Below are 44,183 nucleotides of genomic sequence, written 5' to 3' on the forward strand. Positions count from 1 at the left end.
GGAGTCGATCGACAAAGCCACTCGGTCCTTGCCGCAGCGGGCGAGCGCTTCAAAGATCGCCTGCCAATGTCCGCGCTTAGCCCAGCGATTGAACCGATTGTAGATCGTCGTGTAAGGGCCATAGTCGGACGGGCAATCGCGCCAGCGTGCGCCGCACTGGAGCATGTGAATGATACCGCTGATAATGCGTCGATCGTCTTGGCGCGCCGGGCCGGTCTGGTTCGTTGGCAGATGCGGCTCTATCTGAGCCCACTGCTTGTCGTTGAGCCAGAACAGTCCTTTGCGCATCGAAGTCCCCCGTGCCGAATCAACTTGGCACCAGGGAATCAGAACTCGCTAATTAGGTACAGACCCTAGTCGTGTGTCGGCCAAGAGCACTGTCGTCAACTGCACTGAGGGCCGGCTGGCCACGACCGTCCGCCTGACTGCATCCATGGGGATCCGGACAATCCAATGCTGATCGGATGATGGTCGCGGTCACATTTCAGAGGGCGGATCGCCGATGTATGGTTCGGCTTTGGCGCTGTGCTCCAGGCCTTTGCCAGCCTGCGTGGCGCAGAGATGTCGCGCGTTCGATGCTCGCCAGCCGAAATTATCGGCGAGCTGCGCCCATGAATGATGGAGACCGACCCGGGGACTGAGTAACGCGCACGTTTGCATCGTTCCAGAGAACCCAGTGAGCCAGTGTCAAGCGGTTTGCCTCGTACATGCAATTCCGCAGAGCCGTAAAAACGCGACGGCGGGGTGCCGGTTGGTCGAGCCAGGCCAAGCGATAGCTGAGCAGACTTGGCCGCACGTCTTCAATGTTGTGAGAACGAAGCGAAGCTATGCAGCATGCCGCAACTGAGTCTGTCCTGGGAAGTTGCTCCAGGTCGCGAATCGCGCGGCCGACCCGCCCATGCCACAGACGCCACTTCACAGTTCTGACGTCCCTGCCGATGGCTGGAAGCACTCAAAAAGGGCCTGATCGGAATCGTACGATGCGATCGGCGATCTGCTGTATGGGCTGGATCTCCATGGCAATATGAAACCAGTCGATGATGTGGGTCGTTGGTTTCGGCATGGCGCGGGGCAGCCGCTTTAAGATTTCGGCCCCGTCCGAGATCACCGTCACATCCCCAAAGCCGCGATATTCCGACTTCCTAGAGAGGGCGAAGAGCACGATCGCGGATTGCCTGATGGTTCGGTGCTGCCGGTTAAGAAATAGCAACCGCCCCTTTCTCCCCGTCCCCCGCGGGCGCATCTGGCCACGACGAGCTCGAAAATTCGCGCCGAATGTTGATCAGCGCTACGAACGTACGCCGTATCGATGCTGATGACGAACTCTTTGCGCCGAGCTCCGGGAAGCTGCATCTCAAGGTGCCATCGGTCATCCGTTTGGGACCTCGCACGCCAATTTCCTGCATGACCTGGTCGTCGAGCCGCTTGCCGATCCTGATCGTACCTTGCGCACGATCGCATGCGTCTCAGTCGGTTCAGTGTGCAGGAATCGGCCAGCACCTTTGGCGCCTGCCGGTAGGGCAGCATGCTTTCAAGCCGCGCCATCAGTTCCATCAGCTCCGGTGTCGTTCGATCGGCCCTGGATGGCATTCGCGGCACAGCATCCATCGGGGATTGCGAACCTCAATGGAGCCGCAGACGGTTCGGATCCGGCGTGTCGTGTAGTCGGTGACCGGTGGGAGTGTATGGCAGTCCGGGCAAAGCCGGCGAGAAGGGCATAAGTCTCCGCCTCATGATTCACGAACGCGCTCTGCAGCGCTGCCATGATCTTCTTGGTATGGCGCATCGACAAGCAAGATGTCGCCGTCGAACAGGCTCTCCCAGCTCTTTGTCTATGCGGACCTCCTCCGGCATGTGTCGTCAAATTCGTTCCGGCCCTCGATCGTAACCTTCATTCCACCGCCACCGCTTTGTCTCAAAACGATGCTGACGGACTGCTTGAGCCTAACAACCCTTGTTTGACACCACAGAAAGTCTCCTCACGACGGATCGCCCATGACTCGGGGTCGATCGCTACTCCTTCATTGCAATGGACTTGCACCATCTACTCCTTTCCGGTCTCCCGGCGCACCTTGTTCCGGCCCCGTCAGGGGCTCAACTCGTTCGGCGTGGCCGATCACCCCGATCAAAGCATCGACATAGGCGCCGAATGCGGCTTCACTCTCGGCTGTCCAGTCGGGCATGGCGGGGCGCTTCCCTGGCACGAAGCAGCACCCGAGCAAATCCGCCACCACCGCGAATCCCCGCATCCGCGACTTTCTGGCTGAGTAAGACTGGGCGCCCGCCGCAAGTCCGGGCGACGCCGCCATCAACCGGCGGGCAGATGGGCCGATGGCAACAAGCGCGCGTGACGCAACGCCGCCAGATCAGCCGAGCCGGTGCAGAAGCAGGCGACGGCCAACTGGCGGATGACGATCTCGAAATGCGCGACAACCGCCTCGGTGGATACCGTAGCCGCGCGCAGCACGCCGGCCGCCTGCCCGGCGATGTCCGCGCCCAGGCGAATGGCCTTGGCCACGTCGACGCCGTCGCGGATCCCGCCCGACGCGATCAGCTTCACCGTTGGCAGCGCCTCACGTACCGCCTGCAGGCTGGCTGGGGTCGGAAGCCCCCAATCGGCGAACGCCATTGCCACTGTACGGTCGGCGGCATCGCGGGCGCGCTCGCCCTCCACCGCGGCCCAACTGGTGCCGCCGGCGCCGGCGACATCGATCACCGCCACGCCCGCCGCAACGAGCGCACAGGCCACCGAGGCGGACAGGCCCGACCCCACTTCCTTGGCCACGATCGGCACGCCCACGCTGCGCGCGGCGCGAGCGATCTGCGCCAGGACGGCGCGCCAGTCGCGGTCGCCCTCCGGCTGTAGCGCTTCCTGCAGCGGATTGAGATGGACGATGAGTCCATCGGCCTCCAGCGCATCCACCGCACGGCGCGCCAGGTCCAGGCCGTCGGCCTCGCGCAGTTGCGCGGCGCCGATATTGGCCAGCAACGGAATGTCTGGGGCCAGGCGGCGCAGCGCGCGCGTCAACCCCTGGGAGTTGCGGGATTGCAGGCTCACGCGTTGCGAACCGACGCACATGGCAATCCCCAAGGCTTGCGCTGCCTCGCTCAGATGCCGGTTGATGGCCTCGGCGCGTGACGTGCCGCCGGTCATGGAGCTGATCAGCAGCGGGGCGCGCATGATCTTGCCCAGCAGCGAGGCGCGCAGGTCGATCTGCGTCAGGTCCAACTCGGGCAATGCGCAGTGTTCGAAACGGACGTACTCCCAGCCGGGGGCGATCGCGGCCGGCGCCGTTCGTCGCTCCAGCACGATGTCGAGATGGTCGTCCTTGCGCCGGCTCAGGGCGGTGTCGCTCATGCTCGCTCCGTCCGTCGCATCGGGCGACGGCGTTGCGTCGGATCGGACCGACGGCAGCGCGCGCACGCCGCCGCCTCCCGCGCCTTCAGGCCGGCGCACGCTGGCCTCCCCCGCAGCGTCGCTGCGGTAGCGGCTGCTCGAGGTCTGGTAGTACTGCGCGCGGATGGCCGCCATGGCCTCGATCAACGGTCCCCACGGCGCGGGAAAGCGTTCTTCCGCCATCACCCGGTGCAGCATGCGCGTATGGCCGGCCAGCTCGTCGTTGAGGAACTCCACCGCAGGCATAGCCGGATAGCGCTGCAGCAGCAGGATCGACGCGTTGTCGGCCTCGCCGGCCGACCTGTCCTTGTCGCGTCCATGCAGATCGTTGTGCAGGCGCCCTATCGCGCAGATGAGCCGCAGGACCTCGCGAAACGCCGGACGCGCGCGCAAGGTCGCCATGTCCAGCCCCCACAGCAACGACAGGCAACAGAACACGTTCGTGTAGGCGATCGAATCGATGCCGTTGTGCAGGTACTCGGCGTAGGACCAGCGTTCCGCCCCTACCGCCTGCGCGTGTCCGCCGCGCAGCGCCGCGCAGTAGCACCGGGTATCGTCAAGAAGCTGAACATAGTCGCGACGATCGTAGGCGAGCGCGGCCAGCGAAGCGCGCAGCACAGCGCAGCCCTCGAATCCGGGCAGCGCGCACGGCACGCCCTGCCCCAGCGCCTGCTCCACGGCAGCGAGCTGCTCCGGCGCGATCAGGCCAAGGTCGTTGCAATCGTCGAGCCAGAACAGCAGCGCCAGTTCGCGATAGAACGCCACGATCAGCGTTTCGTCGTGCGGATCGCGGCCGGTGCGGGCGCTGGTGTCGCGCAGGCTCGCCTGGATGCGCTGCAGGATGTACTGGCCGCCCCTGACCGCTTCCACGGCATGCTCGTCGGCGAACCCGGTCAGGGAACGCCCCCACTCCAGCACCTGCTGCAGCGCGCGTTCGGTCTGGATCATGGCGCCGCTCCTGCTCCCTCGGCCGGGACGCGCCGCCCCCAACCAAGCGCCAGCCACAACCCGGCGAGTTCGGCCACGCGCACGACCCGGGTGGGGCAATACAGTTCCTTACCGATCCACAGCGGCGTCTGCGGCAATGCATGCGCCGCATGGCGGGCGAGCATCCACTCGAGCGCACGCGCCACCGCCTGCGCGATGCGCCGGCGCCCTGTCGGCTCTTCGCTCCGGTCCATTGCGTACAACGCGAACAGCGCATAGGCGGTTTCCTCGAATGTGGACGCGCGACCGGCGCCCCAGCCGCCGTCGTCGCGCTGCGCCTGCAGCAGCGCCGCCAGCGCGCGCTCGTCGCGCCACTGGGGCTTGCCTTGCGCCAGCGCAGCGACCGCATGCGCGGTGGGATACAGCCACGAAACGTGCCATTTTTCGTTGTCCCATACACCATGCGGGTTGCGATTGGCCTCGACGTAGGCACTGGTCCCGGCGGCGGGCTTTCCCAACAGTCGCAACGCATGCAGGGCATGAATGTTGGTCGACACCGAGGCATTGCGCTCGCCGGGGAAGGTGACGAACAGCTCGCCGACTTCGAAATGGCGTAACACATCGACCGCCGGGTCGCGGCCTGCGAGGCGCAGGACGCACAGCGCAACGGCGGTGTCGTCCGCATCGGCCGCGAAGTGCAAGGCCGGGCCCAGACCGCGCACGCCAAGGCGCGCGTCGAGCTGCGCGACGATCACGCGCACCGCCTCGGCGAGCGCGGGATGCGCGAACAGCCCGGCCAGATGCAGGGTGTACAGCGACCAGCATGGCTCGAACACATTGATCGGCCAGACGTTGGGAACGACACCTTCGATGCCGCTGCGCGTCGCCCGCGATGCCGCCAGCAGATACGCGTCGGCGCGCCCGACCTGCGGCGTGCTCCCCTGTGTCACGGCGTGCGCACGACACGCGGCGGTGGCCGCCGGACTGATGCCGATGCTGCCGTCGTCATCCGGGCATGCGGTGGTCAGCGAGGTTCCCCAGGCTTCCCAGGAGTGCAGCAACGGATGGCCGCTCGGCAACGTCGCTACCGCCCCCAGCTTGACCAGGCACGCTTGCCGCAACGGCAACAGCGCCGGGTGGCGCGGAAACGCCACGCCGCCCAGTAAGGATGCGGCCTCGCCGCACAACTGCGGCAGGATCAGCTCCGCGGCGATCGGCGCGTCTTCCGGCACCGTATGCGCGTAGGGATCGGGCTCGCGCTCGAGGAACCGTGTTGCAGCCTGGACTGCGTCGGCAGCGCCGGGAAGAGGATCGGCACGCTGCAATGCCAGCAACGCCGCCCAAGTGGGCGCATGGCGGAACAGCGGGAAGTCCGCGCTTCCCCATCCGCCATCGGCCTGTTGCTGCGCGATAAGCCATGCGTATGCATCCTGCCGACCGGTGACGTTGCCGCGGAACTGTAGAGCTCGCGCCGTGTCATAGACCGACGGGCCGACGCTGCCGCCGTCGCTCATCTCGCTCAGCAGGTGGCGCAATTCGGAAAGGATCTGTTCGGAAAGCGCGTTCACTCAGGATGTTCCTTCTGCAGACGGTCCGGGCAGACGCCGCGCACGTCGCCGCGGGCCCGTCGCGGCCCCGCGCATGGGCAGCGCCGGACGGTCGCCCTGCTCCGGTGCGGCGACGCGCCGATGCTGGCGCCGGTCCGCCGCATAGGCTTGCGCGCAGCGCGCCGCGGCCGTTCTGGGCAACCGCTGCGATTGGCGCCGCGGACTCGGACACAGTGCAGCATGCACCGCTCCCGCCCGCCGATCGCAGCGGCACAGGGGCGACTCCACGCAGACGGGCGCGCTCATGCGCATGGCGCGTGCTTGAACAGATACGCGTTGGCCCGCTGCAGCATCTGCGCCAACCGTTCCGCACGCGGCCCCAGTGGGGCGATGGCCTCTCCGGCGTCGCGCAATAAATCCAGCGCGAACTGGCGCGCTGCCTGCAGCCCCATGATCGACGCGCAGGTCGGCTTCTGCGCCGCCGCGTCCTTGCCGGGGGTCTTGCCCAGCGTCGCGGTATCAGCTGTCGCGTCGAGAATGTCGTCGACCACCTGCAATGCCAGGCCGAAACAGGCCGTGTAGCGATCGAGCCCACAGTACAGCGCAGCGTGCGCGGCATCCTCGGCGATGGTGCATAGCGCGCCCATGCGAACGGACGCGCGCACTAGCGCTCCGCTCTTCATCCGGTGCATCGCCACGATCCTGTCCAGCTCGACGTGCTTTCCGACCAGCGACAGATCCATGGCCTGCCCGCCTGCGGCACCCTCGGCGGAGACCGCCTGCGCCAGTTCGCGCACGAGCGCGATACGGTTGTCGCCCGGCACATCCAGGCTCGCCAGGGTCAGGAAGGCGTGCGCCTGCAGCGCATCGCCGACCAGGATCGCAGTGGCTTCGCCGAACTTGACGTGCACGGTCGGAAGGCCGCGGCGAAGCACGTCGTCGTCCATGGCGGGCAGGTCGTCGTGGACCAGGGTACAGGCATGCATCATCTCGATGGCGGCGCCGATGTCGTCGAGCATGTGCGCCGGCGTGTCGGCCAGTGCGCCGGCAGCCAGACAGAGCAAGGCGCGGGTGCGCTTCCCGCCATTCAAGGTGGCGTAGCGCATCGCCGCCATCAGCTCGGCCTCACCATCGTCTTCGGCGCAGAGAAGACGCGCCAACGCCTGTTCGACCCGCTTTGCGCCGTCCTGCATCCAGATCTCCGGCAGCAGCCTGCCGGATGCGCCGCGCACCTGCGCGCCCAATCCGCCGAGCGCGGAAACGCCAGTTCGGTCGTCGTGTAGCGTAGAACCGGTCTGCATGTTGTTCATGTCCTTGTACCTGACACGGCCACGGCGAGCGCCGAGCCGCCGCGGTGTTGCCGGCGTCGCACCGAGCGCACGCGCCCAGTGCAGCAATGCCGCCCGTCGCCGGCGCCGCTGCCTCGCCACACGGGGATGCGATGCCAGCTCATGAGAAGCCGATGCGGATTGTCATGGACGGATGTGCGGTTGGGTAATAGCGCCGGCCTTTTTCGACGCCGCTGAGCAACCGCGGTCGCATCCCGGCCTTGTGCATGGTCAGCGCCAAGGCGATGCAGAACTGCACCAGTTCCAGCCATACCAAGTGGTAGCCGATGCAGACGTGTGGGCCGGTACCGAACTGCAGCATGTCCACCGGCTGGATCGGCTCCGTGCGTTGCAGCCACCGCGCCGGGCGGAACTGATCAGGCGCCTCGTGCAGCAGCGCCGAGGTCGAGAAATGGAGCAGCGGGATGCACAGATGGGTGCCCGCGGGAATGCGCCGTTGGCCGAGTTGCAATTCCTGCAGCGCGCGACGCGGCAGGAGCGTGGCCGTCGGATGCACGCGCAGCGTCTCGCGGAACAGCGCCTCGGCGACCGGACACTGCGCCAGGTCCGCGTGCCGGGTCGGCACCGCGCCCACGCGTTGCGCCTCCTCGACCAGGGCGTCCCACAGCACAGGCTGCCGCGCCAGCTCGATCACCATCCAGGCCATCGTCGAGGCAGTGGTGTCGTGACCGGCAAGTAGCAGCAAGCGGATGTTGGCGACCAGGACGTCATCGGACATCCCATCATCGCTGCGATCGAAGGCGCTCACCAGGTCGCTGATCAACCCGGTGCGCGCGGCATGCGCGCGCACGTCGCGGACGAATTGGCGCAACTGCGCGTCGATCCAGTCGCGGGCGGCGCGGCCGCGCCGCAGGGGCAGTCCCGGCAGGTCGACCGGGGGCGCGACGATCAACTGCACCAGTTGCCGGTACTTGCGATGCCATTCCGGCAGGTCATGCGCGGGGATTCCCATGAGGCTGAAGATCAGCTTGAGCATCAGGTCGCCGGTTTCGCGCAGGATGGTTACGCCGCCGCGGTCGCGCCACGCCTGCACCCGCGCTCGGATGACGGGCAGGAACAGGTCGCCGATGCCAGCCTGGGTCAGCCCCTTGGGCAGGAACGCCACCTTGATCGCATCGCGCGCCTGCCGGTGCGCGCTGCCGTCCTGGGTAACCAACGTTCCGCCAAGCAATTCGGGCGCGATCTCTTCGATCAGCGCCGAGGACACGTCCTTGTGCCGGAGCAGTGCGAACGCATCCGGATCCACGCAGGTCATCATGTGTCCGGCAGGGCCGAAATCCAGCCAGAAGTGGCTGCCCAGCATCCCTTCCGCGCGCCGCAGCAGGCGCGGCAGGTCGCAGACGATGGCGGGAAGATGCCCCACCAGGGGGAAAGCGCCGGGCACGACCGGGATGTCGTGCCGCAGCCGGTGCCGACGGTCCAGCGGGTTGAGCAGCATGTCGGTCAGCAGCGCGGCGCCGCGGCCGCTTCGGCGGTGTGTCGGCAGGCCGCGCGGCGCGGCTGTTGCCACGCTCGGCGCACGTCGGCACATGCGCCAGCATGCCGAAGTCGATGCACACGACCCGGCCGGTGATGAACGCAGCATCGTCGTAGAGCAGGAATGCCACCAGCGCGGCCACGTCCCTCGGCGCAGCCGACGCGCGGCAGGAGCTGGTGCCGCCGCGGATGCCGTTGCATGCACTCGTCCAGCTTGGCTAGGAGACGCTCGGTCATGACGAGACCCGGCGCAATCGCGTTACAGCGGATCTGCGCATGACCGTACTGGGTGGCGAGCGAGGCCCACAGCATTTTCATCGCCGCCTTCGACGCGGCGTAGGACGTCTGCGCGGGGTCAGCGCTGAGCCCCTGCCAAGACCACATGTTGACGATCGCGCCACCGCCGCGAGCGATATGGCCTGCGGGCAGCAGAGCAGCGTGCCGCGCAGATTGGTCGCCATGGTCTCATCCGAGACGGTCAGGGCCAGGTCGAGGATCGCGCAGTGGCGCGGGGTCAGATGCATGTCGCTCGCGTTGTTCACCAGCAGGTCAACCCCACCGAAGTGCCGCTCCGCCGTCTCGCGCAGCGCTGCCACCGACTGCGCGTCCGCGATGTCCATGGCCACGGCCAGCCGCGTGGCCCGCTTCGGCCGCGATCTGCGCGGTGCAGGCGATGCCCGCCGAGCCATCAATGTGGGCCACCACCACTCTGCCGCCCTCGCGCGCGATGGCGAGGGCGCTGCCTTGCCGATGCCGGCGCCAGCGCCGGTCACCACGGCCATCTTGCCTTCAAACCGCGCCATCGTGTCCTCCTGGATTGCGTTGTTCTTTCGCGGCATGCCGCTCGGCCTCTCCCGGAGAAGGCGCAGGGTCGGCGCTGGCGCGCTCGTCATCGCCAACGTCGCTTTCGATGACCCGAATGGCGGCGACTGGGCATTGGCTGGCCGCGAGCCGCACGGCGGCGTGCAGCGCCTGCGGGACCGTCGCCACGCACACTTCGGCCACGCCGTCCGGTTCGCGCGGGCGAAAGGCGCCCGGCAGCGTCAGCACGCACTGCCCGGTCGTTGCGCACAGATCCTGGTCCACCACGACGCGCATCTTAGCCCCCCTGCCCACGCAGCCGCACCGGCAGCGCGCGGAACGTCCTAAGGAACTCGGAGGGCTCCCGGGTCGGCGGCTCGGCCAATGCCAGCGTGGGGAAGCGCGCCTGGATCCGCGGCAGGCTCTCGGCCAACTGCACCCTGGCCAGTTGCGCACCGACGCAGAAGCGGATGCCGTGGCCGAAGCTCAGCATGATCTTTCCGTCCGTCGACATGCCGGGACTGGTGCCGTAGAACCGCGCGGGATCAAAGCGGTCGGGATCGGCGAAGGCGTCCGGGTCGCGATTGCCGGCCGCGATCAGCACGCGCACGTCCGCGTTCTTCGGGATCACCACGCCGCCCAATTCGATGTCGCGCTGGGCGATCCGCATAGTGGTGCTGAACATGACGGGCGAATCGCGGCGCAGGACTTCTTCGACGAATGCCTGCACCCCCACGGCGTCTCCCTGAAGCCAGTGCCGCTGTTCGGGATACGCCAGCATCGCCAACACCGCATGGTCGATGGTCGCAGCAGTGGTTGAGAAGCCGCCCAGCAGCATGCCCCAAAGCATGCTGATCAACTCCGCATCCGACAGCGTGTCGGCATCGTCGTCGTGTGCGCCGACCAGCATCGACACGATGTCGTGGCGGGGATCGGTGCGCTTACGCTGTATGAGGTCCCCGAAGTAGGCCTGCACCCTGGCGCTGGCCGCGTCCGCCGCGGCGAGCTGGGGGTCGCTGGCGTGCGGGCCCAGGCCTTTCAGAATGGGGTCGATGACGGCGGCGAGCCCGAACATGTCGTCCTGGGGCATGCCGAACAGTTCGGCCAAGACCAGCATGGGCAAGGCCAGCGCGAATTCCCGATGCAGGTCCACCGGCTCCCCGCGCTCCAGCGCGGGCGCCATGCCGTCCAGGCGCGCTGCGACGATGCGCGCGATGCTCGGCCGCAGGTTTTCGATCTGGCGCATGGTGAAATCGCGCGAGATCAGCCGGCGCAGACGCGTATGCGCCGGTGGGTCCTTCATCGCTATTGTAGACGCCAGCAGATTGAGTGACCGGCTGGTCGCCGCACGCGGAAAATAGCGCGCCAGTTCGCCCGGCGCCGGTGCCCGAAACGCATCGCCCGTGGCCTTGAGCGCCCAGTAAATATCGGCGTGGCGGCTCAATAGAAAGAGGCCCGACGCCGCGCGATGCACCGGATCGTGCTCGCGCAACCACCGCATAAACGGATACGAGTCGTGGGTGCGCGCTGGCGACGCCAGTTCGGCGAAGGCGTCCCGGCATGCTGCCGTGGTTTCTTGCACGTCCATCTTCCTTACCTGTTGGCTGGCTGATCCGACCGGCGCGCGCCAGGCGCTCGGGCAAACTGCTGAGAACATCGGGGCGATTTCGCCGAGGCCCCCTTCCCATAGAATGCTGTCTGATGCGGATTTGACATTTTGCTTTTCTTTCTTCGTTCCATCGATCGCGGTGTCATCCACGAAATGAAGGTCGGTCGGCGGCTCCCGGCTCGCAACGAAGGAGCTTCAAAACTCGTGCCAATTGGCCGACCCAGCAGAAGGAAGAGATCGTGATTGCCTTTCAGCGGATTAGCCTGAGGCCAGACAAGAGCTCGCGAACTAGGCCAGTGTCGCGGACCAACAAAGGCGACAGAACAGTGTCGGATAGTCGTCAGACGCCAGACTGGCGACACCTTCTTTATCAGTTCTCCTGAATGACGATTCCAGTTGCTGGAATATATGCGGCCTCTCGCAAGTGGACTGCTGTTGCAGGCAGGCCATAATGAGATCCGCGCACACGCGTTCCCAATGAAGGGTTGGGACACGAAGCCCGCTTTTTTGCACAGGCTTACGGTATGCTGATCCACTGTTTCGTCATTACTATTCGCGAACCTTGCAATCGAGCCAGAAGCGTCAGGCAAACGCGGGATCTCTGCCTCGTCGCCACGCATCTGCTCGAAGCGCTAACAAAGACAGTGCTCCAGATCGACTTCAGAGTCATGAACGGGACTGTTAGCATTCTTGCTCTTCGGGGGAGCGCTCCACGTCGATCTCGCAACGTTGGTAAGCCGCGCCGTGCCCCCAATCGAGCTTGCCACCTTCGCCACGATCACGTCGACGTTTATCCTTGGCTTTCTATTCTGGCAGCCCGCTGGTCTCCTTGGTTAGTCGCTGCCGCTGCCTTTGCCGCTGGTGTCTGGCGGCCTCATCAGCCTGACCGATCCGGTGGCGGTCATGGGTACGCTCAAAATGTAAAGGCACCTGAAGTCTCGAGGTCGAGATGCAGGGCGAGTCACTCTTCAACGAGGTGTCGGCATTGTCGTTTTCACGATCCTGCTGGCCTTCGCCGCCGGCGGTCCATGCCAGGTCGCGGCCCGACTTGGCAACTGCCGGCTTCACGCCAGAACAGGTCGGATCTGGGAGTTCCCTACCAGCTTGTATCTGACAACTCACTCGTCGATTTCGTCGGAGAAAGCTGAATCAACCAGGTGGTGTGTGGGTCTGACAGTTTGTTGGGCACACCCGGGCGCAGGCGCTGCAGCCGATGCAAGCGCCTTCGTCCTTCAGCACCATGACCTTCTTTTCGAGCTCATCGTCGTCCTCGTCGAGATCGATGATCTCGCCACCCTCACTTAGCCCCTTCAGCGTCATGACCTCACGGCCGCAGATCTTGTAGCAGCGGCCGCAGCCGATACATTTGTTGGGATCGATAGAAACCAGGTAGTCCGGCCTCCAATTGCGACCGTCGCGGGTCCTGAATGACATGGCTAACCGTCCGCTATGTTTTGTCCAGCGCCTCGAGATATTGGCGCTTGCTTTCGAGCTCGCTGAAGGCAGCGTGGGCCTTCTGGGCCACGCTCAGGATCGACGACCAGTTGACTGGCAGCTCCTCGGAGAGGTCGTGGAGGTCCATCTTGGCCTGGGTCGCCTTGGCCGACAGCTTCTTTATTTCCGCTTTCAGAGTTTCGATGTCGCTCACACTTGCCTCAACAACTCGCCACTTCCGGGAACTTACGGATCATCTCAACGCCACTGTTGACGAATTTGTCGCCTTGATTGGCGAGATCAGAGAGACGGTCGAAACCAAAGCGATGCACGTCGCGCAGCTGCTTGCTCACGACAACGAGCCGGCCGCCGATCAGCACGATCCGACCGAACCCTTCGTGATGCATCTTCAGCATTGGCGAGATCATCACACCGGTTGCCTTCTCGATAGAGAGCGCAACGGCGTCGAAGAACAGCTCCAGCCGCCATGTCGTGTCCGGGTCGGGATTGCCGACGATCGGCAGCGCACGGCGCTTGCGCTTGTCGAGAACGTAGGGTTCGAGCAGCTCAAGATCCTTTTTGCCCTCCCAGGCGCCGTGGGTGTCCTGGGCGCGCCAGATCTTGATGAGCTCTTTCAGAAATGGCCATTCCGCGGCGGCGGCGGCTGGAGTGACTTCAGACGAATCGGCCATCTTTATTCCTTCAGGCTTCGAAATCCACCGTACGTTCCCGGCCTTTGGTGAGCAGCTTCCGCAGCCAGGGCGGCGGCGACCCCTTCAGCACGGTTTCGAGTTTGACGCAAAGGTCGTGGATGGGCTCTGGCTGCAGCACCTTCATCGGATGGATGTTCCTGGCGACGACTCGCGCAGCACCCGAGCCGCCAATCGCCGCAACATAGAGGATTGCGCACTCCCTGATCGCCTCGATCTTCGGCGCGAGCTTATCCTCATTGCCGTCTTCGGTGAGGTCACCGTCGAATTGGATCGCCTCGATAAACCGATGCCCGTCCGGGCCGACCTCGTAGATCACGATGTTCTTGGCCCAGCCGAAGTGGGCATCGACGTGCTTCAAGTCCTGAGTGGCGAATGCAACTTTCATCCGGGTTGTTTTCTCTCCCTGCTCAATGCAACTGGGGTGGATGGACCTGTGGGCCGCCGCAGCTTGATCGCCAGGTGTCGGGCGTCGGCCCATGGTTCGCTTCGCGGTCGGTGATGATCAGATTGGCAATGTCAAAGATCAGATCGCGCGTGCCGCGATAGCCGACCATCGTGAGGTGCGCGGCGCCAAGGCGATCGAACATCGGAAAGCCTACCCGGAAGAACGGGACATTGAGTCGCGAAGCGGCCTGGCGACCATGTGAATGCGACATCAAGAGGTCGCAGTCACGCGACCTGGCAAGCTCTTCAAGGTCCTCCAGATCGCCGATCAGGACGTCCTCGGTCCTGACCCGCTGGAGCACCGGTGAGTTCGTCGTCGTCACCGCAGCACTTACCTGTGCGCCCATCTCGTGGAGCAAGCTGGAGAGATCGAATAACAAATCCGGCTCGGCGCCGATCGCGAGCTTGCGGCCGCCGATATGGAAATGTGCATCCAGCATGGCGTCTGCCAGCTGTCCACGCTGCCGGCGATATTTCCAGGGCACCGACCGGCCGCTGATCTGGCTCAGGAAGGCGATGAATTCGTCATTTGGGATAAGGCCACAGAGCCGCTCGAAAAGGCGGAACGGCGCGCCTGTCCGCACCTGCATGGCCTCGGCCGCACGGCGCATCTGCGCGCCGATCGCGATCGTCCAGGCCACCTGCCCCATGGTCGCAATCTCGTCCACTCCAATGCCCCCGATCGTGGTGGGCGTGAATTCGTCGGGGATGTGACCGTCCAGCGAACCGGCGACGTCCGGCAGGAACGAGGGCTTGAGCCCAAAATCCTCAAAAATCGTGCGCAGCTCGTCGAGATCGCCGGGCGTGAGGTGGCATCCAGGTAGCACGTTGACGCGGGAGATATCGCGCGGTCTCGCCGTGTCGACGGGAGCCACAAGCATCTCGATCATCCGCGCCACTGTCTTGCCCCAGCCATCCTGAAAGGCATCCTTGAAATCCGGGGTGGAGACGTAGACAAGGGGGAGCTTTTCGAGCTTCGGATGCTTCTGTCGGATCAACCGGATGAAGGCTTCGACGTCATCGCCGTTGGTCTCGGTGACGCCAGTCGAATTGATACCAATGATCTCAGGCTCGAGCCGATTGTAGATGTTGAGGATCGCCTGTTCGAGATTCTCGTGGCCACCGAGCACGGTGGCAACCTCGCTCATGGCCGTCGTCTGCATCGGCACGGCTTCATTGAAATGGCGCACGAACAGCGTTAGCCCGAAGGAGGTGCAACCTTGCGGACCGTGCAAAAGCGGCATCGCGCCGCGGAGTCCCAGGAAGGCAAATGAGCCGCCGATCGGCTGGCTCATTTTGAGCGGATTGACCGAACAGGCTTTCTTCGAGGTAGTGACGATCGCCATGCCGTTCCCCTACTCCGCCGCCTGCAGCGCAGGGGGCTGCAAATCGGAACGAATGTCCTTACAAGCAACGCACCGTGAGGTGGAATTGGTGCATGGCTTGGAGAGGTTCAGCCCATGGGCCGCAATCGCGCTCTCGCCACCGCTGGCCTCATTTTCATTCGAGAGACTTATCGTATTGACGCCGTTCTTGCTCGCGTCTCGAACTGGATCAGCGGCTTGCGCATACATCTGCGCAACCGTCCTTGCCTGACGCTTTCGGTCGAACTCATCCCATGGCGCGGCTTGGCGGAGCTGATCCCATATCGGATTGTAGAGCGCTTTCTCGATCTCCTCCATGAGCTTGACAATCCCGATATAGCCCATATAGGCGTGGCAGCGCTCCTGGTTGATATCGAGCCACGGCATCGCCGCCTTTAGTGCGACGAATTGCGACTTGCCGCCGGAGAGCATGATGTCGGCTTTTGCGTCCTTTAGCATCTTGTAGATCTCGCGAGGCGACATGTCCTCGATCATGTGGGCGTGCTGGCCCATTAACTCCTTGATACGTTCCTTGTCCTTCTTGGTCGATTTCTTCACGGACGTGCCGACGATCTCGAGCCCGGCCTCTTGCAAAGCGGACACCATCGACCAGGATTTCACGCCACCGGTGATGAGAACAACCCTCTTTGCGGCAAAGCGTGGCTTGAAACGTTCAATCGCAGCCCAGGCTTTGGTCTCTTCGCGTGCGATCAGGGCTTGCGTGCGTTCCATCAGCTCGGCCGGCGCGCCGCGTTCGATCAGCATGCGCGCGATCTGGCGTAGTGAATCGCTGGAATCCTCAATACCGTAGAACGAGCCTTCAAAAAACGGGATGCCGTAGCGCTGCCTCATCTTGCGTGCGACGTTGATCATTGCCTTTGAGCAGACCATCATCGCGGCTTTGGCTCGGTGCGAATAAGCCACCTCGCGATACTTGCCGTCCCCCGAGATGCACGACAGGATCCGGATTCCGAGCTCATCGAGCAGCGGCTTGACCTGCCAGAGCTCGCCGGACAGGTTGTATTCGCCGATGATGTTGATGTCATACGCAGTGGTGTAATCGGGCTCTCCGGTACCGATGACGTGCTCCAGCAGTGCTTCGCCTGCGAGCTTGTTGCCGAGGTTCTTCGACCCCACAAATCCCGGTGCATTGATGGGAATGACCGGTTTGCCAAGTTTGGCGGAGGCTGCCTTGCAGACCGCATCGATGTCGTCACCGATCATTGCGGGCACGCATGTCTGGTAGACGAAGATGGCCTGCGGGTCGTATTTCTCTGTGATCTCCTTGACTGCCCTGTACAGCCGCTTCTCGCCGCCGAACACGATGTCGGTCTCGCTCATGTCCGTGGTGAAGCTTCTGCGCCAAACATCGGAGCCGGAGGAGGCGGAACCGCGATTGTCCCAAGAATTGCCCTCACAGGCGATTGGACCATGCACAAGATGGGCGACGTCGGTGAAGGGCTGCAGTGCGACTTTGGCGCCATCGAAGGCACACCCACCGGCGACGCCGCCCGGCTTCAGCTGCTTGGTGCATCCATTCTTGCGCTCGACGTTCGACTTGCTCGCATTCCTGGCGCAGCCCGGTTCGTTAAAGACGTCCTGTATGGTCCTGGGAAGCCAAGTCATGGTGTCTCTTTCGGGGATGTCAAGACATTCGCACAGACCAAGAGGATGGCCGGGCGGAAAACCCGGGATCCCCGCCACAGCGCCGCTGTTCCTGCGGACGATGAGGCGGGGCGCTCGCCTCAACGTATGATGTCGAAGCTGTAGTCTGTCTTGCCAACCGAGCTGGTTTTTCTATCGATCTCATCAAAGATCTTGTCGAGAATCTTGACCAGCACATTCATGCTACCCTGATAGCCCCACACTGGATAACGATGGTGATGATGGCGATCGAAGATGGGAAACCCGATGCGGATTAGCGGCGTTCCAGTGTCACGCTCGAGATACTTGCCGTAGGTGTTACCGATCAGGAAATCGACTGGTTCTGTGAACAGGAGCGAACGCATGTGCCAGAGATCCTTGCCCGGGAAGGCGCGGCAGTTTCTACCGAACGGCGAGCTCGCGAACAGCGCCTGCATCTTCTGCTCCCAGCCCTTACTTCCGTTGGTCGAGAGCACGTGCCTCGGCTCAGCGCCAAGCTCCAGCAAGAATGCGGCAAGGCCATAGCAGAGGTCGGGATCGCCGTAGATCGCGAACTTCTTGCCGTGAACATGCGCGCTAGAGTCAGCCATTGCGTCTACCAGACGCCCGCGCTCCCGCTCCAGCGCATTGGGAATTGCCTTGTTGGTGATACGCGACAGCGTCATCAGGAAATCGTCCGTGGCGCTGACACCCAGAGGGTGATTGAAGGAGACGACCTCCTGGTCGTGCCCCTTGATGAAGGGCAACGTCTTCTCCGTACAATATTGCTGCATGGAAATGGTTGCCTTCGCATGGACTGCGTTCGCGGCATCCTTTAGTGTCGTGCCGCCATCATACATGCGGAACTCGCCGTCGGTGGGGGTATCGAACACATCACTGTTATCCGCGAGGATCGTGTAGCCGATCCCCATCAGCTCGAAGATGCGCTTTATCTCACGGATGTTTCCGACAGTGTAGCCGTCGAAGCCACCGATGAAGTTGATCCAGTTGTTCGCCTTGCGCTGGAGTTTAGGCGCCGTGCCGGCTTTGCCATCCCAGAAATGCTCGAGGATGCCCTTGAGCGCGTTGTCGTAGCCCGTAATGTGACTACCGACGAATGCAGGAGTGTGAGCGAATGGTACGTCGTAGTCCGCGGGGACTGAACCTTTTTCCTTTGATGTTTTGATGAAGGCGTTGAGGTCGTCGCCAATGACTTCCGCCATGCAGGTCGTGGCGACCGCGATCATCTTCGGCTTGTACATGTTGTAGCTGTTGGCAAGCCCGTCGGTCAGGTTGTTGAGCCCCCCGAACACAGCCGCGTCTTCCGTCATGGACGAGGAGACGCACGAAGTCGGCTCCTTGAAGTGCCGCGACAAATGGCTGCGATAATACGCGACGCAACCCTGGGAGCCGTGGACGAACGGCAGTGTGCGCTCGAACCCGAGCGTGGCGAAGACCGCACCTAGCGGCTGGCAAGCCTTCGCCGGATTGACGGTTAGCGCCTCGCGGGCGAAGTTCTTCTCGCGGTATTCGGGCGTCTTGGACCATTCTCCGATACGGTCGACTTCGGCGGGATCGTGCGGATTCTCAAATAGCGCCTTCTTATTGGCCAGCATCTGCTGGTATTCGTCTCCCCGGAAAAGCTCAGAGTGGTCGAGGATGTGTTCGGCGTTCTGTGTCATCATGGCACTCTTCAGGTTCTTGTGTTCGTTCTCCTGCCCTTCCCTCTTCTGCGGAAGAAAGGGCCCGAGCGTCGGCTTTCCTATTCCGCCGCCATGAGGCTCGGCCGCGGAGCGTCCTTCCAAGGTGCGGTGGTCTTCCCCCAGATCGGGGAGTTGATTGCCATGTCCATGTCTCGGGCGAAGATCGCGAAGCCGTCATAACCGTGGTAAGGACCCGAGTAGTCCCAGGAATGCATTTGGCGGAACGGCACGCCCATCTTTTGGAAGACGTATTTTTCCTTGATACCGGAGCCGACGAGGTCGGGCCGGATCTTTTCGACGAAGCGCTCGAATTCGTAGCCGGTGACATCGTCGTAGATCAGCGTGCCGTCCTTGACGTAGTGCTGGGCGGTGCGCTGATAGTCGTCGTTGTGACCGAACTCATAGCCTGTGCCGACAACATCCATGCCGAGGTCCTCATACGCGCCGATGACGTGGCGAGGACGTAGGCCGCCCACGAACAGCATTACGGTCTTGCCATCGAGCCGCGGCCGGTACTTCGCGGTCACCGCATCGACCAGCGGCTGATATTTCGCGATGACGCGCTCGGCGCCCTCCTTGATCTTATCATCGAAGAAGCTTGCAATTTTGCGCAGCGACTCCGCGATTTTGGAAGGCCCGAAGAAGTTGTACTCGCACCAGGGAATCCCGAACTTTTCCTCCATGTGCCGTGAGATGTAGTTCATCGAGCGATAGCAATGCAATATGTTGAGCTTCGCTTTCGGCGTCGCCTCCAATTCAGCGAGAGATCCATCCCCGGACCACTGGGCGATGACGCGCAGGCCCATTTCTTCGAGCAGGATCCGTGACGACCAGGCGTCGCCGCCGATGTTGTAGTCACCGATGATGGCGACGTCATATGCGGTCGGCTGAAATTTAGAGCTGGCTTCTGGGGCGCTCTTGTCGAAGAGCCAATCTCGAATGGCGTCGTTCGCGATGTGATGGCCGAGCGATTGTGACACGCCACGAAAACCCTCGCACCGCACAGGCACGATGGTTTTGCCGCCATATTCCTTTGACTTTTCTCTGGAGACTGCCTCGATATCGTCACCGATCAAACCAATCGGACATTCGGACTGAATGGTAATGCCCCTGTTGAGAGGAAACAGCTCCTGTAGCTCGTCGATGAGTTTGGTGACCTTTTTATCTCCGCCGAACACGATATCCTTTTCCTGGAAATCGGAAGTGAACTGCAGTGTCACGAACGTGTCGATGCCGGTCGTGCCGACGTAGTAGTTGCGCCGCGAGCCCCATGAGTACTGACCACAGCCGACCGGACCGTGGCTAATGTGGATCATGTCCTTGATCGGCCCCCAGACCACGCCCTTGGAGCCCGCGTAGGCGCAGCCGCGGATGGTCATTACGCCCGGAATGGACTTGATATTCGACTTGACGCCACAATCGGACTTCCCCGCCTCGTGAACACTCAGATGCTTGGCGCGCCTTTTGGCGGTCTTCTCTGGGTAGACCTTCAACACCTCATCGATTAGCTGCTTGTTGCGCGCCTTGATCTCTGCGACGCTCTCGGTAGTTGCTCGGCTCATACAAATTTCCTTTCGATTGTCGTCTCAAATGAAGAAGCGGCGCTTTTCCGGTAGACCGACGGATTTCCGATCCGGCGTTGAGGTGTAAAGCGTGCAACCTTGCTGGCCGGTCCTACCGGACGCAACTCCGCGGGGTTCTGGATCATGCCGCAGCGATCGATCAGAATGTTGCAGCTCATCTCGGCTAAGCGCTTGCGAGCGCCATGTGTGACGCTGTTGATTTGTCGACGGAATCGCTGACCAAGACGCGTCTCGGTGATGTCATGCCTGCCCTCCAGCCTTGGTCATATCGGCTTCTTCACTCGCTCGCGTGCCATCAGGGGCGGCCTGCCCCTCTGCATGTCGATGCAAAGGGCTAACAGCCGCCTGTTGCGCAGGGGTTTGCAACGAGTGTGCCAGCGCTGGTTGAACACGAAAAACCCACGTCTGTAGAGCTAGATAGCTGGCAGGATGCGGATGTTATAAACCCGACCCTACGTGGCACCGACAGGCGTGCCCGCTAACGCTCTGTCTGAAACAAAACAATCACTTGCGCTCTCCGCCAGCGAGATAGGTAGAGTCTTCCCGCGCGCCGGCGTCACTCCGGTGCGCAGCTTTGCTTGGCGCCCCATCGAGCGATCGCAAACACGATCGGCTCGAGAGAGTTCAGCGCACGTAGATGCGCCCATGGTGTTTGCGATCGATACTGAGCAAGTGATGTTGAGCGTTGCAGCACCTCTTCTGGATGACTAAGAGAACTCAGTTGTCAGCAGAAGGCGTTGTTTCACTTACAGGCGATCTTTCGCTTCGCTCGTCATTCCAGTTGATCTCTCGTGGAGACGCGCTCTAAGTGGCGACACCCGATCTCGTGGAGAGCATTGGGGCTGATCGATTCTCAACGCCGCGATAGCCTTAAAGGCGCAAGCTCCTGGCCCTTGCTCATTCGGGGTAAAGAGGTCGGCGTTCTGCGTCATTCGGCAGCCCAGTTGCAGCTCGCTTCAGCATCTCGGGAAGGCACGCCCCGACGCAATTCGGCGCTTGGATCGCTCGCCCGTCGACTTTTTTCTAACGCCGCTTGCGGGAGCGTGACGCGGTGAGCCGACGCCGGCACGCGGCACCGAGTGCAGCGACAACGAGGCCTGTCTGATGATGAGCGCGAGGCGCTGCTCCCACTGCAGACGGACACCACTAGAGCGGCTCCATCAGCGCGGGCTGCCCTCAAATTCGCGTTGAGCGTTCATCCTCCGTCAATGAAGCTTCGCATATTCTCCGTTCGGCAAATAGGGCCCGTGGACAGCCTACTTTTATCTACTTCCCGGCGCGACATTGATGCTTTCCAGCCTTTGGCCAACGGCATGGGACAAAACAAACCCCGCCGGGTGGACGGCGGGGGTCTGAAGCGAGCATGATGGGTCCGAGATCTACGGAGCGGCTCGGCTGCTCATCGTCCGGCCGATGTTGCGGAGGTTGAGATTACACCGAGGGCGAGCCAGCGCTGCATTCCGGTCATCCTTCTACCAGCATCGATTGAAGCCGTTTCGCCGCTTAACCACGCTGATGCGTCCATCGCGTGCGCCATTCTTGGCATCGCGGAACCAGCGCTTCTTCTGTTCGCGCTTGCGCTCAGGGCTTTTGCTCGGTCGATTGGGGATGCATACCCCCCAATGCTCTCGCAGCGGCCTCGTTCTGGCAGAGTAGAATCCGGCGTCAGTCGCCACCAGCCGCGGCACGCCCCCTGGTAGGTGCGATGGCCGTGATCAACAGATCGCCATTGCGCCGCCGGACCTAGTCGACAATCTTGCAGCTTGATCATTTTGCCGAACTCATTGGGCTTGCCGGCTTGTCCTTACGGATGATCTCGGGCCGGCGGCTCGAACACGCTGAGAACCTTATCTTCCACATGAGTGTCGCCGTGGAAGATGCGCGCCCAGGCTCTTGACGGATCACCCGCAGCACCAGCGGCAACATCCGATCGAGCTCCGCGCGGAGTCCCCTCCAGTGCGATCTGCTGCAGAATGTCCGTCGCCCTCTTCACTCCTTTGGATATTTCTGCGCTTGCGGAAATAAAGCGTAAGACACGAGTCACTTCCAAAAAAGAGATTCTGGCCAATCTATGAACTCCAATTCGAAGCTACGTAGGCCAGTAAGTTTGGTGGTGAATTTAAGGGTCTTCCCTGAAAGGGCTGCCAATGAGCCAGATGCGAACTTGAATACTGTCGTGCCGGAAGTTGCGACCGCAATGCCTTGCTCCCCTTCCATGCTAGAGAAGCCGGTCGCCTCGGAGAGTTGCCCAATTGCAACTCCCTCCAGCGCGCGGTGAAATTCCAGGGACGCTAGGTACGTTCCTTTATCAGCAGCCCACTCGCTGACCGACACTGCTGTAATCCCCGCGTCACGCGAGAGACCATCCGCGATCCGGCAGCCATATTGAACCGTGAGAATGACCCGCTCATTCCGAACTCCGACCGGCTCTCGATCGGCGGCAGTGATCGTGCACGCGTACCGCCTTGTGTCCGCAACCGCGCTCGCGCTTAGCCCGAGCAGCTCGAGAGCGGAACATAATGCAAAAGCGATAGCGGCTCTTCTCATTCGGCTACACCTAGTCTGGAGTATCGTTCGCCTGCTCTGTACAACCTGACGCTACGGCCGATTCAAGCTTCTTCGATCGCTCTGTCGGATGAAAGCTACTCATGGTGACCGCGGTTTCGCAGAAACGGCGCAATCGGTGTCCCCCAGCCGTGGTCCTGGATGGCCGGCCCGAACGGTTTCATTATCGGCGCTCACTGTGCGCCGCGGGCCAGCACATCGGTGAAAAGGCTGAGGACCGACGCATTTCAGCTCGGCGGCGGGGCCATGATGGCGCGGCGGTCCGCGGCGACGGAGCCTACGTTTCTGACGCAGGCGCATGCGTTCTATGACCCGACGCCATTTTGCGCGCCAATGACCTGCGGCTCCCGAATTTTGCTTGACAGTGTCAATGTAAAAGGAAACGTGGTCGCTAGGAGCCGTTCAAAGGCAGATTGCCGCTCAAGCAGGCGATCTTCGAGAACCTTACGCTCGAGATCACTCAGCTCGCTTTTAAGCCTTCTTCGACAGCGCCAAATGTCATTCCGCACGTGTCGGATCTCATTCAATCGATCGTCAATCGAAGCCATCGCCGACGCCATATCTAACTTGAACCAGCCATGGACAACTGGTCAATCACGTCCTTCCCTCAGTAAGACGCGGATAAGATCTCACGACCTGGCCATCTGCGGACATGATGTAAAGATCTCCTACCAACATGTCCTCTTGTACGGAAGTCTTTCAACGCAAGAGCACGAAGTGACCATTGCTTCTGCAGAAGTTCAACGATTTTTGCGACCAGCGCGCAGGATTTCAAAAGCTGCCACTCGGCCGTGAGTGGGTCGAAATGGTTATCTTATCCCAACCCACACGCGGCCCGATCAGGTGTCAGGCCGGCACTTCAGCTGGTGTCGAATGGGAATATCCGAGTAAATCGGACGATCGTACCGTCAAACTCTAGTCTAGGTAACAGATTTGAGATGGGCAATTGCTATGCCAGCGAACCCCAGGTGGGATTCGCGCGATTTCGGAGGCGGCGCGCAAAGAACCGACCCGGATATGAGTCGGCGAGCCTTCAGTCGGCAGGGCGAGGCGAAATCGTGAGCGATGCGCACCGCCGGGCGCCTCGGCTCAGTGTCTCGCCGTAGGCCAGCGTTGATCTTTGTACCGCCGTGCCACGTGTGGCCGGCAAGCCTGGCAATCGGATCTCATCACAAAACTTTCTGTGCGATGATGTCTAGCCGGGACTGGCGCTTGTCGCATCTGTGACACTGTATGTATTCATCAAAGCAAGACATCCGACGTTGTTCGGCAGCCCGGACTCGTTTTGTACCTAAATCAGCAGCTTGCATGTCAGATGCAAGACTGGCATGGGGGTTGCTATTGTCCAGCGACACCGTGAGCGCTGAGCGCGACCAGCGGTGCAACACGGATAGATCAACTTCGCTGGAGCGTATTGGCCACCCAATCGCTCAATGGAGAACCGATGCGGCCACCGGACAGATTATCCTTTTTCGGCACGCTTATTGTTGTCAGATCGGCCATCATTCCGAAGGTTGAGGCGCTAGTCTGATCTACCAAGGTCGTGATCTAAGCTCAAAGCGAATTCGCGAATCAAATAACGGCTTAAAGCCTCTTGGGCGAACGCCGGCAGCGAGCGCCTCGAAATCGAACATTTGATGCAGCCTCGCTTCACAGGATCCGGTGCATGCTGCGCCGGCCCGTTGAGGGTACAGACTGTGGTATCGTTTTCGACTGTTTCCTTCGTATCAATCAGAACTGATGAGGCGGGTGTATGAACAAATCGATCCGGGAGCTTCGGCTTGTGGCTGAAGCATCTGTTTTGGCGATTGGCCTGTTGATGTCGTCAGGAGCTAGCGCGGACGATGATCTGATGAGAACCGCCAGGCAGATCTTCCATCCGATCCCCTCAATCATTCCTGCGGTAAAGGACAATCCAGTCACGCATGAAAAGGTCGAGCTTGGCAAAATTCTGTTCTTCGATCCGCGGCTATCGGCAAGCGAGATCATTAGCTGCAATACGTGCCACAATCTCGGCAGCGGCGGAGTCGATGCCGGTCCGACCTCAGTCGGTCACGGCTGGAAGGTCGGCCTACGTCGGGCCCCAACCGTCTACAACGCGGTGTTCAATTCGGCGCAATTCTGGGACGGACGCGCCGCGGACCTCAAGGCGCAAGCAACTGGCCCTGTGCAGGCGAGTGCCGAAATGAATGCGACTCCGGATCATGTGCTCGACACCTTGAACTCAATGGCCAGCTATGTCGTCTTGTTCAAAAATGCTTTCCCGAACGAGGCGAGACCGGTCAGCTTTGAAAACTTTGCGAAGGCAATCGAGGCTTTTGAAGCCACTCTCATCACACCTGCGGCCCCGTTCGATCAGTATTTGGAGGGCAATACACATGCTCTCGATGATCAGCAGAAGTCAGGGTTGGCGCTGTTTATGGAGAAGGGATGCTCCTCTTGCCACAATGGAATCAATGTCGGTGGACAGGCCTACTTCCAGTTCGGCGTGATGAAGAAGCCGGACGCAACCCTGCTTCCGCAAGCCGATAAGGGCCGATTCGCGGTCACCAAGGCGGTCGGCGACGAATATGTCTTCCGCGCTGCGCCGTTGCGGAACGTTGCTTTGCGAGCCCCTTACTTCCATTCGGGCCAAGTTTGGAGCCTGAAGCAAGCTGTTGCCTTGATGAGTGAAATCCAGCTCGGCGCCAAGCTTAGCGATGGGGAAGAAAACGACATTGTCGCGTTCCTGAATTCGCTTACCGGGCGGCTACCTAAGATCGAGTATCCGATACTACCCACCCGTACGAACACGACGCCAAAGCCTTCAATAGACAGATAGGATTAACAGCACCGGCCTCATATCTTGCCGAATGATAACAGATGCGACGCAAGAACCCGGCGTCCCGCAATGACGTTAAAATGAATGATCCCGTGCTGTCACTCATAACCAGGCGATCGGGTAGGAGGAAACCTCGCTTTTCTGCGGTGCAGAAATTCATCTCCGCCAGGGGGATGCGCCGAACCGGACCGGCGCCGCGACGAAAAACATCGCGAGCGGAAACTTGACGCCGAGGGGGACCCAGCGACGTCGACGTGCGCCGACCTTGAAGGTCGGCGAGGCCAAGTCCCGCATGAGAGCGTCGTGATCGGGTCCCATTGGTCTTGCCCTGCGGCTTCACCTTGAAGACGAGATCGAGGACGATCGACTGCGTGAGCCGCCTGGCCCAAGTGCCAGTCCGGCGGGTCGGGTCGAGATTTCCGACCGCCCACTTCGTCACCTTCGCGATCGTCACCGCCGGCCGGAACGCGTGCTCGACGTGACGGTTGCCCTGGTCGCGATCTTGCCCGGCTGGCGACGTGAAGACGATCCGTTAGCCGTCGTATCGAGGCCCACCGGATTCGTTCAGCCTGCATCGCAGAGCAAGCACTATTGCTTCCTTTGGAACGGCGAACGGATCCATCAGCTGTTCCTGCTTCCGGCCGAACCCAAGGTGATGGTGCCGGAAGACCTGATGAGGTCCGTCACGGCGGCATGGTCGCTCCGGCAACCAACACTGCTCGCTTCACGCGATAGCGTAGAAGCACTGAAGAATAGGGACTTTTCGGTGAGTATGGCGGAGAGGAGGCCGCCTTCCGTGTTCTCTGGCGTCCGTCACTATCCAGCGCAAATGCTGAGGCAGCTTGATAGGGCAGAGGGGAAAACGATGGCTCGGGAAATTCACAGGCTGAAAGCAACATCAGCGGCAACGATCATCAAACACGGCCGGCATGCCGACGGCGGCGGCCTATATCTCTCAATCTCGCCGAACGGTGGCCGGCGCTGGATGTTCCTCCATCGCTGCCACGGCAAGACCATCGAACTAGGCTTCGGATCGGCGCCCAAAAAAGGAGTCGTCGCTGCGCATGTGACGCTGGCCGACGCGAGAAAGCTTGCGGCCGCGGCGCGCGAGATGATCGCGAAGGGCACGAACCCGAAGGATGCGAAAAAGCCCGCGGTCGACGCCACGTTCGGTGAGTGCGCCGAACGCTTTATCGAGAACAAGGCGGCGGGTTGGCGCAACGCGAAGCACGGGGCGCAATGGCGAATGACGCTGCTCGGCGTCAAATCCAACCGCAAGGCAGCCGAGCTGGACTATTGCGCCAAGATCCGCCCGATGCACGTCGACAAGATCGCCACCGATGACGTGTTGGATGTGCTGCGGCATATTTGGCAGAGCAAGCCGGAAACCGCGCCGCGTCTCCGCGGCCGGATCGAGGCGGTGTTGGATGCTGCCAAGGTCAATGGGCATCGCAGCGGCGAGAGCCTGGCGCGGTGGCGCGGACACTTGGAGCACAGCCTATCAAAGCGCCAGCATCTAACGCGCGGCCATCATGCGGCAATGCCCTATGACGATGTCCCGGCCTTCTTGATCGACCTGCGGGCTCGCGAGGCTGTCTCGGCGCGCGCCCTCGAATTTCTGATCCTCACCGCGCCGCGCACCGGTGAAGCGATCGGCGCACGCTGGACTGAGTTTGATCTCGATCGCGGCGTGTGAACCGTGCCGTCTCAGCGGATGAAGGCCGGGCGCGAGCACCGGGCGCCGCTGTCGGCGAAGGCGCTGGAGATCGTGCGGAAGATGGACGAGGTGCGAATCGGAGAATTCGTCTTCCCTGGTCAGAGCGCCAACAAGCCGCTGTCGGGTATGGCGCTTGAAATGGTTCTCCGCCGCATGAAGATCGAGAACGCGACGGTGCACGGCTTCCGCAGCTCGTTCAGAGATTGGGCCGGCGAGTGCACCAGCTTCCCGCGCGAGCTTGCCGAAACCGCTTTGGCGCACGTCATCGGCGACAAAGCCGAGCAGGCTTACCGGCGCGGCGACGCATTGGAGAAGCGGCGCGTGTTGATGGACAGCTGGGCTTTGTACTGCCAGAACACGACAAACGTCGTGCAATTCCGAAATGCGCAGCAATGACGGGATTGAAGGCAACGGCGCCGGCCTGCGATAGGCCGAGCAAGCAAGGTCAATTGTAACATGAGTGAGCCGGTGACAATCGAACGTCTCGAACGCGCTTGCGATTGCCGCGCATTGCATTGCGCAGGACGGCCCGTGCTGGCGCCGCTGGTCGACCGGCTGGAGCGCGAGTTGGCGACGATGCGCCAGGCGCCTAAGATCAGCTCGGACTGAGCGATCTGCTGTCCTATTGCGCGGGAGTCAATAAGAGCGGGTCAGCATTAATCCTCTGGTTCATGATCGCTCGAACGGATGTCTTTCTCCGCCAGATATACGGCGTAGTTGAGGCTGCGACACTCGTCGAGGAAAATCCACCGGTCACCACTTTCGCTCCAGCGGTAGGCATTGTGGCTTGAACTGAACCAACGTACTTCGCGGATCAAGTCCGGCCCATTGGCCACTTCGTAGGTAAGTGACGTGCTCTCGAAGTCTCCATCTTCCTCATCGATGTCCATGTGCGTCTTCCTTTCTGTTACAAATTTCCAGAACGTGGAAGTAGCGTCAAGGTCTACGGCTGCCGGCGTTGAAAGGTCGTCAGCGGTTGTATTGACTTCCTTGATCGGCGTTTGTACCGAGCTGAAAAGCTTGCAGCTTTCTTGAGGATTGATCTTTAGGTTGCCTTTCTGTCGGCCAGACACATATGCGTACTGCCGAGGCCAACGATCATAGGACGCTTCGATGGGATTGGCGAGGCAAAGCTCTGGTAGGTCAAGAAGACCGTACGAGGTCAAAACCCCTCAGATGTCCAAGCGGGCACTGAAGGATTTTCCAAGTCGGACGTATTGTTTTTCCCAGGGCGGCAAGGATCGGCGCTGGCGCCACTCCAGAAATCGGAGCGCCAATTGCTGGGTCGGGCGGCGCGTTCGGTGTGGTGCTTATGCTGTCTCCGTTCGTTCCGGCTCGTCGGAACCTCTCTCGACCGCTGGGGCGCCGCACGCTACTGAATTTCGATCAAGGATCCTGTTGTCTAATCGCACGTGCCCCAGCCGGCGGCCCAAATTGAGTTTGCGCCGTAGTTTCCCGATGATCTCCCGCAAGCCGACCGCGCATGCTTCCGTGACTTGCCGGATCGCCGAGTCACCGACTGCCCCGGCGATCCCCCACAGGTCGTTTCTCAGGCGTTCTGTTCGGCGCTGCCGGTGGCCTATTCATCCAGGCGCGCGAAATGAACCTTGAACAGTTGATGGCCTTCACCCCGACCGACGATCACGCACGGCAACAAGAAGTTTGGGCCGGGCTCGGCTGGGATAGGGATGCCGAGACCATTCGCGGCGTGCTGACCGAGGATCACGTCTGTACGAATCGTGCGGGGCGAACAGATACGGCGGGATATGGAAGGATTGCGGCGTCGGCATCCGGGCCGGTATCACGGACGGGAGATGTAGGCTGGAAATGGCTGAACGAAACAATCAACATACAAAGCGTAATCATTACGTCCCGCAATTCTACATGCGCCAGTTCGCGCTTGACGATGACAGGACAAAAGTTAAATGCCTTTCGCGCCATGACCCCTACGTCAGCGTTGGAGTGAAGTCGATAGCCCGGATCGGTTATGAGGAAGATCTGTATACATTCAGCGTTGCGGGCTCCAAGGCGTCGATCGAGGATGATCTCAACCAAACTATCGAAACCCGTGAGCGTCATGCAGGGACCACGCGCTGAGGGCTGATCTGGTCGGCTAGAAGATCTCGCGGAATGGTTTGTCGCGAGGTCACAATGTCGAAGGATAGTCGTAAGGATAGCGATAAGGATAGGCATACGCCTATCCTCGAACACGGCGCCGACACGCTGCGGCGTGTTGAAATCATCACCGGGACGGGCCGGCGTCGGCGCTGGTCGACCGATGCGAAGGCAGCGATTGTCGCGGAGAGTTTCGCGCCGGGTGCAAGCGTGTCCGCGGTGGCACGACGACACGACATCAGCCCAAGCCTGTTGTTTCTGTGGCGTCGTCAGACCACGCGGGTGAAGCTCGCGGAGCGCCGGGACGGAGATGTGCCACCTGGCTTTGTGCCGGTCGCGATCACTGGCTGCGGCGGCGAATTGTCGTCGCGCGAAGAGCAGGCAGCAATTGAGATCCAGGTCGGCGCGGTTCGCATCCGTGTCAGGGGGACGGTCGACCGGCGGCGCTGCGCGAGGTGCTTGCGGCAGTCGGGCCGGTTGGCCGATGATCGGGCTCCGACCTGGGTTGTCGATCTGCATCGCGACGCAGCCGATCGATTTCCGTCGGGGGATGGACTCGCTGGCGATGCTGGTGAGCGAGGCGTTTGGGGCCAATCCGTACGACGGCGGACTTTATGTCTTTCGGTCCAAGCGCCGAGATCGCGTGAAGATCCTGACCTGGGACGGAAGCGGCCTTGTCCTTTACTACAAAAGAATCGAGGGGCAGTTCACCTGGCCGCCGATCAAGGAAGGCGTCATGCCGCTATCTCATGCTCAACTCTCGGTGCTGCTCGATGGCTCAGACTGGAAGCGTGTGCCGATGCGGGTTGTGGATCAGCCAGCGCGAGCTGGTTGATCCGTATCAAGAGTAGCTCGTCACTCATGCGGAGTTGTTGTAAAATCACTCTGCATGAGTGATTTGCCTTCCGATCCAGCATTGCTCCGACAAACTGTGATGGCGCTGTCGTCAAGGCTTGCGGCGTTGTCGGTGGAATGCAGCACGCTTTCGGCCGAGCGTGATGCGGCGATCGCCCAACGCGACGCTGCGGTTCAGGAGAACGACAAGCTCCTGATGATCCTGTCCCAGTTCAAGCGCACGATCTTCGGTCCCCGCTCCGAGACACTGGATCCCGGACAGCTGCCTCTCTTCACCATCACGGCACAGGCGGCTCGTGCCGCGGCCAACGACGACGTAACCGGAGGCAGGCTGCCTGATGGAGCGGAGGGCCGTGGAAAGCGACCGGCGCGACGCAACCGGGGGAAGCTTCCGGAGCATTTGCCGCGCATCGATGTCGTAATCGATATCGAGAGCCAGATCTGCCCTTGCTGCGGCGAGCGGCTGCACAAGATCGGGGAGACCGTCAAAGAAGCCTTCGACGTCATTCCGATGCAGTACCGGGTCAAGCGCATTGTGCGTCCGCGGTATGGCTGCCGGGGATGCCGCCAGGGTGTGATGCAGGCACCTGCGCCGGCCCAGGCGATCGATGGCGGGATGGTGACGGAAGCCTTGCTGGCCCACATCGCGGTGATGAAATACGGCTACCAGTTGCCGCTGTATCGGCAGGAACAGATGTTCGCCGCGCAAGGCATCACACTCGATCGGCAGACGCTGGCCTCGTGGATGGGCCGCGCCGCCTGGTGGCTGAAGCCGCTTCACACGCTGTTGCGCGATACAGTGATGTCCCACCCGCGGCTGTTTGCCGACGAGACGCCGCTGCCAGTTCTCGATCCCGGCCGTGGCAGGACCAAAGTCTGCCAGTTCTGGGCGATCGCCACCGATGACCGTCCGTGGGGCGGCCCGGCGCCGCCGGCGGTGGTCTACATGTTTGCCGAGGATCGCAAGGCGATCCGCGCCAAGCAGCTGTTCGGGGACTACCACGGCATCCTGCAGGTCGACGGCTATGCCTCCTACAAGGGCCTGATCAAGAATGGCGGCCATCTGGTGCAGTTGGCGTTCTGCTTCGCGCATGCGCGGCGGAAGTTCTGGGACGTTCACGTCGCGACGAAGTCGCCGATTGTTGCGGAAGCGCTGCAACGGATCGCGATGTCTACGCCATCGAGGATCGCATCCGCGGTCTGCCGGCGGCGCATCGGGCTGCAGTGCGGCAGACCGACACCAGGCCGTTGATCGAGGACTTCAAACCCTGGCTCGAGGCGCGGCTACTGGAAGTCTCGAAGAAATCCGGCCTTGGCAAGGCGATCCGCTACACCCTCAACCATTGGGAAGGCCTGACGCGCTTCATCGATGATGGGCGCATCGAGATCGACAGCAATACGGTCGAACGCAGCATCAAGCCGATAGGCCTGGGAAAGAAGAATTACTTGTTCGCCGGCAGTGAGGGCGGCGCCGAAACCTGGGCCACCCTCGCATCGCTCATCAACACGGCAAAGCTGCACGACATCGACCCGCGGCACTATCTGACCCGATGTTCTCGAGCGCATCGTCTCCGGACGTACAAAGATCAATCAACTGCACATGCTGTTGCCGTGGAATTGGAAGGCCGAGCGCGATAGCTCGCAGGCAAAGCTCGCCGCCTGATCAGTTCGACGGTAGGGCATCTGGAACTTCCTGCGCATCGCTGGCGTCGTCGTAGATCTCTTCGCGGATCACGCGCAGCGTCACCTCGTGCAGATACACTTGCAGCGCACCCTCCAGCTCGGTGAACTCCGGCAGCAGGACTCGATCGACGAAGCCCCGTGACGCACGGACCATCACCGTGTTGCGTCGCTGCCGGCGATAACGAAACGGCCGCAGCCCATATCGGCGGCAAAGCGCCAGAAAAAGGTGCCGAGACCACTGGTCGGGAAGTGAGAATTGCTGTTCGATCGGTGGATCGTGGCGAGCGAGTTCCTCGACCCGGGCCCGCACCCGCTGCAGCGCGGCTTCCGCCGCGAGGCGCTCACCAGCAGTTCCGGCCCCCACGAACAACGCCTCGATCTTCCGAAGCTTCTCGCGCAGCTGCGACTCGCTGTTCATTCTGATCCCGTTGCCCGCTCCGAACCGGGATCACCCCATCACCGCGCCCCGGCGGCGTCAATCATCCCGACCGCGCTATCCAGAGCATTCCGCGCAAGTCAAGCCCGGGCACCGGTGATCCTATCGTGACGCTCACATCGAAACTCCCATCGTCAATAGCGACACCTGGAAGAAGATTGTTGCGGGAGAGCCGGATCGGCTCGATCAGTCTGACAAACTGACGCTCTATCTCCTCATGAGGCACTTGCAGTTTCGTAATATTGAAAACCTGCGCTTCATCGAGCAGGAGGCGGCGCACGCCAGGGATTTTGGCTTCCGGGACGACTATTCAGAGGAGGAGCGGGAAATGTATGCAGCATTGTCGAGGACGGCGGCCGGTCCCCCCAGCTACTTCCTTTCCATGGCAGTGAACATGCAGCAATTCGCACTGCATTGGGACCGTGCGAGCATAGCGGTGATCCGCTCCCGTGTTCCGCTACGGTCATCCACCAATCCGACGCTCGTGATTCGCGCAAACTCGGACACATCAAACTATTCGAGAACTGGAAGCGGGCGCGTTCTGCTATTGGCTCCCCTCTCGCCTCATTGATGCTGACCATGTCGCACCGCTTCAACGACTTTGTTCATCAGGAACTACCGGACGATGCTGCACGGGTGTTCAACCGGTTGTATCTGGGCCAGCTTTTGGAAATGCCGTCTACAAGGCACTGTTTTGCCGATGACCCCGAAATTGAGGGTGACCTCCAATGGGCGGGCTTCGACCGCTTCGATGGAAGAGGAGATCGCGGCCGGTACAAACGTGAGGTACGCCACACCGGCTGAGCGAACGCTCCCTCCGAGTCTCTTTCGACCGAGTTTAAGATTATTAAGTTTTACATAGTCAAACTATGCGTTTTTGCCCTTACTTAAACTGGCGCGGAGTTTACGAATCTGCTATTTTGCTCAGTATGGCTAAGCGAATATCTGGAAAGCTAAACTGGCTCGAAAAGCATCTTCCTGAAGGACTGATGGTTGATGCCGCATGGCTTGAAAAGCACGGCTATTCGACGGGCCTCCGCAGCCAGTACGTCGCGGCGGGCTGGCTGGACCAGCCAACCCGGGGCGTATATCGCCGCCCCCGCGGCGAGCTTAGTTGGCAACAAGCCGTCATATCTCTGCAAACGATCCTCAACGCAAGTCCTGTGATCGTCGGGGGAAAAACTGCGCTCGACCTCCAAGGCTTCGCCCATTATCTCCCGACGAAAACCAAAGAGATACATCTCTATGGACCGAAGCCCCTTCCCCATTGGCTAAACAAACTGCCTCTGACGGTCCGCTTTAATCATCACAACAACCGCAAACTGTTCAATAACGACCCGATCACGATCGGCATCAGCAGCCTAAAATGGGATGTGACCCGTGCGCAAGGAAGCACGAACGATCCATTGGATGGCGGCGCGTTCAATGTCCTTCCTTGGGGGCAGTGGGACTGGCCCCTGACCTTATCGACACCCGAGCGAGCCATTCTCGAAGCCCTCGACGAACTTCCAAATCATGAGAGCTTCGATCAGATCAACAAGCTGATGGAAGGGCTCTCAAACCTGAGCCCGCGCCGCCTCCAAAAATTGCTAACTGACTGCAAAAACGTCAAGGTGAAACGACTGTTCTTCTTTTTCGCCGATCGTCACAAGCATACCTGGCTCAAGCGCCTCGACAAACAAAAGGTCGATTTAGGCAAAGGCAAACGCTTGGTCGCGAAAGGCGGCCGACTGGATCAGACGTACCAGATCACAGTACCGGAATCCTTCCATGCCGTTTAAGGACCAATACCGGAAACAGGTGGCGCTTCTCATACGCACCTTGCCCTTTGTCGCGGCGGAAAAGTGCTTCGCCTTCAAGGGTGGCACCGCCATCTCCACCTCGGCTCGGAGCTGTCTGAGCAGATGACAGAAGCATTTCAAGCTGCCATTCAGCGACACCTCGATGAGGCCGAGTCGGTTGTCGATCGACTGGACTCAGAATCGGAGCTCGAAGATCACCAAAAGGCATTGGTGAAATTAGCATCGCGCATTGGTGGGGACGCAGACCCCGCCCTTCAGCACGCGAAAGCCCGAATTCGTGCGTTGAATAGCGAAACGCCGGATGAACCTCTGGAACCCGTTCCCGAGCCTAAGTCGCGGGAGCCGGACAAGTTTACGGACACAGAAATCCTCAGCCTGTTTTCAACCTTGCGCCGTCACTGACCAGCGCGCGCCATCATTGATATTTCAGCAACCGAAATTGGTCGAGCAGGTCCGCCCAAGCCTGCATCAATTCGACCCGCTTCTTCCAGTAGGTCGCGCGGTTATAGGCGCGGCGCACCTCGTTCTCTTCTTTGTGACCGAGCAAGGCCTCGATCACGTCCGGATAGAAGCCGCTCTCATTGAGGATCGTGCTGCCGGCGGAGCGGAAGCCATGGGCCGTCATTTGCTCCTTGGTGTAGCCGTCGTGCATCGCTGTGACCGAGGAACTCTCCAACCTGACGAACGACACGGGACCACTCGTAAAGCGTTTTAGCCGCCGGACGTCGCTCGGCCGCCCATCCCTTTACAAGATCCGCTAATGGCAGAGGGGCAACAGCGTCGGCGGCAATAACGTCACTGCTGTAACCGCAGGCGAGAACATAGTCGGAATAGCTTCGCCGTTTGCCAGCCGTTCGAGCATGAGGCTGGCGCGTTGCACGGCTGCTGCAATTGCCTTGGCTGGCGTTCGGCGGTTCCCTTCATCTGGCTTGAACCCACAGGCCTTGAGGCGTTCATCGGCGCCGTCCAAGCACCACATTTCCATGCTTAGGCGTTCGAAATCGTCTGGATTGAGGTCGGACAAAAATGTGCCGTCATAGATTTGGCCCGCCTTCGGCTTGGGTGCCGGGGCAAATAGCCGACCTCCGAGTTCAACATTCCAGACTGTCTGCAGCGAAGGATTATCTCTGTGTTGCTCAAACCACCGCTCGTAAGCAAAGGCAGCCAGTTCGTGGGCTTCCCGTTCGGTTAGATCCTTGGCGCCGGCGCGCAGATTGGCCCATCGCTCCTCGATTTCGGCCAGCGCTTCAGTGTGCTTCCGCTTGGCCTCGATGGGATCTCGCGTGCCGAGACTGCGCTTCTCTTCGCGCTCGCCAACGAGCGCACGCAGGTCTTCCGGGACACCTTTACGGAGCCAGTAGACACCACTCTCGGAATGCTTCCAGGGACGAGACATTGGCAAGGGCATTTGTACCAGCATTTTGTACCAGGCGGGTACCGTTAAGCCTCTGATCTTGCTTATTTCTTTCTAAACCAATGGTTTAGAAGGGGAATGGTGCCCAGGAAAGGATTACATCAGCACGGCATGAACATATTGAAATAGCTAGATTTTTTCAAGCGGCGAGTTTGAATGTTACACAGTTGTGTTGCGGTGCCCGGATTGAATCCCAAGCGGGGCGGTTTCTGTGTATTGCCGGCGACACAACCCTAAGACTAGGTTTTATTTTTCACTACCATCTCGTATCTTGGGTGTTCCGTTTTGTTTTGATTCTCCGCTTCAAGCTAGCCTCCCGCGCCGCCGAGCTTTGATGAGACTCTCGTCCGTCGACGGATCGAGGCCGAACCTTTCGAGACTAGAGAGACTATTGCGGCCTTCTGATTGGAGACGCGTATGACATTTTGGAGCGGGGAAAAGCTCGCTGAGCGATTGAACGAGCTAGTTGAACCGGCTGACCTAACTAAGATCGATTGCGCCTCATATACTCTGAGTGTTGGGCCAGAATACTTCGTAACTCCAACTGATCAGACGTCCGACGCGAAGTCGCGATCGCTAATGCTGCTCGCGGTGGATCAGGCGTTCGCCATTCCTCCTGGCCAATTCGCTTATATTCAAACCGATGAGATCGTAAAGGTACCGAGAGACGCTCTTGCGTTCATTTCCATTCGCGCTCGAATCAAATGGAAAGGTCTGGTGAACGTTTCGGGATTTCACGTCGATCCTGGGTTTAACGGGCGCCTGACTTTTGCGGTTTTCAATGCCGGTCCCTCCCCGATCCACCTTAGGCGTGGCGAGCGCTGTTTTCTGATTTGGTACGCCGACCTGGATAGAACGAGCAACTCGGTCAAAAATGCCGCAGCATCAACTCATATAGACCTCCTTTTTGTGAACAGCATTTCCGGCGAGCTGCATTCACTAGATGGCTTAGCAGAACGAATCAGAACCACTGACAAAGAGTTGAGCCTAAGAATTTCGAGCTTGGAACGATCTCAGGGGATAGTGACAGTCGCAGCAAGTATTTTCCTCACACTAATTGCCGGCCTGACGATTAAACTTGCTGTTGATTTCTTCCTGGCCAAGCAAGGGACGAATGCGCCGGCGCCAACCGAACAAGTTCAGAAACCCAAGGCCGAATGAATGGGGCTCATTGGGATCGGAATAGACTTAGTCGATATCTTACCGTTCAAGTCGATGTACGACGCTGACGACACTGATCTGACGCGCGTCTTTTCCGAAGATGAGCTCTTATATGCTGGGAAGAGCGAAGCCCGCTTCATTCATCTGGCGGCGCGATTTGCGGCAAAAGAGGCTGCCCTAAAAGCCCTCGGCTGCGGCTTGCAGGACGGCATTTCACTCACTGACGTCGTAGTGATAAAGCTTCCTTCGGGAGCCCCGCAACTTCAACTGACTGGTGGCGCATTACGGGAAGCCGAGCGCCTGGGTGTAGTGGGCTGGATGTTAAGTCTAACTCACTCAGAAACAACCGTTGGGGCAGTTGCAATAGCGTTATCAGCTGATGGACCAAGGTAAGAGATCGAGTTGCGGGTAAGGTCTGCTTCTACGAAGCCGCCTCGGTTTTTAAGCACCTCTCGCCAAACCTTGAAGCCCTCAAGTATTGCTTTGCGCCACTGCCACGGCTCGGCCGTAGAGACCTCCAGATGCGCACTCATTCCAGAGATCGTATTGAGAAGCCTATCATCGACGTCCGTAACGCCATCAAGAAAGGCATGACGACGAGCGTAATCGAAGACTAGCGCCGCTATTCCTTCCTCTATAACTGCGGCCCGTCCGCCGTCTTCAACCTCATCGATCTTCGGTGAGCTTTTGCGCTTGCGCTTCATAGTCGAGCGAAGCACCGGTGACCAACCTAGTATGGCTGCGTACGCCAGATGAAAGACGTCATGGAATCGATAGCCGTCGCTCTGATATGCGTTATCTGTCAGCGTCGCTCCAATCTGATCACCGTTATGGAGCACTTTTACGAACGTGTTGCTACCTGCTGTAGTTTCAACCAGCTCTATAACGAATCTATCAGGAAACCGCTCTGCGTCGTCGAACACACGATCATAAACCGGACAAGCGACCTTCGATTCAAGATAGCGCTTCCGAGTCTTCCGAAGGTTCTGTTCCGCCAATTCATCCAAACTTAGATTGTACTTAGTCGCCAGATTAGCCGCATACCAAAGAATGTCTCCCAACTCTTCGGCAACATGGTCTGAGAACTCCTCGTGGCTCGGACCATCGCGGAGGCGCTTTTTGTATTCGGCGAGCAACTGGCCTGCTTCGCCCGCTAATCCGAGCAACGGAATCAGCAAAGCGGACTCCTGCGTTTCAGGCAGTCCATTTGGAGTTTGGTCTGTCTCCTGAGACAGGCGCTGATAGTCGGAAAATCTCACAGAGCAAAGCTCCCTTGTTGAGACTCAGGCGTCGCAGATGGTTGCGGCACCATGGTATTCAAACCCCACTTTGGAGGATACCAAGGTTGAAGCGGCGTGCCGTTCGCACGAAAGATTTGCTTAATTCGCGTTCGCCGGGCGATACCCAAGTACTCGGGATGGGCAACGCGAGCATATTTGCTGATCTCACAAAAAAGGTTCTGACAATCGATCAGCTGTAAACGGCGGCCCCAAAGCGAACGGAACGTGATACCAAGTCGCTCAAATTCCATCTCTTGGCGATCAAACATAAGCTCTATCAACGCCTCTGGAGCGTACTCGGTATAGTTCAAGAAGCACTTTGAAATACCGTCGCGGGCACCAGGACCTGCCACCACGAACTCATCCTCCGAATGATTGATGACAGTCGAATAGTTGATGTCGATGGCGAGCTGGAACGCAATAAAATCACCGATGGATGGGTACGATTTCAGTATCCAGAAGACATCGGACAGAGTCGCACTGTCTTCAATCTTCCTGACTATCCCGCCTTTCATCATCTGATTGATTAGATGTAAGTGGCCGACATGCTTAGCCTCTCCCGCTCCACGGACGGGTGGTATTATGTACGCGGCAGAGTAAATGCGGTGACCTTTCGCATGAGCCCGCGCTAGTACCTGACTGAAGCGCTTTGTGCTGAACTCCGCCCACGAGACCGGTCCGAGTTCACGATTGAGCAACTTCCATGTTTCAATCTTATTAAATAGCTTGAACAGCAATATGCGAAAGATAACCTCGGCGGGCTCGTTTGGCAGTCCTTTCCCGTATATGACCTCACGAATCAGATACTGGCTCACCCGGTCCGATGCACGGTAGGCGTTGGTAAACTTGTGCCGTTGAAGAATCTCATCATCGGTCCAAGGCCATCGTACTCCTTCAATCCTCTTGAAGAATATCGATTGTCGCTCAGCGGCAAGCCTCCAGTAGCTGTCAAAGACCGGGCTAACTTGGAGGCCAGCAAAACTATTGCTTCCGATCGAAAGCCGTTTCATGCGGCCTTCTTGCCTTCGTCAGCTGCGGACAACGCTTGCTTTACGAACTCGGCAAACTGCTCGATTTCAGGATCAGTCTTTCGAACATCCATTTTTGCGACACCCACATTAATGAAAACGCGGCCAAGCTTAAGACCCATCTCAGCCGCCATAAACGCCCCGAGCCGGCACAGCCCCAGATAATTTCCGTATCCCTTCCGGAAGATCTGCTGCGTTGCGTAGAATGCATTCATCGCTAGCGTGCCATCCTGCATCGGAACAAAACTTACGTATTGCAGGCAGGGAAATTCCAATTGCGCTGTCCGAGAGTGATCAAGCAAGGGATTGAACGTTGTGGCCTGAAACTGCGAAACCCGTTGCGTGGGGCTCCTAGCATACTCTTCCAGAATCCACTCCAACTGGTTATGGCCCTCGTCATTGCCTTGGTAGTCTACCAGGCGCTGAAAGTACGATCCGCGCTTATTATGTTTTGGGCTCCAATCCTGAATGCGCGTGAACGACTCGCGATAGAGACTGAAAAACTCGCCCCTACTTTTGTTTGCAAGTTCCCAATACTCCTGAGGAAAAATTGTAAATGCGACCGTTTCGGTGTCGATTGTCACGCCCTTTTGTTCGAGCAGGGAATCGAGGCGCTTCCTGATCTCGTCATTCTCCGTCGGGGCTCCATCATTTGAAAAGCCGGTTATGGAAATTGAAAGTGGCGCGATTTCTTTGACGCCCGACGACAAGAGCCTGAGAAATACGTCTCCCCACGCCAGGGAGAGATTATCTCGCTCGACGGCGAACGGACGGGCACTCGGGTTAATCATCATCGCTCTCCATGTATCGGAATTGAGCCAGCCCAATGTATTTCTTTGGCATTATCCGGATGTCGATAATTCGCGACTGCATTTGAACGCGGGTGAGGCCACGAGAGATTGCGCGAAAAAGATCACCACTGGCGATTCTCTTGAGAAATGTCAGTCCAACCCCCTCGACTTCGCTGCCAATTGGTACGAGGAGCCCGTGGTCACATTCGATTTCAGCGGTTGAAGCCTCACCAAGAGTGTCCAAAATCAGCAGGGGAGATGGATCAACATAGCCTAGCGCCATCCGCCTCAAATCGACGGGTTTCCATTTCTCTAGGTCCTGCTTCCGTCGAACACCGATTTCGCCGAGCGCGTAAGTCATATGATTCACTAGCGTTGTGTAACCGACACCAAAATCACAAGCGACTTTGTAGAAGTCGAGTGGGGATGCCGACTCCGATTCGATAGCCCGCCGATAAAACGCCCGCTGAATGGCAATTGCCGGCATTAGGACAAACCCGGCAAATGCGTTCGCTAAAATTTCTTCTGGTATTTCGGATTGTGGCGTAGTTGCACTTGACGTTTGCAGTTGATCCACCGTTGAGCCATGGCCAAAGCGGTGATGGCCCAGCTCGTGGGCACAGCTGAACGTTCGACGGACAAGTGGCCGGTACGGCGAGAGCAAAATTCTCGATGGAGGTCCTCGCTCATACATGCCTTCCATATCGACATCCACGAAGCGGACTCGTGCGTTCAGCTTGTGCGCGATATCGTAAACGCAGATCGGAAGGTCTTGGGTTGCCCCCGCTGCATCGCGCGCGTCGGCCGCCTCCTGTGCCGCCTCATAAGTCAACGCACGCTTACTCGACATTGCTTAGCTCTTTTGCTCGCCCGTGCGCATCGCAGACAAAATACGAAGCAACTTGTCCACTTCTTGCGGCTTCAGTTTTTGTAGCTCACGTGCAGCCAGCTGAAGCCTGGGGTCGTCGGTATTCAAACTCTCCGGGGCGTCACCGGTGAGAAAGGCGACACTTACATCGTACGTCTTTGCGAAACGGCTCAACTCTTCCGCAGACACTTTCCGGTTGCCTGCTTCAATCTCGCTCACCGTGGGCCTGTGCATATCCAGCAAATGCGCGGCTTGCCCTTGGCTTAGACCGGCCAGTTTCCTAGCCTCTCGAAGGCGGCTTCCTATGGCTTCTCGCTGATTCGCTTCGTTCTTCTTCATGCTTATTCCGCGGCCAATGCTTGGGCAGGTTTCTGTTCGCCTTTCTGGCAGACCAATTCGACTGCTTGGTCGATGGTCAAAGGCGCCGCTCCTTTTTTGACGCCGAATATGTGCACGTTCTTTGGAATCACGATATTCATCTCTCTCGCCAGCCAGCTAGTTGCCGCTGGCCAGATTTTACTGGTGAACTTCTCCAGCTCTTTTGCGGGGACTGTGTCACCCTTCAATAGGGGACATGGAAGACCGCGCCGTTCTTGGACGCGCTTTAGGATCGTGATCAGAGCACTCTTAACGGCGTTAGGGTCCATTACGTTCTCCTCTTACCGACACGTAAGATATTCTTACCGGCCTGTTTCCGCAAGGGGGGAGCCAACTTTTTTCGGGCTTCGTAGGCGACCCATCGCGATGCTGGCCGCCCTGCCCCAGCCAACCTTGAACAGCACGCTCCGATTCAGTCAGAAGGTCGACCGCTCCGGTCGAAATTCCACTTGGGGTGTCTTATTCGAGACGTAACCTCGTGGCGGCGGAATTGCGATTCCCCCCGTGCCGGCCGCCCGTTTTGCATCGAAGCTGAGAGTCTAAAAGCGTTCGGCAGGCCCGCGCTCCGCTGAGTCAATATGACTCACCGCAGAAGCATTGTGGTGAGATGCAGGGGAAATATGGTGACAACGCTCGTTGATTAGGTTTTTCACGAACTACCACAGAGAGAACGACAGTGAAGAGCCGAATTGCTCCCTGCTATTTGGGGGTCCACCTGCAAGCAAAAGCAGCCAGCACCTAGGCCTCGATGCACAGTGTGCCGCGGTTTCGAGCCTCTCGGCGAAGGGCTAGCGAGTGTCAACGCAGAGTCCACGAGGGGAGAGCGGGCCGCAGTGATAGGCCTGCCCTGGATGAAGCACTGATAACAACAGATTGCGCCGAGCAGCGTCTCCCGGCGCCATATCGGCCGCGAGCGCTTGATTTCGCTAGCCGGTCAGACGGCCTGAACGCCACGCTGGGCGTCACGAAACGGAGTTTTCGCCAAGCGGAAGCGCGTTCGAGGCGACCGCCTTGCGTCGGACCCTGGATTTATATGATAGCAAGAAGGGTATGGTGCCCCGGCAAGGATTACATTGGCCAGACTCCGACCTATTGATTCGCCGCCCGACGCCACGTTGTTTACCAGAGTTGTTGCCAATCTTAATGGTTAACGTTTTGTTACCGTTAAGCGGATAAGGCTGCCATCGAGGTGTGTCCTTGAGGTGGAACTTTAAGCGCCAATGAGGAATGCAGGAATGACCGCCACCGGAAGCACCACACCCAAGCCGCACGAGGACGAGCCCATCAAGGCCCTCTTCGACTACGCTAGCCGTTGGGCGACCATCTGGGGATTCATCGCGCTTTGCCTGTGGTTCGAGCATCAGATTCTCAACCGGCTGGACATCGAGTCGGGCAGCATCCAAGTCGCCATCCTCTTGGTCAGCACACCGGCCATCTTTTTGGCGACGGTCACTCGCGTTCAGAAGATCCCCAAAGCGCGGCTGATTTTGGAGCGGGCCCTTTACGTCGTGGTCTTGGTCGCTGCGGCCTTGCTCGGGGCCTATCTTCACGCAAACCACAAAGACGATTCGTATGAGAATGCCTTGCGGGATGGCGCCGTGCTGGCCTGCTCCAAGATGGCGGCCTGCAAAGCGGCAGCAATCGAATATGCCAACACGCGCTAAGAGCTAACCGATATCGGCCTACGGGCACAAACCGGCCATCTCCGCTCAATCTGACGCGGCCGCTTACGAGCCCAGAGGTCATTTTCAGGATCGCTAGTCGACGGCGGCTATTATCGCTGAAAGGGCGGCCAAGACTTCCCGCGTGCCGTCTGCTTCGCCCTTCTCGAAGTCATGACCGTCCTGCCCCATAGTGTTGGTGACGTGGGCGATGCAAAGAACCCGCACCCCGGCAGAGGCGGCAAATGTGTAAAGGGCTGCCGCTTCCATCTCCACCGCAAGAATGCCCTTAGCGCGGGCAGCATCGATGGCTTGGGCGGTCTCCCGAAAAGGTGCGTCAGTGGTGCGCATTTCGCTGATGGTGAGCGGCGATTTCAGGCGATCGTGAGCAGCTGTTTCGCGCGATGGTGAGCAGCGGCTTTGACCGACATGGGTGATTGGTTCAGGGGTTTGAGTTGGCGTCAAGAGTTTGATTGCGGGCGTTCTGCTTTCGCATGCTTTCTCCGGAGAGTTGCAGACGGTGAGCGTTGTGAACGAGGCGATCCAGGATGGCGTCGCCGAGGGTTGGGTCGCCGATAACGTCGTGCCAATGTTCAACAGGGACCTGACTGGTGACGATGGTGGAGGCGCGACCGTGGCGATCATCGAGGATCTCCAGAAGGTCGCGCCGTTCGGGCGGATTTAGAACTGACAGGCCCCAATCATCGAGGATCAGAAGTTGAACGCGGCCGATGGTTTTGAGCAGCCGGCCATATCGGCCGTCGCCGCGAGCCAGGGCGAGCGCCTCGAACAGGCGCGGGACGCGGTGATACTGGACCGAACGAGTGTCGCGGCAGGCCTTGTGGCCGAGGGCGCAGGCAATCCAGCTTTTGCCGAGCCCGGTTGCCCCTGTGATGAGCAGGTTCTCGTTGCGGTCGATCCAGTCGCCGCCGACGAGTCTGGCGAAGACGCTGCGGTCGATGCCGCGTGGCGTGCGCAAATCGACGTCTTCCACGCATGCGCTCTGGCGTAGCGCGGCGAACTTGAGACGGGTCGTGAGACGTTTGGTGTCGCGCTCGGCGGCTTCGCGATCGACGAGAAGCCCGATGCGCTCCTCGAAACGGCAGGGCGTCGAGGTCCGGTGATCGTCGCTGCTCCTCGAAGGCTTTGGCCATTCCGGTCAAGCCAAGCGTGATCAGCCGTTCATGGGTGGGGTGTGTCAGCATTTGAGTCTCCCTGGTTCAATGGAAATAGCCCTGACCGCGGATGTTGCCGTGGCGCAGGGGCTGGTGGTCGGACGTCTCGTCGAGGAAAGCGCGATCGAGGCCGCTCTTGAGGATCGAACGGATCGAGGCGACGGAGCGAGCCTTGATCAGGATGCCGCGTCGGCAGGCGGCATCGACGCGCGCATGGTCGTAGCTCCTGGCCAGCGACAGAATACCGAGGCAGGTGCGAAAGCCTTGCTCGGGGTGCGGCCGGGCTTCGATGACGACCTGGAAGAACGCCGCCGTCGATGGACCGATCTTCTCGCCGGCGGCGATCAGCCCTCCCGTTGTCCATTTGCCGTAGCGGCGGTGGGCGCTGGGCATATGATCGGCAATCGTGGTGTGGCCGCGCCGGTTGGGCGCACGGGCGTGGCTGGCGATCCTCTGTCCCTTG

Annotated in this window: 41 protein-coding genes and 8 pseudogenes; 16 read left to right on the forward strand and 33 right to left on the reverse strand. The window is 60.1% G+C overall.

All coding sequences use genetic code 11. From position 1 onward, the window contains the following. The 20 genes and pseudogenes from IVB36_RS13775 to IVB36_RS13875 all read right to left on the reverse strand — a co-directional run. On the reverse strand, positions 1–288 hold a 288-nt coding region (locus tag IVB36_RS13775; RefSeq protein ID WP_247391693.1), incomplete at its 3' end, for a transposase. Between the two features lie 664 nt (positions 289–952). Continuing rightward, positions 953–1,210 (reverse strand): hypothetical protein, encoded by a 258-nt coding sequence (locus IVB36_RS13780; RefSeq protein WP_247391695.1) that lies wholly within the window; start codon positions 1,208–1,210, stop codon positions 953–955. A gap of 811 nt (positions 1,211–2,021) precedes the next feature. Next, positions 2,022–2,183, reverse strand: a complete 162-nt coding sequence (locus tag IVB36_RS13785) for a hypothetical protein (protein WP_247391697.1) — start codon at positions 2,181–2,183, stop codon at positions 2,022–2,024. Positions 2,184–2,308: 125 nt separating this feature from the next. Beyond that, positions 2,309–3,358 carry a type 2 isopentenyl-diphosphate Delta-isomerase gene (fni, locus tag IVB36_RS13790; RefSeq protein WP_247391699.1) on the reverse strand — a complete coding sequence of 350 codons (1,050 nt, stop codon included), beginning with the start codon at positions 3,356–3,358 and terminating at the stop codon, positions 2,309–2,311. An 85-nt stretch (positions 3,359–3,443) separates the two neighbouring features. Then, positions 3,444–4,345: pseudogene (locus IVB36_RS13795) on the reverse strand (hypothetical protein). Next, a complete protein-coding gene (locus tag IVB36_RS13800; RefSeq protein ID WP_247391704.1) occupies positions 4,342–5,892 on the reverse strand; it encodes a hypothetical protein in 1,551 nt (516 codons plus the stop codon). The pseudogene IVB36_RS13795 and the gene IVB36_RS13800 overlap by 4 nt, the downstream one beginning before the upstream one ends. A gap of 281 nt (positions 5,893–6,173) precedes the next feature. After that, positions 6,174–7,172, reverse strand: a complete 999-nt coding sequence (locus IVB36_RS13805; protein ID WP_247391763.1) for a polyprenyl synthetase family protein — start codon at positions 7,170–7,172, stop codon at positions 6,174–6,176. 148 nt (positions 7,173–7,320) lie between these two features. Next, on the reverse strand, positions 7,321–8,658 hold the full coding sequence (locus tag IVB36_RS13810) for a cytochrome P450 (RefSeq protein ID WP_247391767.1): 1,338 nt from the start codon (positions 8,656–8,658) through the stop codon (positions 7,321–7,323). A gap of 5 nt (positions 8,659–8,663) precedes the next feature. Continuing rightward, positions 8,664–9,499, reverse strand: a pseudogene (locus IVB36_RS40405) (SDR family oxidoreductase). Further along, entirely contained in the window at positions 9,486–9,794 is a 309-nt protein-coding gene (locus tag IVB36_RS13825) for a ferredoxin (RefSeq protein ID WP_247377111.1), read from the reverse strand. The pseudogene IVB36_RS40405 and the gene IVB36_RS13825 overlap by 14 nt, the downstream one beginning before the upstream one ends. Before the next feature lies 1 nt (position 9,795). After that, positions 9,796–11,085: a cytochrome P450 gene (locus tag IVB36_RS13830; protein ID WP_247391770.1), complete on the reverse strand. Its 1,290-nt coding sequence runs from the start codon at positions 11,083–11,085 to the stop codon at positions 9,796–9,798. A gap of 1,170 nt (positions 11,086–12,255) precedes the next feature. Beyond that, positions 12,256–12,540 (reverse strand): ferredoxin III, nif-specific, encoded by a 285-nt coding sequence (gene fdxB, locus IVB36_RS13835; RefSeq protein WP_018457679.1) that lies wholly within the window; start codon positions 12,538–12,540, stop codon positions 12,256–12,258. A gap of 13 nt (positions 12,541–12,553) precedes the next feature. After that, on the reverse strand, positions 12,554–12,754 hold the full coding sequence (locus tag IVB36_RS13840) for a CCE_0567 family metalloprotein (RefSeq protein ID WP_018457678.1): 201 nt from the start codon (positions 12,752–12,754) through the stop codon (positions 12,554–12,556). A 7-nt stretch (positions 12,755–12,761) separates the two neighbouring features. Then, positions 12,762–13,232 (reverse strand): NifX-associated nitrogen fixation protein, encoded by a 471-nt coding sequence (locus IVB36_RS13845; protein WP_247391710.1) that lies wholly within the window; start codon positions 13,230–13,232, stop codon positions 12,762–12,764. Positions 13,233–13,242: 10 nt separating this feature from the next. Then, positions 13,243–13,638, reverse strand: a complete 396-nt coding sequence (gene nifX / locus IVB36_RS13850; protein ID WP_247391713.1) for a nitrogen fixation protein NifX — start codon at positions 13,636–13,638, stop codon at positions 13,243–13,245. A 22-nt stretch (positions 13,639–13,660) separates the two neighbouring features. After that, positions 13,661–15,043 carry a nitrogenase iron-molybdenum cofactor biosynthesis protein NifN gene (gene nifN / locus IVB36_RS13855; protein WP_247391730.1) on the reverse strand — a complete coding sequence of 461 codons (1,383 nt, stop codon included), beginning with the start codon at positions 15,041–15,043 and terminating at the stop codon, positions 13,661–13,663. Between the two features lie 9 nt (positions 15,044–15,052). Next, positions 15,053–16,687 carry a nitrogenase iron-molybdenum cofactor biosynthesis protein NifE gene (gene nifE / locus IVB36_RS13860; protein WP_247391733.1) on the reverse strand — a complete coding sequence of 545 codons (1,635 nt, stop codon included), beginning with the start codon at positions 16,685–16,687 and terminating at the stop codon, positions 15,053–15,055. 119 nt (positions 16,688–16,806) lie between these two features. After that, a complete protein-coding gene (nifK, locus tag IVB36_RS13865) occupies positions 16,807–18,366 on the reverse strand; it encodes a nitrogenase molybdenum-iron protein subunit beta (RefSeq protein ID WP_247391774.1) in 1,560 nt (519 codons plus the stop codon). 80 nt (positions 18,367–18,446) lie between these two features. Then, a complete protein-coding gene (nifD, locus tag IVB36_RS13870) occupies positions 18,447–19,949 on the reverse strand; it encodes a nitrogenase molybdenum-iron protein alpha chain (RefSeq protein WP_247391735.1) in 1,503 nt (500 codons plus the stop codon). A 2,061-nt stretch (positions 19,950–22,010) separates the two neighbouring features. Next, the gene (locus tag IVB36_RS13875; RefSeq protein WP_247299071.1) at positions 22,011–22,304 is read right to left on the reverse strand and encodes a hypothetical protein; all 294 of its coding nucleotides are present in this window, start codon (positions 22,302–22,304) and stop codon (positions 22,011–22,013) included. A 1,984-nt stretch (positions 22,305–24,288) separates the two neighbouring features. On the opposite strand from IVB36_RS13875, the gene IVB36_RS13880 reads away from it, so the two are divergent. The 4 genes from IVB36_RS13880 (at position 24,289) to IVB36_RS13890 (ending at position 27,682) form a co-directional block, all read left to right on the forward strand. Beyond that, positions 24,289–25,356 carry a cytochrome-c peroxidase gene (locus tag IVB36_RS13880; protein ID WP_018457668.1) on the forward strand — a complete coding sequence of 356 codons (1,068 nt, stop codon included), beginning with the start codon at positions 24,289–24,291 and terminating at the stop codon, positions 25,354–25,356. A 469-nt stretch (positions 25,357–25,825) separates the two neighbouring features. Next, on the forward strand, positions 25,826–27,052 hold the full coding sequence (locus IVB36_RS40410) for an integrase family protein (RefSeq protein ID WP_346731043.1): 1,227 nt from the start codon (positions 25,826–25,828) through the stop codon (positions 27,050–27,052). A gap of 18 nt (positions 27,053–27,070) precedes the next feature. After that, positions 27,071–27,469 carry a hypothetical protein gene (locus tag IVB36_RS40415; RefSeq protein ID WP_018457665.1) on the forward strand — a complete coding sequence of 133 codons (399 nt, stop codon included), beginning with the start codon at positions 27,071–27,073 and terminating at the stop codon, positions 27,467–27,469. Between the two features lie 72 nt (positions 27,470–27,541). Beyond that, complete coding sequence (locus IVB36_RS13890) at positions 27,542–27,682, forward strand: hypothetical protein (protein WP_157643034.1); 141 nt, start codon at positions 27,542–27,544, stop codon at positions 27,680–27,682. A gap of 47 nt (positions 27,683–27,729) precedes the next feature. On the opposite strand, the gene IVB36_RS13895 is transcribed toward IVB36_RS13890, so the two are convergent. Beyond that, entirely contained in the window at positions 27,730–27,963 is a 234-nt protein-coding gene (locus IVB36_RS13895; RefSeq protein ID WP_039800165.1) for a hypothetical protein, read from the reverse strand. A 710-nt stretch (positions 27,964–28,673) separates the two neighbouring features. On the opposite strand from IVB36_RS13895, the gene IVB36_RS13900 reads away from it, so the two are divergent. From IVB36_RS13900 to IVB36_RS13915, 4 genes and pseudogenes are all read left to right on the forward strand, one after another. Then, positions 28,674–29,039 (forward strand): hypothetical protein, encoded by a 366-nt coding sequence (locus tag IVB36_RS13900; RefSeq protein WP_247391738.1) that lies wholly within the window; start codon positions 28,674–28,676, stop codon positions 29,037–29,039. Between the two features lie 257 nt (positions 29,040–29,296). After that, positions 29,297–29,458: pseudogene (locus IVB36_RS13905) on the forward strand (transposase); the annotation flags it as partial. A gap of 214 nt (positions 29,459–29,672) precedes the next feature. Further along, a complete protein-coding gene (gene tnpB / locus IVB36_RS13910) occupies positions 29,673–30,023 on the forward strand; it encodes an IS66 family insertion sequence element accessory protein TnpB (RefSeq protein ID WP_247391740.1) in 351 nt (116 codons plus the stop codon). A gap of 216 nt (positions 30,024–30,239) precedes the next feature. Beyond that, positions 30,240–31,706: pseudogene (locus IVB36_RS13915) on the forward strand (IS66 family transposase). Here the strand turns inward: IVB36_RS13915 and IVB36_RS13920 are convergent. Then, positions 31,707–32,144 (reverse strand): hypothetical protein, encoded by a 438-nt coding sequence (locus tag IVB36_RS13920; protein ID WP_018457659.1) that lies wholly within the window; start codon positions 32,142–32,144, stop codon positions 31,707–31,709. Between the two features lie 244 nt (positions 32,145–32,388). On the opposite strand from IVB36_RS13920, the gene IVB36_RS13925 reads away from it, so the two are divergent. The 5 genes and pseudogenes from IVB36_RS13925 to IVB36_RS13945 all read left to right on the forward strand — a co-directional run bounded on the left by IVB36_RS13925 (position 32,389) and on the right by IVB36_RS13945 (position 34,366). Then, the gene (locus tag IVB36_RS13925) at positions 32,389–32,733 is read left to right on the forward strand and encodes a hypothetical protein (RefSeq protein ID WP_247391743.1); all 345 of its coding nucleotides are present in this window, start codon (positions 32,389–32,391) and stop codon (positions 32,731–32,733) included. An 8-nt stretch (positions 32,734–32,741) separates the two neighbouring features. Continuing rightward, positions 32,742–32,966, forward strand: a complete 225-nt coding sequence (locus IVB36_RS13930) for a hypothetical protein (protein ID WP_247391745.1) — start codon at positions 32,742–32,744, stop codon at positions 32,964–32,966. A gap of 125 nt (positions 32,967–33,091) precedes the next feature. After that, positions 33,092–33,943, forward strand: a complete 852-nt coding sequence (locus tag IVB36_RS13935) for a type IV toxin-antitoxin system AbiEi family antitoxin (protein ID WP_247391747.1) — start codon at positions 33,092–33,094, stop codon at positions 33,941–33,943. After that, positions 33,933–34,040: pseudogene (locus IVB36_RS13940) on the forward strand (nucleotidyl transferase AbiEii/AbiGii toxin family protein); the annotation flags it as partial. The gene IVB36_RS13935 and the pseudogene IVB36_RS13940, both read left to right, overlap by 11 nt. A gap of 26 nt (positions 34,041–34,066) precedes the next feature. Beyond that, the gene (locus IVB36_RS13945) at positions 34,067–34,366 is read left to right on the forward strand and encodes a hypothetical protein (RefSeq protein ID WP_247284035.1); all 300 of its coding nucleotides are present in this window, start codon (positions 34,067–34,069) and stop codon (positions 34,364–34,366) included. A 13-nt stretch (positions 34,367–34,379) separates the two neighbouring features. On the opposite strand, the gene IVB36_RS13950 is transcribed toward IVB36_RS13945, so the two are convergent. Both IVB36_RS13950 and IVB36_RS13955 read right to left on the reverse strand, forming a co-directional pair. Further along, entirely contained in the window at positions 34,380–34,655 is a 276-nt protein-coding gene (locus IVB36_RS13950; RefSeq protein ID WP_346731044.1) for a tyrosine-type recombinase/integrase, read from the reverse strand. A 66-nt stretch (positions 34,656–34,721) separates the two neighbouring features. Then, complete coding sequence (locus IVB36_RS13955) at positions 34,722–35,384, reverse strand: DUF6538 domain-containing protein (protein ID WP_247391752.1); 663 nt, start codon at positions 35,382–35,384, stop codon at positions 34,722–34,724. 411 nt (positions 35,385–35,795) lie between these two features. Here IVB36_RS13955 and IVB36_RS13960 point away from each other — a divergent pair, with 411 nt between their 5' ends. Beyond that, the gene (locus IVB36_RS13960) at positions 35,796–36,539 is read left to right on the forward strand and encodes a deoxycytidine triphosphate deaminase (RefSeq protein ID WP_247391755.1); all 744 of its coding nucleotides are present in this window, start codon (positions 35,796–35,798) and stop codon (positions 36,537–36,539) included. Beyond that, entirely contained in the window at positions 36,540–36,932 is a 393-nt protein-coding gene (gene acpS, locus IVB36_RS13965) for a holo-ACP synthase (RefSeq protein WP_083926489.1), read from the forward strand. It abuts the gene before it with no gap. Here the strand turns inward: acpS and IVB36_RS13970 are convergent. The 6 genes from IVB36_RS13970 to IVB36_RS13995 are packed head-to-tail and all read right to left on the reverse strand — an operon-like array spanning position 36,872 to position 41,153. Further along, positions 36,872–37,798 (reverse strand): nucleoside triphosphate pyrophosphohydrolase family protein, encoded by a 927-nt coding sequence (locus IVB36_RS13970; RefSeq protein WP_018457652.1) that lies wholly within the window; start codon positions 37,796–37,798, stop codon positions 36,872–36,874. The genes acpS and IVB36_RS13970 overlap by 61 nt on opposite strands. Next, entirely contained in the window at positions 37,795–38,829 is a 1,035-nt protein-coding gene (locus tag IVB36_RS13975; protein ID WP_018457651.1) for a nucleotide kinase domain-containing protein, read from the reverse strand. The genes IVB36_RS13970 and IVB36_RS13975 overlap by 4 nt, the downstream gene beginning before the upstream one ends. After that, complete coding sequence (locus IVB36_RS13980) at positions 38,826–39,641, reverse strand: thymidylate synthase (protein WP_247391759.1); 816 nt, start codon at positions 39,639–39,641, stop codon at positions 38,826–38,828. Before IVB36_RS13980 ends, IVB36_RS13975 begins: the two co-directional genes overlap by 4 nt. Further along, on the reverse strand, positions 39,631–40,488 hold the full coding sequence (locus IVB36_RS13985) for an ImmA/IrrE family metallo-endopeptidase (protein WP_018457649.1): 858 nt from the start codon (positions 40,486–40,488) through the stop codon (positions 39,631–39,633). Before IVB36_RS13985 ends, IVB36_RS13980 begins: the two co-directional genes overlap by 11 nt. A gap of 3 nt (positions 40,489–40,491) precedes the next feature. Further along, positions 40,492–40,845, reverse strand: coding sequence for a helix-turn-helix transcriptional regulator (locus tag IVB36_RS13990; RefSeq protein ID WP_018457648.1), 354 nt, complete (start codon positions 40,843–40,845; stop codon positions 40,492–40,494). 2 nt (positions 40,846–40,847) lie between these two features. Next, entirely contained in the window at positions 40,848–41,153 is a 306-nt protein-coding gene (locus IVB36_RS13995) for a hypothetical protein (RefSeq protein WP_018457647.1), read from the reverse strand. Positions 41,154–42,119: 966 nt separating this feature from the next. Between IVB36_RS13995 and IVB36_RS14000 the strand changes: the two genes are divergently transcribed. Next, the gene (locus IVB36_RS14000) at positions 42,120–42,548 is read left to right on the forward strand and encodes a hypothetical protein (protein WP_018457646.1); all 429 of its coding nucleotides are present in this window, start codon (positions 42,120–42,122) and stop codon (positions 42,546–42,548) included. Positions 42,549–42,641: 93 nt separating this feature from the next. Here IVB36_RS14000 and IVB36_RS14005 read toward each other — a convergent pair. The 3 pseudogenes from IVB36_RS14005 to IVB36_RS14015 all read right to left on the reverse strand — a co-directional run. Continuing rightward, positions 42,642–42,890: pseudogene (locus tag IVB36_RS14005) on the reverse strand (uridine phosphorylase); the annotation flags it as partial. Positions 42,891–42,987: 97 nt separating this feature from the next. Continuing rightward, positions 42,988–43,750, reverse strand: a pseudogene (gene istB, locus IVB36_RS14010) (IS21-like element helper ATPase IstB). Positions 43,751–43,765: 15 nt separating this feature from the next. After that, positions 43,766–44,183: pseudogene (locus IVB36_RS14015) on the reverse strand (IS21 family transposase); the annotation flags it as partial.

It is taken from the genome of Bradyrhizobium sp. 35, from assembly GCF_023073215.1.
Classification (GTDB): domain Bacteria; phylum Pseudomonadota; class Alphaproteobacteria; order Rhizobiales; family Xanthobacteraceae; genus Bradyrhizobium; species Bradyrhizobium canariense_D.

What these genes read in the sequence shown, in the direction of transcription:
- IVB36_RS13785 (WP_247391697.1), bottom strand. Translation starts at nt 2,183, where the DNA reads ATGCCCGACTGGACAGCCGAGAGTGAAGCCGCATTCGGCGCCTATGTC.
- fni (WP_247391699.1), bottom strand. Translation starts at nt 3,358, where the DNA reads ATGAGCGACACCGCCCTGAGCCGGCGCAAGGACGACCATCTCGACATC.
- IVB36_RS13805 (WP_247391763.1), bottom strand. Translation starts at nt 7,172, where the DNA reads ATGCAGACCGGTTCTACGCTACACGACGACCGAACTGGCGTTTCCGCG.
- IVB36_RS13810 (WP_247391767.1), bottom strand. Translation starts at nt 8,658, where the DNA reads ATGCTGCTCAACCCGCTGGACCGTCGGCACCGGCTGCGGCACGACATC.
- IVB36_RS13825 (WP_247377111.1), bottom strand. Translation starts at nt 9,794, where the DNA reads ATGCGCGTCGTGGTGGACCAGGATCTGTGCGCAACGACCGGGCAGTGC.
- IVB36_RS13830 (WP_247391770.1), bottom strand. Translation starts at nt 11,085, where the DNA reads ATGGACGTGCAAGAAACCACGGCAGCATGCCGGGACGCCTTCGCCGAA.
- fdxB (WP_018457679.1), bottom strand. Translation starts at nt 12,540, where the DNA reads ATGTCATTCAGGACCCGCGACGGTCGCAATTGGAGGCCGGACTACCTG.
- IVB36_RS13845 (WP_247391710.1), bottom strand. Translation starts at nt 13,232, where the DNA reads ATGGCCGATTCGTCTGAAGTCACTCCAGCCGCCGCCGCCGCGGAATGG.
- nifX (WP_247391713.1), bottom strand. Translation starts at nt 13,638, where the DNA reads ATGAAAGTTGCATTCGCCACTCAGGACTTGAAGCACGTCGATGCCCAC.
- nifN (WP_247391730.1), bottom strand. Translation starts at nt 15,043, where the DNA reads ATGGCGATCGTCACTACCTCGAAGAAAGCCTGTTCGGTCAATCCGCTC.
- nifE (WP_247391733.1), bottom strand. Translation starts at nt 16,687, where the DNA reads ATGACTTGGCTTCCCAGGACCATACAGGACGTCTTTAACGAACCGGGC.
- nifK (WP_247391774.1), bottom strand. Translation starts at nt 18,366, where the DNA reads ATGACACAGAACGCCGAACACATCCTCGACCACTCTGAGCTTTTCCGG.
- nifD (WP_247391735.1), bottom strand. Translation starts at nt 19,949, where the DNA reads ATGAGCCGAGCAACTACCGAGAGCGTCGCAGAGATCAAGGCGCGCAAC.
- IVB36_RS13880 (WP_018457668.1), top strand. Translation starts at nt 24,289, where the DNA reads ATGAACAAATCGATCCGGGAGCTTCGGCTTGTGGCTGAAGCATCTGTT.
- IVB36_RS40415 (WP_018457665.1), top strand. Translation starts at nt 27,071, where the DNA reads ATGAAGGCCGGGCGCGAGCACCGGGCGCCGCTGTCGGCGAAGGCGCTG.
- IVB36_RS13895 (WP_039800165.1), bottom strand. Translation starts at nt 27,963, where the DNA reads ATGGACATCGATGAGGAAGATGGAGACTTCGAGAGCACGTCACTTACC.
- IVB36_RS13900 (WP_247391738.1), top strand. Translation starts at nt 28,674, where the DNA reads ATGAACCTTGAACAGTTGATGGCCTTCACCCCGACCGACGATCACGCA.
- tnpB (WP_247391740.1), top strand. Translation starts at nt 29,673, where the DNA reads ATGATCGGGCTCCGACCTGGGTTGTCGATCTGCATCGCGACGCAGCCG.
- IVB36_RS13920 (WP_018457659.1), bottom strand. Translation starts at nt 32,144, where the DNA reads ATGAACAGCGAGTCGCAGCTGCGCGAGAAGCTTCGGAAGATCGAGGCG.
- IVB36_RS13930 (WP_247391745.1), top strand. Translation starts at nt 32,742, where the DNA reads ATGTCGCACCGCTTCAACGACTTTGTTCATCAGGAACTACCGGACGAT.
- IVB36_RS13935 (WP_247391747.1), top strand. Translation starts at nt 33,092, where the DNA reads ATGGCTAAGCGAATATCTGGAAAGCTAAACTGGCTCGAAAAGCATCTT.
- IVB36_RS13945 (WP_247284035.1), top strand. Translation starts at nt 34,067, where the DNA reads ATGACAGAAGCATTTCAAGCTGCCATTCAGCGACACCTCGATGAGGCC.
- IVB36_RS13955 (WP_247391752.1), bottom strand. Translation starts at nt 35,384, where the DNA reads ATGCTGGTACAAATGCCCTTGCCAATGTCTCGTCCCTGGAAGCATTCC.
- IVB36_RS13960 (WP_247391755.1), top strand. Translation starts at nt 35,796, where the DNA reads ATGACATTTTGGAGCGGGGAAAAGCTCGCTGAGCGATTGAACGAGCTA.
- acpS (WP_083926489.1), top strand. Translation starts at nt 36,540, where the DNA reads ATGGGGCTCATTGGGATCGGAATAGACTTAGTCGATATCTTACCGTTC.
- IVB36_RS13975 (WP_018457651.1), bottom strand. Translation starts at nt 38,829, where the DNA reads ATGAAACGGCTTTCGATCGGAAGCAATAGTTTTGCTGGCCTCCAAGTT.
- IVB36_RS13980 (WP_247391759.1), bottom strand. Translation starts at nt 39,641, where the DNA reads ATGATGATTAACCCGAGTGCCCGTCCGTTCGCCGTCGAGCGAGATAAT.
- IVB36_RS13985 (WP_018457649.1), bottom strand. Translation starts at nt 40,488, where the DNA reads ATGTCGAGTAAGCGTGCGTTGACTTATGAGGCGGCACAGGAGGCGGCC.
- IVB36_RS13990 (WP_018457648.1), bottom strand. Translation starts at nt 40,845, where the DNA reads ATGAAGAAGAACGAAGCGAATCAGCGAGAAGCCATAGGAAGCCGCCTT.
- IVB36_RS13995 (WP_018457647.1), bottom strand. Translation starts at nt 41,153, where the DNA reads ATGGACCCTAACGCCGTTAAGAGTGCTCTGATCACGATCCTAAAGCGC.
- IVB36_RS14000 (WP_018457646.1), top strand. Translation starts at nt 42,120, where the DNA reads ATGACCGCCACCGGAAGCACCACACCCAAGCCGCACGAGGACGAGCCC.